The organism is Streptosporangium saharense (assembly GCF_014203715.1).
In the GTDB taxonomy this organism is placed as follows: domain Bacteria; phylum Actinomycetota; class Actinomycetes; order Streptosporangiales; family Streptosporangiaceae; genus Streptosporangium; species Streptosporangium saharense.
This window is the reverse complement of record NZ_JACHJP010000013.1, coordinates 54,774-108,535: the sequence shown is the minus strand read 5'-3', so window position 1 is coordinate 108,535 and position 53,762 is coordinate 54,774. Positions and strand designations below refer to the sequence as shown.

The 53,762-nt window shown below is 68.7% G+C and carries 65 protein-coding genes and 1 pseudogene (2 of these 66 cut by a window edge); 22 read left to right on the top strand and 44 right to left on the bottom strand.

The features are described from left to right. Positions 1–570: the end of an MFS transporter gene (locus FHS44_RS37080; protein WP_376771647.1), read on the top strand. The gene continues 678 nt to the left of window position 1, outside the view; 570 of the gene's 1,248 nt are visible here — the last part of the coding sequence; its start codon lies beyond the left edge, outside the window; the stop codon is at positions 568–570. Between the two features lie 155 nt (positions 571–725). Continuing rightward, positions 726–1,613, top strand: a complete 888-nt coding sequence (locus tag FHS44_RS37075; RefSeq protein ID WP_184724513.1) for a hypothetical protein — start codon at positions 726–728, stop codon at positions 1,611–1,613. Positions 1,614–1,844: 231 nt separating this feature from the next. Here FHS44_RS37075 and FHS44_RS37070 read toward each other — a convergent pair whose 3' ends face one another. The 20 genes from FHS44_RS37070 to FHS44_RS36975 form a co-directional block, all read right to left on the bottom strand. Continuing rightward, positions 1,845–2,294, bottom strand: coding sequence for a DUF3180 domain-containing protein (locus tag FHS44_RS37070; RefSeq protein ID WP_184724511.1), 450 nt, complete (start codon positions 2,292–2,294; stop codon positions 1,845–1,847). Then, complete coding sequence (gene folK, locus FHS44_RS37065; protein ID WP_184724509.1) at positions 2,291–2,788, bottom strand: 2-amino-4-hydroxy-6-hydroxymethyldihydropteridine diphosphokinase; 498 nt, start codon at positions 2,786–2,788, stop codon at positions 2,291–2,293. The genes FHS44_RS37070 and folK overlap by 4 nt, the downstream gene beginning before the upstream one ends. Beyond that, positions 2,785–3,147: a dihydroneopterin aldolase gene (gene folB / locus FHS44_RS37060; RefSeq protein WP_184724507.1), complete on the bottom strand. Its 363-nt coding sequence runs from the start codon at positions 3,145–3,147 to the stop codon at positions 2,785–2,787. Before folB ends, folK begins: the two co-directional genes overlap by 4 nt. Continuing rightward, positions 3,144–3,581 (bottom strand): nuclear transport factor 2 family protein, encoded by a 438-nt coding sequence (locus FHS44_RS37055; RefSeq protein ID WP_184724504.1) that lies wholly within the window; start codon positions 3,579–3,581, stop codon positions 3,144–3,146. Before FHS44_RS37055 ends, folB begins: the two co-directional genes overlap by 4 nt. Then, complete coding sequence (folP, locus tag FHS44_RS37050; RefSeq protein ID WP_246436637.1) at positions 3,578–4,429, bottom strand: dihydropteroate synthase; 852 nt, start codon at positions 4,427–4,429, stop codon at positions 3,578–3,580. The genes FHS44_RS37055 and folP overlap by 4 nt, the downstream gene beginning before the upstream one ends. 658 nt (positions 4,430–5,087) lie before the next feature. Next, complete coding sequence (locus tag FHS44_RS42110) at positions 5,088–5,399, bottom strand: gas vesicle protein K (RefSeq protein ID WP_312863973.1); 312 nt, start codon at positions 5,397–5,399, stop codon at positions 5,088–5,090. Positions 5,400–5,469: 70 nt separating this feature from the next. Continuing rightward, complete coding sequence (locus FHS44_RS37040) at positions 5,470–5,712, bottom strand: gas vesicle protein (protein WP_184724498.1); 243 nt, start codon at positions 5,710–5,712, stop codon at positions 5,470–5,472. Continuing rightward, on the bottom strand, positions 5,702–6,484 hold the full coding sequence (locus FHS44_RS37035) for a GvpL/GvpF family gas vesicle protein (RefSeq protein WP_184724495.1): 783 nt from the start codon (positions 6,482–6,484) through the stop codon (positions 5,702–5,704). The genes FHS44_RS37040 and FHS44_RS37035 overlap by 11 nt, the downstream gene beginning before the upstream one ends. Next, positions 6,477–6,860 carry a gas vesicle protein gene (locus tag FHS44_RS37030; protein WP_184724492.1) on the bottom strand — a complete coding sequence of 128 codons (384 nt, stop codon included), beginning with the start codon at positions 6,858–6,860 and terminating at the stop codon, positions 6,477–6,479. The genes FHS44_RS37035 and FHS44_RS37030 overlap by 8 nt, the downstream gene beginning before the upstream one ends. Position 6,861: 1 nt before the next feature. Beyond that, entirely contained in the window at positions 6,862–7,203 is a 342-nt protein-coding gene (gvpO, locus tag FHS44_RS37025; RefSeq protein ID WP_312863972.1) for a gas vesicle protein GvpO, read from the bottom strand. Positions 7,204–7,207: 4 nt separating this feature from the next. Further along, entirely contained in the window at positions 7,208–7,447 is a 240-nt protein-coding gene (locus FHS44_RS37020) for a gas vesicle protein GvpG (protein WP_184724489.1), read from the bottom strand. 3 nt (positions 7,448–7,450) lie between these two features. Beyond that, a complete protein-coding gene (locus FHS44_RS37015; protein ID WP_184724486.1) occupies positions 7,451–8,224 on the bottom strand; it encodes a GvpL/GvpF family gas vesicle protein in 774 nt (257 codons plus the stop codon). 1 nt (position 8,225) lies between these two features. Further along, positions 8,226–8,627 carry a gas vesicle protein GvpJ gene (gene gvpJ / locus FHS44_RS37010; RefSeq protein ID WP_184724483.1) on the bottom strand — a complete coding sequence of 134 codons (402 nt, stop codon included), beginning with the start codon at positions 8,625–8,627 and terminating at the stop codon, positions 8,226–8,228. A 42-nt stretch (positions 8,628–8,669) separates the two neighbouring features. Continuing rightward, complete coding sequence (locus FHS44_RS37005) at positions 8,670–9,761, bottom strand: SRPBCC family protein (RefSeq protein WP_184724480.1); 1,092 nt, start codon at positions 9,759–9,761, stop codon at positions 8,670–8,672. A 6-nt stretch (positions 9,762–9,767) separates the two neighbouring features. After that, entirely contained in the window at positions 9,768–10,352 is a 585-nt protein-coding gene (locus FHS44_RS37000; RefSeq protein ID WP_184724477.1) for a hypothetical protein, read from the bottom strand. 267 nt (positions 10,353–10,619) lie between these two features. Next, positions 10,620–10,838, bottom strand: a complete 219-nt coding sequence (locus FHS44_RS36995) for a BldC family transcriptional regulator (RefSeq protein ID WP_184724474.1) — start codon at positions 10,836–10,838, stop codon at positions 10,620–10,622. A gap of 10 nt (positions 10,839–10,848) precedes the next feature. Next, the gene (locus FHS44_RS36990) at positions 10,849–11,088 is read right to left on the bottom strand and encodes a hypothetical protein (RefSeq protein ID WP_184724471.1); all 240 of its coding nucleotides are present in this window, start codon (positions 11,086–11,088) and stop codon (positions 10,849–10,851) included. Between the two features lie 263 nt (positions 11,089–11,351). After that, entirely contained in the window at positions 11,352–11,627 is a 276-nt protein-coding gene (locus tag FHS44_RS36985) for a hypothetical protein (protein ID WP_184724468.1), read from the bottom strand. Positions 11,628–11,686: 59 nt separating this feature from the next. After that, complete coding sequence (locus tag FHS44_RS36980) at positions 11,687–12,037, bottom strand: hypothetical protein (RefSeq protein ID WP_184724465.1); 351 nt, start codon at positions 12,035–12,037, stop codon at positions 11,687–11,689. Beyond that, the gene (locus tag FHS44_RS36975) at positions 12,034–12,252 is read right to left on the bottom strand and encodes a hypothetical protein (RefSeq protein WP_184724462.1); all 219 of its coding nucleotides are present in this window, start codon (positions 12,250–12,252) and stop codon (positions 12,034–12,036) included. Before FHS44_RS36975 ends, FHS44_RS36980 begins: the two co-directional genes overlap by 4 nt. Positions 12,253–13,070: 818 nt before the next feature. Between FHS44_RS36975 and FHS44_RS36970 the strand changes: the two genes are divergently transcribed. The 4 genes from FHS44_RS36970 to FHS44_RS36955 all read left to right on the top strand — a co-directional run bounded on the left by FHS44_RS36970 (position 13,071) and on the right by FHS44_RS36955 (position 14,917). Beyond that, entirely contained in the window at positions 13,071–13,334 is a 264-nt protein-coding gene (locus tag FHS44_RS36970) for a GntR family transcriptional regulator (protein WP_184724459.1), read from the top strand. A 197-nt stretch (positions 13,335–13,531) separates the two neighbouring features. Further along, positions 13,532–14,389, top strand: a complete 858-nt coding sequence (locus tag FHS44_RS36965) for a helix-turn-helix domain-containing protein (protein ID WP_312863971.1) — start codon at positions 13,532–13,534, stop codon at positions 14,387–14,389. Positions 14,390–14,391: 2 nt separating this feature from the next. Next, entirely contained in the window at positions 14,392–14,601 is a 210-nt protein-coding gene (locus FHS44_RS36960) for a DUF397 domain-containing protein (RefSeq protein ID WP_184724456.1), read from the top strand. Positions 14,602–14,713: 112 nt separating this feature from the next. Further along, positions 14,714–14,917, top strand: a complete 204-nt coding sequence (locus FHS44_RS36955; protein ID WP_184724453.1) for a DUF397 domain-containing protein — start codon at positions 14,714–14,716, stop codon at positions 14,915–14,917. 76 nt (positions 14,918–14,993) lie between these two features. Here FHS44_RS36955 and FHS44_RS36950 read toward each other — a convergent pair whose 3' ends face one another. The 3 genes from FHS44_RS36950 to FHS44_RS36940 form a co-directional block, all read right to left on the bottom strand. Then, complete coding sequence (locus FHS44_RS36950; protein WP_246436636.1) at positions 14,994–16,070, bottom strand: methyltransferase domain-containing protein; 1,077 nt, start codon at positions 16,068–16,070, stop codon at positions 14,994–14,996. A gap of 85 nt (positions 16,071–16,155) precedes the next feature. Then, on the bottom strand, positions 16,156–17,052 hold the full coding sequence (locus FHS44_RS36945) for a radical SAM/SPASM domain-containing protein (RefSeq protein WP_184724447.1): 897 nt from the start codon (positions 17,050–17,052) through the stop codon (positions 16,156–16,158). Between the two features lie 479 nt (positions 17,053–17,531). Beyond that, positions 17,532–18,245: a hypothetical protein gene (locus tag FHS44_RS36940; protein WP_184724445.1), complete on the bottom strand. Its 714-nt coding sequence runs from the start codon at positions 18,243–18,245 to the stop codon at positions 17,532–17,534. A 70-nt stretch (positions 18,246–18,315) separates the two neighbouring features. On the opposite strand from FHS44_RS36940, the gene FHS44_RS36935 reads away from it, so the two are divergent. After that, positions 18,316–19,077, top strand: a complete 762-nt coding sequence (locus tag FHS44_RS36935) for a TetR/AcrR family transcriptional regulator (RefSeq protein ID WP_184724442.1) — start codon at positions 18,316–18,318, stop codon at positions 19,075–19,077. A 24-nt stretch (positions 19,078–19,101) separates the two neighbouring features. Here the strand turns inward: FHS44_RS36935 and dnaE are convergent, their stop codons facing one another. Both dnaE and FHS44_RS36925 read right to left on the bottom strand, forming a co-directional pair. After that, on the bottom strand, positions 19,102–22,695 hold the full coding sequence (gene dnaE, locus FHS44_RS36930; protein ID WP_184724438.1) for a DNA polymerase III subunit alpha: 3,594 nt from the start codon (positions 22,693–22,695) through the stop codon (positions 19,102–19,104). 226 nt (positions 22,696–22,921) lie between these two features. Further along, positions 22,922–24,127, bottom strand: coding sequence for an MFS transporter (locus FHS44_RS36925; protein ID WP_184724435.1), 1,206 nt, complete (start codon positions 24,125–24,127; stop codon positions 22,922–22,924). Positions 24,128–24,199: 72 nt separating this feature from the next. On the opposite strand from FHS44_RS36925, the gene FHS44_RS36920 reads away from it, so the two are divergent. From FHS44_RS36920 to FHS44_RS36910, 3 genes are read left to right on the top strand one after another with little or no spacing between them, the layout of a single operon-like run. Then, the gene (locus tag FHS44_RS36920; RefSeq protein ID WP_184724432.1) at positions 24,200–25,177 is read left to right on the top strand and encodes a GlxA family transcriptional regulator; all 978 of its coding nucleotides are present in this window, start codon (positions 24,200–24,202) and stop codon (positions 25,175–25,177) included. A 50-nt stretch (positions 25,178–25,227) separates the two neighbouring features. Next, entirely contained in the window at positions 25,228–25,620 is a 393-nt protein-coding gene (locus FHS44_RS36915; RefSeq protein WP_184724430.1) for a hypothetical protein, read from the top strand. Beyond that, complete coding sequence (locus FHS44_RS36910; RefSeq protein ID WP_184724426.1) at positions 25,617–25,988, top strand: hypothetical protein; 372 nt, start codon at positions 25,617–25,619, stop codon at positions 25,986–25,988. Before FHS44_RS36915 ends, FHS44_RS36910 begins: the two co-directional genes overlap by 4 nt. On the opposite strand, the gene FHS44_RS36905 is transcribed toward FHS44_RS36910, so the two are convergent. Both FHS44_RS36905 and FHS44_RS36900 read right to left on the bottom strand, forming a co-directional pair. Further along, positions 25,900–26,949, bottom strand: coding sequence for a scabin-related ADP-ribosyltransferase (locus tag FHS44_RS36905; protein ID WP_184724422.1), 1,050 nt, complete (start codon positions 26,947–26,949; stop codon positions 25,900–25,902). The two genes, FHS44_RS36910 and FHS44_RS36905, sit on opposite strands and share 89 nt — an antisense overlap. 67 nt (positions 26,950–27,016) lie before the next feature. Next, positions 27,017–27,583, bottom strand: a complete 567-nt coding sequence (locus FHS44_RS36900; protein ID WP_184724419.1) for a TetR/AcrR family transcriptional regulator — start codon at positions 27,581–27,583, stop codon at positions 27,017–27,019. Positions 27,584–27,651: 68 nt separating this feature from the next. Here FHS44_RS36900 and FHS44_RS36895 point away from each other — a divergent pair, with 68 nt between their 5' ends. After that, complete coding sequence (locus FHS44_RS36895; protein ID WP_312863970.1) at positions 27,652–28,821, top strand: FAD-dependent monooxygenase; 1,170 nt, start codon at positions 27,652–27,654, stop codon at positions 28,819–28,821. On the opposite strand, the gene FHS44_RS36890 is transcribed toward FHS44_RS36895, so the two are convergent. Further along, positions 28,793–29,938 (bottom strand): epoxide hydrolase family protein, encoded by a 1,146-nt coding sequence (locus tag FHS44_RS36890; RefSeq protein ID WP_184724413.1) that lies wholly within the window; start codon positions 29,936–29,938, stop codon positions 28,793–28,795. The two genes, FHS44_RS36895 and FHS44_RS36890, sit on opposite strands and share 29 nt — an antisense overlap. Positions 29,939–29,990: 52 nt before the next feature. Here FHS44_RS36890 and FHS44_RS36885 point away from each other — a divergent pair, with 52 nt between their 5' ends. Continuing rightward, positions 29,991–30,947: a helix-turn-helix transcriptional regulator gene (locus FHS44_RS36885; protein ID WP_184724410.1), complete on the top strand. Its 957-nt coding sequence runs from the start codon at positions 29,991–29,993 to the stop codon at positions 30,945–30,947. Here the strand turns inward: FHS44_RS36885 and FHS44_RS36880 are convergent. Then, the gene (locus tag FHS44_RS36880; RefSeq protein WP_184724407.1) at positions 30,922–31,386 is read right to left on the bottom strand and encodes a peroxiredoxin family protein; all 465 of its coding nucleotides are present in this window, start codon (positions 31,384–31,386) and stop codon (positions 30,922–30,924) included. The two genes, FHS44_RS36885 and FHS44_RS36880, sit on opposite strands and share 26 nt — an antisense overlap. Positions 31,387–31,419: 33 nt before the next feature. Then, positions 31,420–31,965, bottom strand: a complete 546-nt coding sequence (locus FHS44_RS36875) for an RNA polymerase sigma factor (RefSeq protein WP_184724404.1) — start codon at positions 31,963–31,965, stop codon at positions 31,420–31,422. An 89-nt stretch (positions 31,966–32,054) separates the two neighbouring features. On the opposite strand from FHS44_RS36875, the gene FHS44_RS42105 reads away from it, so the two are divergent. The 4 genes and pseudogenes from FHS44_RS42105 to FHS44_RS36860 all read left to right on the top strand — a co-directional run bounded on the left by FHS44_RS42105 (position 32,055) and on the right by FHS44_RS36860 (position 34,548). Then, on the top strand, positions 32,055–32,177 hold the full coding sequence (locus FHS44_RS42105) for a hypothetical protein (protein ID WP_281401698.1): 123 nt from the start codon (positions 32,055–32,057) through the stop codon (positions 32,175–32,177). A 97-nt stretch (positions 32,178–32,274) separates the two neighbouring features. After that, positions 32,275–33,302 (top strand): annotated as a pseudogene (locus FHS44_RS36870) (IS5 family transposase). Positions 33,303–33,336: 34 nt separating this feature from the next. Beyond that, positions 33,337–33,960: a class I SAM-dependent DNA methyltransferase gene (locus tag FHS44_RS36865; RefSeq protein ID WP_184724402.1), complete on the top strand. Its 624-nt coding sequence runs from the start codon at positions 33,337–33,339 to the stop codon at positions 33,958–33,960. A 102-nt stretch (positions 33,961–34,062) separates the two neighbouring features. Further along, positions 34,063–34,548: a hypothetical protein gene (locus FHS44_RS36860; RefSeq protein ID WP_184724400.1), complete on the top strand. Its 486-nt coding sequence runs from the start codon at positions 34,063–34,065 to the stop codon at positions 34,546–34,548. Here the strand turns inward: FHS44_RS36860 and FHS44_RS36855 are convergent. Beyond that, complete coding sequence (locus tag FHS44_RS36855; RefSeq protein ID WP_312863969.1) at positions 34,545–35,321, bottom strand: SDR family oxidoreductase; 777 nt, start codon at positions 35,319–35,321, stop codon at positions 34,545–34,547. The two genes, FHS44_RS36860 and FHS44_RS36855, sit on opposite strands and share 4 nt — an antisense overlap. Before the next feature lie 309 nt (positions 35,322–35,630). On the opposite strand from FHS44_RS36855, the gene FHS44_RS36850 reads away from it, so the two are divergent. Continuing rightward, on the top strand, positions 35,631–36,758 hold the full coding sequence (locus tag FHS44_RS36850; protein ID WP_184724396.1) for a methyltransferase domain-containing protein: 1,128 nt from the start codon (positions 35,631–35,633) through the stop codon (positions 36,756–36,758). Positions 36,759–36,814: 56 nt separating this feature from the next. Here the strand turns inward: FHS44_RS36850 and folE are convergent, their stop codons facing one another. The 6 genes from folE to dacB all read right to left on the bottom strand — a co-directional run bounded on the left by folE (position 36,815) and on the right by dacB (position 43,863). Beyond that, on the bottom strand, positions 36,815–37,396 hold the full coding sequence (gene folE / locus FHS44_RS36845; protein WP_184724394.1) for a GTP cyclohydrolase I FolE: 582 nt from the start codon (positions 37,394–37,396) through the stop codon (positions 36,815–36,817). A gap of 2 nt (positions 37,397–37,398) precedes the next feature. Continuing rightward, a complete protein-coding gene (gene ftsH, locus FHS44_RS36840) occupies positions 37,399–39,369 on the bottom strand; it encodes an ATP-dependent zinc metalloprotease FtsH (RefSeq protein WP_184724392.1) in 1,971 nt (656 codons plus the stop codon). A 284-nt stretch (positions 39,370–39,653) separates the two neighbouring features. Then, positions 39,654–40,211 carry a hypoxanthine phosphoribosyltransferase gene (gene hpt, locus FHS44_RS36835; RefSeq protein WP_312863968.1) on the bottom strand — a complete coding sequence of 186 codons (558 nt, stop codon included), beginning with the start codon at positions 40,209–40,211 and terminating at the stop codon, positions 39,654–39,656. A 13-nt stretch (positions 40,212–40,224) separates the two neighbouring features. After that, positions 40,225–41,250 carry a tRNA lysidine(34) synthetase TilS gene (gene tilS, locus FHS44_RS36830; protein ID WP_184724390.1) on the bottom strand — a complete coding sequence of 342 codons (1,026 nt, stop codon included), beginning with the start codon at positions 41,248–41,250 and terminating at the stop codon, positions 40,225–40,227. 60 nt (positions 41,251–41,310) lie between these two features. Next, entirely contained in the window at positions 41,311–42,447 is a 1,137-nt protein-coding gene (locus FHS44_RS36825; RefSeq protein WP_184724375.1) for an Rv3626c family coenzyme F420 biosynthesis-associated protein, read from the bottom strand. A 51-nt stretch (positions 42,448–42,498) separates the two neighbouring features. After that, positions 42,499–43,863, bottom strand: a complete 1,365-nt coding sequence (gene dacB / locus FHS44_RS36820; RefSeq protein ID WP_312863967.1) for a D-alanyl-D-alanine carboxypeptidase/D-alanyl-D-alanine endopeptidase — start codon at positions 43,861–43,863, stop codon at positions 42,499–42,501. A gap of 107 nt (positions 43,864–43,970) precedes the next feature. Between dacB and FHS44_RS36815 the strand changes: the two genes are divergently transcribed. Continuing rightward, entirely contained in the window at positions 43,971–44,465 is a 495-nt protein-coding gene (locus FHS44_RS36815) for an inorganic diphosphatase (RefSeq protein WP_184724369.1), read from the top strand. A gap of 23 nt (positions 44,466–44,488) precedes the next feature. Here FHS44_RS36815 and FHS44_RS40465 read toward each other — a convergent pair whose 3' ends face one another. From FHS44_RS40465 to FHS44_RS36800, 3 genes are all read right to left on the bottom strand, one after another. Further along, positions 44,489–45,637: a C40 family peptidase gene (locus tag FHS44_RS40465; RefSeq protein WP_246436632.1), complete on the bottom strand. Its 1,149-nt coding sequence runs from the start codon at positions 45,635–45,637 to the stop codon at positions 44,489–44,491. Between the two features lie 384 nt (positions 45,638–46,021). After that, positions 46,022–46,828, bottom strand: a complete 807-nt coding sequence (locus FHS44_RS36805) for a hypothetical protein (protein ID WP_184724366.1) — start codon at positions 46,826–46,828, stop codon at positions 46,022–46,024. A 117-nt stretch (positions 46,829–46,945) separates the two neighbouring features. Next, positions 46,946–48,559, bottom strand: coding sequence for an ABC-F family ATP-binding cassette domain-containing protein (locus tag FHS44_RS36800; RefSeq protein ID WP_184724363.1), 1,614 nt, complete (start codon positions 48,557–48,559; stop codon positions 46,946–46,948). Between the two features lie 179 nt (positions 48,560–48,738). On the opposite strand from FHS44_RS36800, the gene FHS44_RS36795 reads away from it, so the two are divergent. Then, on the top strand, positions 48,739–49,332 hold the full coding sequence (locus FHS44_RS36795) for a MarR family transcriptional regulator (protein WP_184724360.1): 594 nt from the start codon (positions 48,739–48,741) through the stop codon (positions 49,330–49,332). 517 nt (positions 49,333–49,849) lie between these two features. Here FHS44_RS36795 and FHS44_RS36790 read toward each other — a convergent pair. Together FHS44_RS36790 and FHS44_RS36785 are read right to left on the bottom strand one after the other, a co-directional pair. After that, positions 49,850–50,146, bottom strand: coding sequence for a hypothetical protein (locus tag FHS44_RS36790; protein WP_184724357.1), 297 nt, complete (start codon positions 50,144–50,146; stop codon positions 49,850–49,852). A 75-nt stretch (positions 50,147–50,221) separates the two neighbouring features. Continuing rightward, a complete protein-coding gene (locus FHS44_RS36785) occupies positions 50,222–50,695 on the bottom strand; it encodes a MarR family winged helix-turn-helix transcriptional regulator (RefSeq protein ID WP_184724354.1) in 474 nt (157 codons plus the stop codon). A gap of 59 nt (positions 50,696–50,754) precedes the next feature. On the opposite strand from FHS44_RS36785, the gene FHS44_RS36780 reads away from it, so the two are divergent. Then, on the top strand, positions 50,755–51,180 hold the full coding sequence (locus FHS44_RS36780; protein ID WP_184724350.1) for a MarR family winged helix-turn-helix transcriptional regulator: 426 nt from the start codon (positions 50,755–50,757) through the stop codon (positions 51,178–51,180). Here FHS44_RS36780 and FHS44_RS36775 read toward each other — a convergent pair. Together FHS44_RS36775 and FHS44_RS36770 are read right to left on the bottom strand one after the other, a co-directional pair. Beyond that, a complete protein-coding gene (locus FHS44_RS36775; RefSeq protein WP_184724347.1) occupies positions 51,177–51,779 on the bottom strand; it encodes an NAD(P)-dependent oxidoreductase in 603 nt (200 codons plus the stop codon). The two genes, FHS44_RS36780 and FHS44_RS36775, sit on opposite strands and share 4 nt — an antisense overlap. Beyond that, the gene (locus FHS44_RS36770) at positions 51,776–52,627 is read right to left on the bottom strand and encodes an alpha/beta fold hydrolase (RefSeq protein WP_184724344.1); all 852 of its coding nucleotides are present in this window, start codon (positions 52,625–52,627) and stop codon (positions 51,776–51,778) included. The genes FHS44_RS36775 and FHS44_RS36770 overlap by 4 nt, the downstream gene beginning before the upstream one ends. 83 nt (positions 52,628–52,710) lie before the next feature. Between FHS44_RS36770 and FHS44_RS36765 the strand changes: the two genes are divergently transcribed. Together FHS44_RS36765 and FHS44_RS36760 are read left to right on the top strand one after the other, a co-directional pair. Continuing rightward, positions 52,711–53,280, top strand: coding sequence for a CGNR zinc finger domain-containing protein (locus tag FHS44_RS36765; RefSeq protein WP_221461751.1), 570 nt, complete (start codon positions 52,711–52,713; stop codon positions 53,278–53,280). 10 nt (positions 53,281–53,290) lie between these two features. Then, a protein-coding gene (locus FHS44_RS36760; protein ID WP_184724341.1) for an NUDIX hydrolase crosses the window boundary here: on the top strand, positions 53,291–53,762 show its 5' portion. Its footprint extends 71 nt past the window's final position; only the first 472 of its 543 coding nucleotides appear in the window; the start codon lies at positions 53,291–53,293; the stop codon falls past the right edge of the window.

Sequence of the window (53,762 nt, the reverse complement as noted above, 5' to 3'; positions counted from 1 at the left end):
CTGTCCGGGAGCGTCAACGTCACGGTCGTCGCGTTCTGCTCGGAGCAGGGGGCGCCAGGGCTGAGCGGCCTGGTGCTCGGCGCCGTGGCGGCGGCCTCGGTCCTGGCCGCGCTGGTCGTCGGCGCCGTCGCCCTCCCTCCCCACCGTCTGGTACGGCTCGCCGCCCTGGCCACGGCGGCCCTCAGCGTCTGTCTTCCCCTGGCGGCCACCGTCCCCTCTGGGGCGGTCATCCTGGTCGGCGTGGCCGTGACCCTGCTCGCGTTCACCGCCGCCCCCGCCACGATCGCGGCCTTCACCCTGGTCGAACGGCTGACGCCCACCTCCCGCCTCTCCGAGGCCATCGCCTGGACCACCTCCTTCCTCCTCGGCGGCTACGCCCTGGGCGGCGCCCTCGCAGGCGCGGTGATCGACCACTTCCACACCCCCGCCGCCTTCCTCATCCCACCCACAGCGGCCCTGGCGACAGCCTTTTTCGCGTTCCTCATCCCCACCGCGAAATCGGCTCCCACAAAGGCGCCGGGTGAAAAAGCCTTGGATACCAAGGATGTCCGGAGTGCAGAGTTTGACTGAGCGTCCCGACGCCGCGCGTGAAGAGTTTCGGCTTGGGCGCGTCGGCGATTGGACTGAGGAGAGAGGGAGCGAAGCGGACGAACGACGAGGGAAAGAGCCGACCCGGGGCGCCCAAGCCCCGCGACGCCGCCAGGCGGAGCAAAGGGGCAGAGCGGATGAACGACGAGGGAAGAGACCGCCTCGCAGGCGCCCAAGCCCGCGACGCCGAAGGCGGCACAGAAGCGATACAGCCTCGGCCCGGGATCGCGCCCAAGGCTCCGAAGCTGCCGGGTGACGCGAAGGGGTACAGCGAGCCTTTCACCGTCGGTGAGCTGACCCTGTGCACCGATGTACGGCCCGCCGACTGGGCCGTTTCCGCCGCGCTCTCCTTCAACGAGAACACCGTGGGGTGCATGTTGCCGCCGGTCTTCGCGGCCTATGTTCGGCTGTTCCATCCGCCGCTCAAGACCGTGGACGGCGTCGAGCAGGAGATCTCCTGGCGGGAGGTGGCCCTTGCCAACGGGCGTGTTCCCCATCCCGGGATGCAGTGGCCGTACGTCACCGGTTCGTGGAGCTTCTTCAATGACGAGCAGCCGGGCATCTGGAACCGTCCGCCCGAGGAGGGGACGCTGCCGCTGCGGCAGGTCACCCGGCTGGCCCACCTGCTCGCCCCGCACACCACCACCCCTGAACAGTGCTGGTTCGCCGTCTGGGAGGGCTTCGGCGACCTCAATCTCCCTGTGGAGGATGAGGAGATCCCCAGGGTCGAGATGCCCGCGCGGTCGATGCTGCTCCTGGAGGGACCGCTGCGGGCCGCGACCACCTCGTTCTCCGACATCTCGTGGTGGGGCCGGTACGCCAGCCTGTGGTGGCCGCAGGACCGCGCCTGGTGCGTCGCCACCGACGTGGACCTGATGTCCACCTACATCGGCGGCAGCGCGGAGTGCGTCACGGCGCTCCTGGCCGACGAAGAACTTGAGATCATGGAAATCCCCCTAGACCACCGCCTGGGCTGGGACGGCGACACCATCAACCCACCCCCAACCGACAAACGCCCCTGGTGACACCGAAAACGCCCATCACCCCTGAAAGGCTTCAGACTCCCCCGGCGCCCAGAGTGAAGGGTTTGGGGTACCGGCGCCGTGCGTGAGGAGTGTCCGGCTTGGGCGCGTCGGCGATTGGACTGAGGAGTGAGGGAGCGAAGCGGACGAACGACGAGGGAAAGAGCCGACTTCAGGCGCCCAAGCCCGCGACGCCGCAGGCGTCGCAAAAAAGCACTGCAGGCGGCGCAAAAACTACCTCTCCTCTTCTGAGTCCTTCGGCACCTTGCAGCAGTGTTCGAGGTAGAGGGCGGCGAGGATCAGGAGGACGCAGGAGATGAATGAGCCGCCTGCGATCAGGAAGTCCTGGCGGGGGGTTTCCTGTTCCAGGAGTTCGGCGGTGTAGAGGGTGAATCCGGCGAACATGCCGCCGAAGACCGCTCCCGCGTACGCCGACGCCTTGGCCAGGGCCGCGAGGCGGGCGACCGCGAGTGGTTCGACGGGCTTGGTGCCGGGTCTGCGTTCGATCCTCGCCCGGGTCATCCACCCGCTGTAGGCCTCGCCGAGCGCCAGCAGCAGCACCGTGGGGATCGCCGTCCACGGCACCCTCGGCAGGGACGAGTAGAGCGGCTTCAGCAGCGCCCACGACAGGATCGCGCACACGATGAAGACACCGACGAGCACGCCCGGGCGGCTCGGCTTCACTCCGGCCTCTGGAGGGTCAGGTCGGGGCGAAGCCGTACATAAGACTGGTCGAGGTCGGCGAGCAGCTCCGTGATCGGACGCCCGCCAAGTGCGGCGTCCGGGTCGATCCGGGACCAGGGGACCAGCACGAAGGCGCGCTCGTGCGCCCTGGGGTGCGGCAGTGTCAGCTCGGGGTCGTCGGAGACGAGGTCTCCGACCGTGATCAGGTCGACGTCCAGGGTGCGCGGGCCCCAGCGCATCTCGCGGACCCTGCCGAAGGCGTTCTCCGCGCTCAGAGCACGTTCGAGGAGCGCCATGGGCTCCAGGCTGCTGGAGGCGATCACCACGGCGTTGAGGTACGGCCCCTGCTCGGGACCCCCGACCGGGTCGGTCTCGTAGACCGGGGAGACCTCGACGAACTCCAGTTCCGAGGAGTCGAACAGCGCGTCGAGCGCGCCCTGAAGCGTGTCGAAACGGTCGCCCAGATTGCTTCCGAGGGCCAGCACGACCTTCATGAGCGGCTCCTGTTGATCGTCACAACCACGTCGTCGAACGGCAACGGGATGGGGGCGGCGGGTTTGTGCACGCTCACCTCGGCGGAGAGCACCAGCTCACGGGCCAGGCAGACGTCCGCCAGGCGCTGGGCCAGCGTCTCGATCAGGTTCACCGGCTCGCCCTCGACGACCTTCACCAGGTCCTGGGCGAGCTCTCCGTAATCAACGGTCTTGGCGAGGTCGTCGCCGGCGGCGGCCGGGGCGGTGTCGAGGAGGAGTGTGACGTCCACCACGAATTCCTGGCCGAGCTCCCGCTCGGCGGCCAGCACACCGTGGCGCCCCCGCACCCTCAGGCCCCTGACGCTGATCCGGTCCGTCACGCGGCTTCCTCCTCCTCGTCGTCCTCGCCCTGCAAGACAGGAGATCCGTGGTGCAGCCAGAGCCGCCATCCGCCGGACGTCCTGACGAAGGTGTTGCTCGCCACGACCTTGCCCGCCGCGAAGCTGGAGTCGCCCTCGTCACCCGCGGTGAGGATGTTCTCCTCGCAGGTGAGGATCGCCACGTCACCGAGCACCATGACGTTGACGTCGGTCAGCACGAACTGGATGTAGGGGGTGTTGGCCATGATCAGTGCCCAGGAGCGCAGCACCTCCTGGCGGCCGTTGATGATCGGCCACCCCGGGTGCACGCAGCTCACCTGCTCACCTTCGAGGTCCTCGGCCCAGATCTCGGTCATACGGTCGAGGTCGGCGTTCTCGATCGCGGTGTAGAACGCCTGGTTGACCGTCTCGACGGCGGTGGTGTCGACGCTCATGATCTCGCTCTCTGAACTGCTGCGGCCACGCGGACGGCGTCCGCGTTCGGGCGTACGTCGTGCACTCGAACGCACCACGCCCCCGCCTGCGCGGCGAGGGCGGTCACGGCGATCGTGGCGTCGTCGCTCTGGCCGAAGGGTCGGGGGGTGCCGTCCGGGTCAGCCAGCAGACGGCCGAGAAAACGCTTGCGTGATGCTCCGATGAGCAGGGGATAGCCCAGCTCGGCGAGCTGTTCGATGCCCGCGAGCACGGCCCAGTTGTGGTCGGAGTTCTTCGAGAAGCCGATCCCGGGGTCGAGCACGATCTGACTCTCCGCGACCCCTTCGGCGAGCACGGAGGCGACCCGTTTCGACAGCTCCTCGCGCACCTCGGTCACAACGTCACCGTAGATCGCCCGGCTGTCCATCGAGTGGCTGTGGCCGCGCCAGTGCATCACGACGTACGGCACGCCCGAGGCGGCCACCACTCTCGGCATCTCCGGGTCGGCCAGGCCGCCGCTGACGTCGTTGACGAGCTTCGCGCCCGCCTCGACCGCCGCCTGCGCGACCTCGGCCCGCATGGTGTCGACACTGACCGTGACGCCTTCTCCGCTCAACGCCCTGATGACCGGTTCGACCCGGGCCAACTCCTCGTCGAGCGAGACCCGCGCCGCGCCGGGCCTGGTGGACTCGCCGCCGACATCGACGATGTCCGCGCCCTGTTCCACCAGCTCAAGCCCATGCCGTACGGCTGTCGCCGCGTCGAACCACTGGCCCCCGTCCGAGAAGGAGTCGGGGGTGACGTTGACCACGCCCATCACCAGGCAGCGGCCCTTGGCGGGCAACCCCGGCACACTCCACGTAGTCATGCGGACAAGCCTAGGCGTTGTCCGCCCTTCGCCCATATCGCGGGTCCGGCTTGCGCCATAACAAGTGATCCCGCCTGCTGTGCGACGGGTGGCACAAGGTGCGAAGTGTCCGGACTGGAGGGGCTGGAGCATGCTGGACCTTGGCAAGTGTGGCGATATCAGCCCGAGCACGATCAGAGACTAGCCCTCCCTCCCCGGCTCCGTAGCCCTTTCCTTACCCCTTCCCCCGGGCACGGGAACAGATGACATCGTTTCCTCCAAGCTGCTGGAAATCCTCATGAAGCCCCATATCCCCGCATGCGCGGGGAGCACCCTCAGGGCCTCGCCCAACGGATCGTCCCCCCGGGACCATCCCCGCGTGCGCGGGGAGCACGGAGATCGAGCAGGATTTCCCGGGCTGGACCGTGGGACCATCCCCGCGTGCGCGAGGAGCACGGCTGGCCGAGCCGTACGGGCCCGGCGTCCCCGGGACCATCCCCGCGTGCGCGGGGAGCACCCTCGGTGACCTGCGGGTTTGTCGGCGAAGAAGGCGGAAAATCATTACTTTCAGCGACTTGGACATTCCGGACAGATCATGAACTCCACCAAGATGACAGCACCCACAAGTTAGCGCGTAGGCACGGCGCCGTGTGCGGACCCAGGCCGCGACAAGCCCGGGTCAGTCCATGGGAAGGAGGGTTCCGAAGGGGCCGAGGTCGAGGTTGAGGTCGGAGGGGGACAGGTCGAAGTGGTCGCACAGTTCCTTCATCGCCCCCTCAAGACGCATCAGCGTCAGGCCCAGCGTCTCGATCTGTTCGTCGGACAGGTCGCCCTGCTCCATCCGGCGTACGCTCTGCCGTTCGACAAGTTGGCGGATCAGCTCGACGAGCGTGAGAACGAGGCACGTCAGGTCGCGCTCGACCCGCTCGGGGTCGGTGGCGACGCGCCAGCCGTCCCGCCGTACGGTCCCCGGCCGTCTTCCGGACGCCACCCGCGTCCCGCGCGGCCACGTAACCCTTGACCGCGCCACCCCCGGTGACGGCCTGACGAATGTGGATGGTTCACTTCCAGACCGGTTCATAGAAGCTCTCCGGTTCGATCTTGGTTGACTCCGTGACGGACGTGATCAGGACGCGGAGGGAGATCCGTACGAGATCGATGTCCGCGATGGACAGGACGAGGTCCCCCGTCACCACGACGCCGCCCGCCAGCAGCCGGTCCAGGAGATCGACGAGCGCCACCCGCTCCGGGGGCAGCCGCCCCCGCCTGGCCAGTTCGGCTCCCCGGGAAACCTCAGAGCTCATCCGAAGCCTCATTGAGGTCGATGTCGGTGAAGGAGTAGGGAGCCCAGGGGCCGGTGAGCTCCAGGTCGAGGCCCTGCCCTCGGAGGGCGTCGAGGGTGGTGGCGAACTCGTCGGCGCGGTCGTCGTCGACCAGGTAAGCGCCGTTGAGCACCATCCACTCCTCACGCCCAGAGAGTTCGGGATCCTGGGGGCGGTGGCGCCTGCTCGCCACGGCGACGGCGGCCAGGGCGGCGTTGACCCGCTCGGCCTCGCCGACCGCGTGGCGCCACGCGTCGTTCCGGTCACGCAGGTTCGCCTGCCGCCGTTTCAGGTAGGCCGTCCCCGGGTTCTCGGTCCCCTGGTCATCCCCACTGGAAGGTGGAGGAGAGAGGACCTGTTCCGCGTATGCCTTCACGCCCCACTCGCTGCGCCCGGCGACGCGGGAGAGCACCTCGGCGATGGCGTCGTGCCGCCGCTCCAGCAGGGCGCCCACCTGCTCCTCGCCCGTGTAGACGGTGACGAGCCGCACGGGGGCCGTCGCGACCGCCTCGGAGACGGTCTCGACGACGTGGTGGTGGGCGCGGGCGGTGTCCGCGACCCAGTCCAGGTTCTCCAGTGAGCGCCGCAGCGGCTCCTCGCCGAACTGGTCGAGCGGTACGGCGCTGACATAGGCGACAAGACCGGCCTGTTCGACGGTTCTCACCGGTGCCCCGGCCACCCCCTCCAGGCCGGACGGGTCCGGACTGTCTGCGTCACGGGCGATCGCGTACACGTATGTGCCGATCTCAGTCACGGTCCTCCCTCACCACACGTGACCGCGTCCCGGCCTCGATCCGTCCAGGTTCGCCCTCCTCAAGGGAGGTCAGCCGTCTGCGGAGTCTGCGGTTCTCCTCGATCAGGTCGTGATCCTTCGAGGACAGCCACGGATCGTGCTCCCACCAGTCGATGCCCAGTTCGCGGGCCGTGTCCACCGAGGCGATCAGCAGGCGCAGCTTGATCGTGAGCAGTTCGATGTCCAGCAGGTTCACGCGGATGTCCCCCACGATCACCACGCCTCTGTCGAGCACGCGTTCCAGGATGTCGCCCAGGTTGGTCGTCTCCCGTCCGGCGAGCGACCTGCTGCCGTAGCCCTGGGGCGCCGTGGAACCGGGTCGTACCGGATTGGTCATCTCACGGCCCCTCACTGTCTCCCCTGCCGCGCTTGTAGCGGCGTGTCCTGCGGTAGGACAGCAGATCTCCCTCCCCTGCCAACTCGACCTCGTAGAGCGCCAGGACGTCGCCGGAGGACGGGACCCGGCGGTCCTCGACGACCTCGACCCCGGCCAGCCAGCCGTCCTCCTTCGGCTGCACGAACGTGACGCCCTCGATCTCCTTCGCGGTCAGCTCGGCGATCTCCCGCACGGCGGCCTTGCCCACGCTCGCCACGGTGAGGCGGGCCTGCCCCGATTCGTCCTCGAATTCCTCGTCGTAGAGGTCCTCGGAAACGATCCGCTCTCTTCGCCTGGGAGGCACGAGATCATCCCCTCTCCCCGTCGGGCGCCGTCATCTGTCCGAGGATCCGCGTCACCGCCTCTTTCTCCTCCTCCTCGGTCATCAGGCCGGCGCGCCTGGCCTCCTCGATCTCCTCCAGCCTGCGCCGGACCCCGGCCGGGCTGCGCGTCTCCAGCTCGACCTGCTCCTCGATCAGCTCCGCGAGCCGGATCAGCCCACGGATCGGAGCGAACGGCAGGCCGAGGGTCAGGCCGAACAGGTCCATCCGTCATCCCTCCTCCGGATACGGGGTCGTGACGAAGTCGTACGGCGCCAGCGGTCCGAGCAGCCGTACGGTCACCCGTTCCGCCCAGCGTTCGCCGAACTCCTCGACGGCCCGTTCGAACTCCTCAAGCCGGTCGGTCTCGATGAGGAACGCCGCGTGCACCGCGTCCTGCTCATGGGTTGGTTCTCGTACGGCGACGGCGGCGCTCAGCGGGGCGAGGGCTCCGACGATCTCCTCGGTGTCGGCGTCCCGCCTGGCCGCGACGCCCTCGCCGAGGAGTTCGCCGAGCCGGATCCGCGCGTCCCAGGTCGCCTCCTCCGGTTTGCCGCGAATGTCGTCGCGCAGCCGGGCGGCCTCGGGGTTCTCCGCGAGGACCTCACCGATCACGACCGACTCGACGTAGCGGCCCTTGACGATGTACTCCGTCCGGCCTTCCAGGTCGTCCAGCGCGTCGCGGAACGCGTCGTGGTTGGGAGCGAGCAGTTCCTCGACGACCGCCTCGTCGTCGGTCACCACCGCCCCGAAGCGCAGCGGCAGCACCGGCACCTCCGCGGCTGCCTCGTCCAGCAGCCGTTGGTGGGCGAAGAGGTCCTCCGGTCTGCCGAGTGGCCGGTCCAGCGCGATCTCACTCGTCAGGGCGGCGATGTCGCCGTGCCGTACGAGCCGGATCTTGGCTGGTGGGTCACCGACTCCCGTGGCTTCGGGGTCCACCTCGACGTCGCCCGGCATGATGCCGTAGACGTAGGAGGCGCTCTCCTGAACTGTGGAGCGGGACATCTCAGCCCTCCCGCCTTCGCCGTCTGCGGGGTTCCTCCTCGGGCTCCTCGTCGCCCAGGAAGTCGTGCAGCTTGTCCCCTGCCGCGTCCAGTGCCCCCTGCGCGATGCCCTTGGTCTTCGCCTTGCCCACACCCTGTGTCATGTCCTGCACCACTTCCGGCAGACCCTTTCCCCCTGTCTGCGCGAGGTCGAGACGGTTCGCGGCCTCCGCGAAGCGCAGGTAGGTGTCGACGCTGGCCACGACGACCCGGACGTCGATCGTCAGGAGTTCGATGCCGACGAGCGAGACCCTGACGAAGGCGTCAATCACGAGGCCCTTGTCGAGAATCGTGTCGATGACGTCGGCCAGTCCCGAGGAGGATCCGCCTCCTCCTCCGCCCGCCGAAGGTTGCACGATGGTCATCAGCCACCTCCCCGGCTCCGCGTTCTCCTCCCGGACTCCACGTCACGTGCTCCGGGCGGCGGTCCGGCGTCGTGCCGGGCGCGGGGCCTCCTCCTTCTCGGTGTCCGAGGGACGACGTCGGGCCGGACGCCTCGGAGCCGCCTCCTCGGACTTCTCGGCCTCGGCGCGGCGGCGCCGTACCGGACGCTTCGCCTGCTTGGACTCCTCCTCTTCCTCCGGCGACTCCTCCTCGGAAGACTCCTCCTCAGACTCGGAAGGTTCCTCCTCCGAAGAGGGTTCCTGGGCCTCTTCCTCCTCCTGCAGGGCGGTCTCGTGGTCCTTGACGACCTTGCTGTCGCGGATCTCGCCGCGCCATCCCTCGATGTCGTCGGGGTGGAGCAGCGTCTGCGTCATGACGTGCCGCCTGAAGTGCTTGAACTCCAGGCGTGCCCGCCTGCCCTGTGCCCGCCACAGGTTGCCGGTGTGCTCGAACAGGCCCTGCGGGTGATACTCCAGGACGAGCAGGACGCGGGTCAGGTCGGGACCGAGGGAGTGGAAGGACACGGCGCCGTCGACGTAGCCCTTGGCTCCCTTGGAACGCCAGATGATGTGCCGGTCGGGGACCTGCTCGACGATGGTCGACTCCCAGGTCCGGTGGGACCAGAAGACCTGCGCCTTCCAGGAGATCTTCTCCTCGGCCTCCTGCTGGACCCCCTCGACCTTCTTCGTGAAGCTGGGGAAGTCCTCGAACTGGGTCCACTGGTCGTAGACGAGCCGCAACGGGGCGCCTATGTCGAGTGTCTCGACGATGCTGGTGAGCTTGAGCTTCTTGCCCTTGCCGCCCTTGCCCCCCTTGTCGCCTCCCGTGACCTTCTGGAACAGGCCGCCGACCGTCGACTTCGCCATTTCCTTGAGGCCGGTGGCCACGGGATGTTTGGAACCGACCACCGATCCGACGAGGCCCATGATGCCGCCGTCGCCGTTGTCGGCGAAGTCGGTCAGCCGACCGGTCAGCCCGCCGAGTTTCTCGGTCACGGATGCCAGGAGCCGTTCGCCGAGCGCCTCGGCGAGGTTGCGGAGCTCCTGGGTGAGTTGGTCAACGGGAAGGGTCTGCGTGACCTCTCCAGCCGGTGTCCCCTTCGTCTGTTCGGTCATCGCGTCTCATCCCCGGACTCGGCGGACGGGGCGGTCTCGCCGGGGCGCCCGCTCACGCTGCGGGCTCCGGCTCCTCGCCGTCCTGCTCCTGCTTCGCGGGCGCTCCTCTTCTTCCTCCTCCTCTTCCTCTTCTTCTTCCTCGAACTCGTCCTCCGGTTCCTCCTCGTCCTCCTCCTCGAACTCCTCCTCCTCGGCCTCCGGCTCCTCGCGGGATCTGCGAGCCGTACGGCCCCGGCCCGAGGTGGGGCGCTTCCGTGGGCGCTCCTCTTCCTCTTCTTCCTCCTCACCGGCGAGGCCGCCGGGGACGCGCAACGACTCGGCGCGTTCGTGAAGCCTGGAGGTCAGTGAGTCGATCTGCCTGCTCGCCGCCGCCCTGGCCGCGGCCTTGCCCACGTCGAGCAGTTCGCCTCGTACGCTCTGGGTGAGCTTCTCCAGCTCCGGGGAGGACCCGAGCTGCTTCAGGCCCTGCTGCAACAGGCCGCTCTTCCCCGCGCCCAGCCGGCCGGTCGCGCCCGCCACCGCCAGCACGAGGGCCGTCTTCAGCTTGTGGTGCCGACCAAGGAAGTAGCCTGCGCCTACCGCCAGGGCCATCTGCACTCCGCATTTCACGATCGCCACCCCTAAACGATCATTCCATCGTGGGATCCGTCCGCCTTGGGCCTCGATAGGCCACCGGCGAGAGGAAGACGTCATCGAGAACTAACGCCTGCCGCTTTAAACGTGTCGGAAGCATCTGGTTTCCGAATCGGCTGTCCCCCTACCCGAGAAGACGACAAAGAAACACATATAGGTAAAAACTAGACATATCTCGTTTTGGAGGTGAAAAGCTGATTTTTCCCTGCTTTTCGTGGCGGTGGGTCAGCCGGTGATGAGGGCGTTGATGTCGCTCTGCCGGTAGCGGCGCTGCCCGCTCGGCGTCCTGACGGAGGGGATCTTCCCGGTGAGCGACCACCGGTTGACCGTCTTGGGGTCCACACCGAAGATGTGCGCCACCTCGCCGGGGGTGAGGAGCCGGTCGGTGGTCTCCGGGCCGGTGGTGAAGGTGCCGTCCGGGGCGACGGCCTTGCTCGGGGGCATGGGGGCTCCTTCAGTAGCGCAGTCGGTGGAGGATCTCGTCGTGCCGCGCCAGCGCGCGTGCCAACCGGCGCAACGTGGTACGGCCCAGCACGTCCCGAGCCCCGGCCTTCCGCTGGTCGGGCCGGAGCGGGCAGTAGCGGGTGGCCCACCATTGGGGCAGGCCGGGCAGGTCGCGCTGTTCGTAGCGCCAGTCCGGGTGGGTGCTGGTAAGCACGTCGATCATGCGTTGCTCGTACTCGTCCTCGGTCATGGTCGTCCCTGTTCCGAGAGTGGAAGTGAGGGCGGGCGCCCGGCCCGAGCCGGGGAGCATGAGCCGGGCGCCCTGGAGGAGGACCGGCCTTCCACACGTTGTGGAAGACCGGTGCGCCAGGCAGCTCCCCCTTCCCCAACACGCCAAGTGCCTCGGCGTGTGTGGGAGCCGCCTTGCGAGGTGTGCGGCCCAGGTCCCTCCAACCTGAGCCGCACGTTCATGGGGTACGGCGGGCATGAGCTCCACCGTCTGCCGTACCGGCCTCAGGAGCGCAGCAACCTGCGCAGTCCGACAGGCCGCTGACCAGCCCGAACGGCCCGAGCCTGCAGAGCACGCGCGACGGCCACGGCCCGGATGCTCGGCGGCACCACCGGGGACACCTGCGCGGCCAGCTTCCGGTCCAATTCCTCCGCCGACTCGGCCCGCACCAGCAGAACAGCGCCGGGGGTCGGCCTGCCGGACAGCACGTGCCGGTAGGCACTCCACAACCCGGACTGCGCGTTGTGGAAGACCAGCCAGCCCGGGTGGGCCGTTTGCACGGTGTTACAGGTTCGATCTGAAAGCCCGGCCTCTGGACGGACCGTGTTGAGAAGTGGCATCATGCCGCCCTCCCACCCGGCCGCCGCCTCCTGGCCGTGCCCCGATCGCGCGGCTCAGCGGGCGGACGCTCCTCGCCACCGTGCGGGGGCGATGTGGTCTGGAGCATTCGGACCATCTCCGCATCCTGCATCCGCTCCTCCAACCCCTCCGAAGTGGCATCCTCGACCACCATGACCTGCGGGCCGTCCCAGGACGCCACAGCGTAGAAGCTGCGCTTGCCCAGGCTGTAGAGCACGGTCCAGTCCGCCCACACCTGGTCAAGCCGCTCGGCCTCCGCCCGTGCGGGCCCGTCCCAGACCCGCTGATACACCGAGGCGTACGGCTGGCCGTCCCGATGCCGTCCCGTCACGAAGCCACCCCCTCAACAGCGACGCGAGCCTTCTCCTCCTGCTCAGCCACGGCCGCCTGAACCTCCTCGAAGGTGTCGGCGTCCACCGCCGGTTCCACCCCCGCCCGCAGAGCGACGCGCGGGAAAGCCCGGTTGCGGATGGCCCAGTACCGGCCCGTGTCGCTGACGATCAGTCTCCAGCCCGGGATCGCCGGGCCGTTGGGGGTGTTGTGCATGATCTGGACCTCCGTGATCCGATCAGAGGCTCTGGCCGACGAGATGATCGCCAGACGGGCCTGCCCTGCGGGACAACAAAGAAGGTGCATGCCGTACGGCACAGCCCTGTGGAGACCGGGCCGACAGGTCGGACGAGCCCGGGGCACGCGACACCTACCGGTCGCGGGCCGTACCCCACCCCGGGAGAGACCCGGGCGGCGCAGCCTGGCCCAGGAGATCCCGGCTCGGGGAGCACCGGGAACAGAAGGCGAAGGCCGTACCGGCGCAAGATCCGGTTCAGCGGTCGCGGCCGGAACCACCGCGGGCGCCTCCGGCTCAGGATCCGGCTCAGGAGCGGGCCGCCGCTGAGCGGGCACCAGCGGAACTACCTCGGCGGGCGCGACCTCCACCGGAGGCCGAGGAGCCGGAAGAATCTGCGGGCCGTACTCACGACGAGCCTGAAGCCGGGCGTTCATCAGGAGCCCGGACGGCTGCACGTACTCGTGCCCGTCCTGCTGCGAACAGCCGTGGGCATAGGGGGCATGCCCACACCGGGCGCACCCCATCGGCAGCGGTACGGCACCGGCGAAGCAGCCACAGCCGTCCCGGCTCGATGTGTTCGGGACGGAGCCCGGAGCACTACTCTTACTCACGTCAGGAGTTACCTTCCTGATCAAGGACCTGTTCCGACGTCGTAACCGTTGGGCAGGTCCGTTTTTCTGGGCTAGGCAATACGAAAGAGCCAGCGTCTCTCTCATGGTGTCCCATGGGCTCCTACAGGACCCCATGGTCTCTCTCAGGAACTAAGGCAGTGCCACAGCGCCTTACGGTCACCCACATGATCGACTTCGAAGGACCGCGGACCGTGTGGGAACAGGTCTACGAGATCCTCCGCGATCGGATTGTGCGCGGCGAATACAAGGTCAACCACCCCATCGCCAGCCAAGTTCAGATCGTGGACGAGTTCGGCATTGCTCGGGGCACTGCGGAAAAGATCCGCAAGAAGCTGGTCCAGGACGGCTACGTGGTCACCGTCTCGGGTCGTGGTACGTATGTCCGTCCCCGTGAAGACTGGAATCCACAGCGTTCGGAAGAGCTGTAGTTCTAGCCTCATGGGTGAAGTGAAGCTGCCCGAAGGATGAGAGGCACGATTTGTAGACGCTGACCTCCTGGTCAACAGGGCCATCGCGCTACCTCCCCTGCCTCATCCCCTTGGAGTCCCTATCATTGTCTGGGAATCCCACTCTGGCAACGGGAATCTGAAAATAGTTGGAGTGCCTGCCCGCGAAAGGACGAACAATGCCGCGTACCGGACCTATGAAGACACACAGCACTGTCCGCCTGCGCCGACTGTCCAGGGAGCTACGCCAACTGCGTGCCGAGAGCGGGTGGACCACAGAGGAGGCGGCATCCCGGATCGGATGGTCCCGGTCGAAGCTGAACCGCATGGAAACTGGCGAGGGGAAACCGACTCCTGGCGATATGGCGATACTCTGCGACCTCTACTCGGTCTCTGAACCAACGCGTTCAGCACTCGTCACGTTGGCCAAGGAAGCCGGACGACGCGGATGGTGGACGTCCTACAAGGATGTCTTCGTGGGATCGTATGTTGGCCTGGAAGATGAGGCAGCGGTCATCAGTGAGTGGGGCGTCCAGCTCATCCCCGGCCTGCTCCAGACCGAGGACTACGCCCGCGCGGTCATCCGGTCAAGCCTGGCCAGCAAGGGTGTGGAAGAAGAAGTTGACCGACGAGTGATGGCACGAATGGCGCGCAAGACACTCGTGAGCAGGCCGTCCGCACCTCAAGTACGTGTTGTGCTGGACGAAGCCGTCTTGCATCGTCCGATCGGTGGCGCAGAGGTGATGAATGAGCAGCTACGCGCCTTGGTTACCGCTAGTCGGCGACCCAATGTCTCTGTCCGAGTGCTGCCTTACGCAGTCGGAGAGCACGTTGGCCTGGAAGGATCCTTCATTGTCCTAGAGTTCGATCAAGACGCTGAACTCGACATTGCCTACGTTGAGGGCACTGCCGGAGACGTCTACGTCGAAAGCTCTGATCACGTAGATCGCTATAAAGTGGCGTTTGAACGCATTTGCGAACTGGCGCTGCCGGTCGAGGAGAGTCGCGCCATGATCACCAAGTGCATAAAGGAGTAGTCATGTCCCCGTCTCCGGATCTGTCGAGTGCCGAGTTCCGCAAGTCGAGGCTGAGCGGTGGCGGCAACGCATGTGTTGAGGTCGCGACGAACCTTCCTGACGTCGTCGCCGTCCGCGACAGCAAGGACCTCTCCGGCCCCGTACTGACCTTCACCCCCGCCCAGTGGCGCTCGTTCATCGGCCGCGTGAACACCGGCGCCTTCGACGCCTAATCACTTCTTCCCGCAAGCCCCTGACGCCGACGCGGCGCCGGGGGCTTGCGCGTGTCGAGGGGCACTCTCACAGTGAGAATCAGGAACCCTCAGACGAAGGCGAGGAACAGCCGTGTCCCCCGACCTATCCGCCGCCAAGTTCCGCAAGAGCAGCCGAAGCGACCAAAGTGGTAACTGCGTTGAGGTCGCCACCAACCTCCCCGGCCTGGTCGCCGTCCGCGACAGCAAAGACCCCTCCGGCCCGACCCTGGCCTTCACCCCCACGCAGTGGCGCTCGTTCATCGGCCGCGTGAACACCGGCACCTTCGACGCCTAATCACTTCTTCCCGCAAGCCCCTGACGCCGACACGGCGCCGGGGGCTTGCGCGTGTTGCGTTTTCGCGGTGGTCGGCTCAGCCGATCCGTCCGACCCAGTCGCCTCGCTCCAGCCGTATGCGGCCCGTGGCGGAGATATAGGCGGTCGCTCCTCTCAGGGGGAGGTCTCCCTCGACGACCCACCTGTGCCGGATCTCGTCGAGGATGGACCACAGTCGGCGCGGGCCGCCCTGATGCACGACAGGTGGCGCGTCGCCCTGGCCGGTCGCCCTGGCCCACGAGCCGTCCTCGTGCACCATCCGAGCGGTGTGCCAGCCGTCCTCTCCCCGCTCGTAGCTGTGCTCGATCCCTGGAGCCACCACTTCGAGCATGGAGGGCAACTCCCAGTTCCAGGCCACCTGAAGAACCGGATATCTGCCCTGGGACACCTCCTCGCCGTCCTGGTCCCTTGTCGCGTCGAACAGGCCCCGAATGTCCGGCGGGTATCCCGGCCCCGACCGGGTGGCCATGAAGGTCGCCCGGTCCCATTCCACGCGGCCGATCGCGGCCCAGCGCCCACCGCTGGTCCTGTTCGCGGTGATGATCAGGCTGGTGTTGGCGATCGTGGTGACGAACCTGCCCTCCGGCCGTAGAGCCGCCAGCCAGCTCGGCGGAATCGTGGGGACCGAGACCATGGAGACGATTCGGTCGTAGGTGCCCGGCAGATCTCCCGTGGCGTCGACGGCGAGAACCCTTGGACGCATGCCCAGGTCGGCGAGGCGGCTTTCGGCGATCTCCACCAGGTACGGGTCGACATCGACACTCGTCACATGGTCGTCGCCGAGGGAACGCGCCAGCAGGGCCGCGCCGTACCCGGAACCGACTCCCACGTCGAGAACGTCGGCACCGTCGTAGATGTCCGCGTGCTGGAGCATGCGAACGACCAGGCTCGGCGCGGTGGATGAGGAGGTCGGCATGGTCTGCGCGGGACGGTCGGCCTTGGTCGCGTGGTCGGCGTGGAGCGTCCCCGCCTGCGTCACCAAGGTCTGGTCGCGGTAGGCCTCCGACAGCCACCGCTCAGGGGCATCAGGGCCGTCTCGCAACTCCCACCGCTGCTCGTCTCTCCCCCACCCCCACCAGCGCGGGACGAGCAGATGCCGTGGAGTCCGCTCCATCGCCGCCCTCCACCGCGAGCCACGCGGGCTGGCGGTCACGGCGAGGGCACGGGCACGAGATTCCCAGTCCATGCGTTGCCCGGCTTCACTCGGTGTCGGGGTCACAGAACTTAGGATCGCAGGCGGGCGTGGACGCGGGGTCGCAGTCGTTACCGTCACCTCTCACCGGATCGCAGAGTTCGGGATCGCATCTCTTACCCATAGGGATCGGGATGCCGTTCACCAGTTCCCGCCATCGAGCGCCTCGCAGGATTCTGCGCAGAGGCTGTTCAAGGACATTTCCCGCCGCCATCCATCGGGCCATGACACAGGGCCAAACGTCTCCTGTGGGGCTGATCGCCGCCTTCCCTTTTCCGCAGGCGCCACAGAGTTCGGATGCGTTCCTGGAGCTGGGAGCCGTACGGCCAATGGCTCGAAGTCTGTCACTGCGGACGTCGGTGACGCCGAGAAGAGCGAGCTTGTTTCTTCCTTCGGTGGGCTCTCCGGTCGGCAGCTCGACCATGCCCGCGCGCAGTCGGATGCCGCGTGCCCGCGCCTTTCGGATATTGGCCGTGGTTCGTGCGTGGCTACCGGTGCGGGTGGTCATTCCGTCGTGCTCTTCCGGCCTTTCGCTGTAGTAGCTCGTGGCCAGGGACACACCATCGAGGCCGAACAGTTCCCACCACCGCTCTTTGACGTGGAAGAGGTTGGTGTAGACCTCGACCTTCAGGCCCACACCGACCGCGTACCGGAGGACCGGCTCAAAGGCCGGGCTGAGAGTCGGTTCTCCCCCGATGAGTTGGACGGCCCTCACGCCGAGGGTTGTGGCTTCGTCGAGGACTCCGAACCAGGCCGTTTCGCTCATGGTGCCGTGACTGGCGGTCGGTCCTGACATGGCGTAACAGTGCAGACATGCGAGCTGGCATCGTCCGGTCAGTTCGAGCTGAAGCCGGGTTACCGCTGGTGCCGAGGCGGGGTGTTCAGCACGCCCTTGCAGCTCCATCAGGGTCGGCCCCCTCGTCTGGACCACCAGAATTGAGCACTCACAGTAAAAATAACCTCGCGCTGACCAACCTGAAGGGAACAATGCCATCCCCCATACCGAGCCGGAGATTTCCCGCCCGACACGGCCTGCGAAATGAGGGAAACCGCCTGTGGCTCCCGAAAAGCACGCCCCGCGAGATCGTCAAGGCGTACAGGCCCCGTCACGCAACGGAGGTAATGCCCGTGGGAAGAGACCGGCCAAGCGCTGCCGAACCACCGAACGGCAAGATCACCGTCCCCGCCTGTTTGGTAGCCAGTCGACGGAACCGCAGGCACCGCCCTGATCTTGCACACCATCGCGACCCAGACCGCAGAGGGGTTCGCGACTCCGGCCCGAATGAGTATGAACACATGCCACAGGCTGCGGGCCGTACCTCAGGGTGGTGAGGCTAGGCCATCGTCGCGCCCCCGCGTACCACGATGGCCAAGGCGTGTGCGTTAGGCGTGGGCGGCCGACCTCAACGAGGTTCTCCTTCGCAGGGTCGCGATGCCGACGGCTGCCAGCCAGGTGGCGGCTATGCCGTTGAACATCGCGACCGCGCCCCAGCCGTTGGAGGCGTAGAACTCCGAGGAGTTGAAGCCGAAGAACATCGACGGCACCCCGGCCAGGTGCAGGGCGGCGACGGCGAACGACGACCAGCCGACCCAGCCAGGGAGGGCGCGGGAGCGCAGCACCGCGTATCCGAAGGCGACGCCGAAGACGACCAGCATCAGGTGGGTGATGGCGCCGTAGAGCAGGTAGGTGGGGACGGTTCGGGTGGGGTCGATCTCCTCGACGGCCTTGATGGCGCTGCTGCCCTCGATCCCCTTGGCGACCATGTCGACGATCGTCCACGCCACCCCGGCGACACCGGCGACCGCGCCGAACCATTCGAACCGGGCGTCGGCCCGCGTGATCAGGAACCGGACGCCGGTCATGAACACCAGGAACATCGTGAGGGCGAGGAAGTTGAAGAGCGTCCGGGTGAGGATCAGCCAGTCCGGCATGAGGCTGCCGGTCTCGACGCCGCAGGCCGGGGGGTCGCAGGCGGGGACCACGAAGTAGAGGGGGAGTTCGGCCATCGCGAAGACGGCGCCGAGGACCGCGGCCAGGCCGATCCAGCGGCGTGCCGTGTCCGGGAGCTGAATCTGTGTATGCCATGAAGTGTTCATGCCGTGCACAGTAACAACAACTGTGCATGCCGTCTACTATTTCTTTTGGACCTTCGAGAGGACACCGGCCATGACCCCACGTAAGAGCCCCGACGACGCCGACCTTGAGGCGCTGCCGCCCGGCCTGGCCGCGGCCTGGGGCGTCGTCGACGCCGGGGGGCGGCGCGGCCCCAAACCGGCGCACAGCGTCGAGGAGATCATCGCGGTGGCAACGGAACTGGCCGATGCGGAGGGCATCGCCGCCGCCTCGCTGCCGAAGGTGGCCGGCCGGATCGGCGTGACCACCAACGCGCTGTACCGCTACGTCAGCTCCAAGGAAGAACTCGTCGTGCTCCTGGCCGACCGCGCCTGGGGTGACCCGCCCGCGCTGCCGGACGGCGACTGGCGAGAGGCCGCCGCGCTGTGGTCACGCCGACTGTTCGAACGCTTCCTCTCGCGCCCATGGCTGCTGGACGTGCCGACGACCGTCTCCCTGACCCCGCACAACGCGGCCTGGCTGGACGCGCTGATCACCGTGCTCCGGCCGACCGGTATGGAGGCGCAGCAGATGCTGAACTGCGCCTATCTCCTCGACAGCCACGCCCGGTACGGTGCCAACCTGCGGCGCAACACCCCGACACCGGCCGCGTTGCGCCGGGCGAACCCCGACCAGCAACGGGCGGTGCGCGCGGTCCGCGTCTTCCTGGACGGCCAGCTCCGCTCCCGCGACCTCAACGCCGTCGCGGACGCGCTGGAGAACCCGACGTTCCTCTCCGACGAACCCCCGCTCGACGGCTTCGAATTCGGTCTCGCGAGGATTCTCGACGGCATCGAGGTGTATGTCCGACGGTGAGAACACCACAGCGGCCGGAGTGGGTCAGTAGTCGGCCAGGGCGTTGGGACCGAGGAGGACCTTGAGGTCTCCGGCGAAGGCGCCGTTGGCGAGGTTGATCTTGTACTCCGGGGCGATCTCCACGAGGACCTTGCGCCGGTTGAGGCGTTCGACCATGAACTGGACCGGGGTGTCGCCCCGGTGGGTCCGGAACATCTGCTTCAGCTCGTCGACGAGCTTGCGGTCGATCCTGCTCTCCTGCAGGGAGATGATGATCGGGTCCTTGTCGCCGGGCTGGGGGACCCTGGAGATGTCGAGGAACTCGAAGGCGACGGCGTTGAAGCTGACGCTGGCGTCTTCGCCGTTCTCCCGGATGCGGATCTTGCCGGTGCACGCGACGACGAGGTCGGGGGCGAGGTTGTCGCCGTAGAGCTGGTAGGTCGTGGGGAAACAGGGGACTTCGAGGCTGCCGTCGTGGTCTTCGATCTTGAGGATCGCCCAGACGTTGCCCTGCTTGGTGACCTTCTTCTCGACGCCGGAGATGATGCCGGAGATCTTGATCTCACCGCGTTCCCGGTCGGCGTCGCCGTTGAGGACCTGCGCGATCGAGTGGGTGCGGTTCTTCTCCAGGACGCGTTCGGCCCCGTTGAGGGGATGGTCGGAGACATAGAGGCCGAGCATCTCGCGCTCGAAGGCGAGCTTGGTCTTCTTGTCCCACTCGTTCGTCGGGACGACGACGGCGAAGGCGGTGTCACCGTCACCCGAGTCCTCGAAGGCGCCGAACAGGGAGTCCTGTCCGATCGCCTCCTTCTTCTTGACGTCGATGACGGAGTCGATGGCCTGCTCGTGGACCATGACGAGCCCGAACCGCGGGTGTTCGAGGTCGTCGAAGGCCCCGGCCTTGATCAGTGATTCGATCGTGCGCTTGTTGCAGACCTGGACGGGGACCTTGGTGAGGAAGTCGTTGAAGTCGACGTACTTCCCGTACTCCTTGCGGGCCGAGATGATCCCCTGGATCGGGCCGTCACCGACGTTCTGGACCGCGCCGAGGCCGAACCGGACGTCCTCGCCGACGGCGGCGAAACGCAGGTTGGACTCGTTGACCGAGGGCGGCAGGACGCGGACCTTCATCCGGCGGCATTCGGCCAGGTAGATGGCCATGCGGTCCTTGTTCGTACCGACCGAGGTCAGCAGCGCCGCCATGTACTCGGCGGGGTAGTTGGCCTTCAGGTAGGCGGTCCAGTAGGAGACGAGTCCGTATCCAGCGGTGTGGGACTTGTTGAAGCCGTAGGAGCTGAAGGGCTCAAGGACGTCCCAGACGGCCTTGGCGTGCTCCTCGGTGAAGCCCTTGCTGACCATGCCGGAGGAGAACGTGGCCCACTGCTTGTCCATCTCCTCCTTCTTCTTCTTGCCCATCGCGCGCCGGAGGATGTCGGCGCCGCCGAGGGTGTAACCGGCGAGCTGCTGGGCGATGGCCATGACCTGCTCCTGGTAGACCACCAGGTGGTAGGTGTTGCCGAGGATCGGCTCAAGGGCGTCCTTGAGGTCGGGGTGGATCGGCTCGACCTTCTGCGTTCCGGCCTTGCGCAGCGCGTAGTTGACGTGCGCGTTCGCGCCCATCGGACCGGGACGGCCAAGCGCCAGGATCGACGAGACGTCCTCGAACTCCGTGGGGGCGATCAGCTTGGTGAGGTCGCGCATCATGGACGAGTCGAGCTGGAACACGCCCAGCGTCCACCCGGCGGCCAGCAGCTCGTAGGCCTTCTTGTCGTCCAGCGGCACCTTGAGCATGTCGAGCTCGATGCCGCGGTTGGCCTTGATGTTCTCGACCGCGTCACCGAGCACGGTGAGGTTGCGCAGACCCAGGAAGTCCATCTTGAGCGCGCCCATGTTCTCACTGGACGGCCCGTCGAAGCCGGTGATGCGGGCGCCGTCGTCCTGCCGCATGAAGATCGGCATGACGTCGACCAGCGGCTGGGACGACAGGATGACACCGGCGGCGTGGACACCGGTGCCACGGGTCAGCCCCTCAAGGCCGAGCGCGGTCTCGATGACCTTCTTGACGTCGACGTCCTCCTCGTACAGCTTGCGAAGCTCGCTGGCCTCCGCGTACCGAGGGTGGTCCTTGTCGAAGATGCCGGTGAGCGGGATCTCCTTGCCCATGACGGCGGGCGGGAACGCCTTGGTGATCTTCTCGCCGACGGCGAAGGGGTAACCGAGGACGCGGCCCGCGTCCTTCACGGCGGCCTTCGACTTGATCGTCATGTAGGTGATGATCAGCGAGACGTTGTCCTCGCCGTACCGCTCGGTGACGTAGCGGATCATGTCGCCGCGCCGACGCTCGTCGAAGTCCAGGTCGACGTCGGGCATCGAGATGCGTTCGGGGTTGAGGAACCGCTCGAACAGAAGCTGGTGCTCGATGGGGTCGAGTTCGGTGATGCCGGTGACGTAGGCGACCATCGACCCGGTGGCCGAGCCTCGGCCGGGGCCGACCCAGATGCCGTTGTCGCGGGCGTACTGGCAGATGTCGGCGACGACGAGGAAGTAGCCGGGGAACCCCATCGTCTCGATCACGCCGAGTTCGTACTCGATGCGCTCGACGACCTCGGCGGGGACGGGGTCGCCGAACCGGCGGACGGCGCCGCGGGCGCACTCCTTGCGCAGCCAGCTCATCTCCGTCTCCCCTTCGGGGACGGGGAACTTGGCGGCGAGGTCCCGGTGGGCGAACACCTCCTCGTAGGACTCGACCCGTTCGGCGATCAGGAGGGTGTTGTCGCAGCCCTGCTTCCACAGCTCGTCGTGGTCCAGGCCGCGCATCTCCTCGGCCGACCGGATGTAGTAACCGGCCCCGGAGAAGCGGAACCGGTCGGGCGCGTCGATCTGGGAGTTGGTGCCGACGCACAGCAACGCGTCGTGGGCGGTCGCCTGGTCCTCGGTGACGTAGTGGGAGTCGTTGGTGACCAGCGGCGGGATGTTGAGCCGCCTGCCGATCTCCAGGAGCTGGTCGCGGACACAGGTCTCGATGAGGATCTTCCCGTGGTCCATCAGCTCCAGGAAGTAGTTCTCCCTGCCGAAGATCTCCTGGTACTTCGCCGCGTGCTCCAGGGCCTTGTCGAACTGGCCGAGCCGCAGCCGCGTCTGGACGGCGCCGGACGGGCAGCCGGTCGTCGCGATGATCCCCTCGTGGTACTCGGAGAACAGCTCGTCGTCCATGCGGGGGTACTTCTTCATGTGGCCTTCGAGCGAGGCCAGCGAAGAGATCTTGAAGAGGTTCTTCAGGCCCTGGGCGTTGTAGGCCCACATCGTCTTGTGCAGGTAGGTGCCTGACGCCGAGACGTCACCGCCGATCCCGCGCTGCTCGTCGAACCTGCGCTGGTGCGGCTCCCCCCAGAAGACGGGCTTCTTGTGGAAGCGGGACTCGGGGCTCACGTAGCCCTCGATCCCGATGATCGGCTTGATCCCGGCGCCGGTGATCTTCTTGTTGAACTCGTAGCTGCCGAACAGGTTGCCGTGGTCGCTCATCGCGATGGCGGGCATGCCGAGCTGGCTGACCCGATCGGCCATCTTCCCGATCTTCGCTGCGCCGTCCAGCATGGAGTACTCGGTGTGAACATGCAGGTGCACAAACGAATCAGCCACAGTAGATCTTGGCCTTCCGGGTCGAGCGATCGGTGCCCCAACCTTATCGACGCAACCCGCCCGTGGCCGCCCCACGGACAACGACAGTCACATCACGGATGCCCGGCAACGTCAGCCACGGCCTCCTGGCGGCGCCCATCGCTCGGGTGTCGCGTGCCGGGCCGTACCCCAGCCTGGACATCGTCGTCGCCCCCGCCACCACGATGTCCAGGCCCGCGGTGACCCGCTACGTCAGCGTCTCGGCCGGGGTCACGATCGACGGGACCACGTTCTCCTGGGAGGCCCGGCCGAGCTGCCTGACCGGCTTGATCAGCAGCAACGCCACCACCACGCCGACCGTCACCAGCGCCGACCCCAGGATGAACGTGCGCGGCTCGACCAGCGTGGTGACCGGACCGGCGATGGCCTGCCCGACCGCCATGCCCGAGACAGAGCCGGCCACCTGGTAGGCGTTGACCCGGTTCACCACGTCCGGCGCGACCTGCGTCTGGACGCTGGTGGACCACATCACCGACCAGAACGCCAGCGCGTATCCCCCGAGCAGGTGCCCGACCATCAGCATCGGCAGCGGCAGCCCGAGCGCGACCGTCAACGGCGCCGCCACGTATCCGCTCAGCGCCATGGCCCCGGCCGCCAGCGGCTTGGCCGGTCTGAGCCTGATCGCCACCAGCCCGCCCATCACTGTGCCGAGGCCGAGCGCCGTCATCACCCAGCCGTAGTCGGCCCCGATGACCTGCGACGACAGCGGCACGTACGGCCCGACCACCAGGACCCCCCAGAACACCCAGACCAGGATGACCGACCACATCCAGTTCAGGGCCTTGAACTCGTCCCAGCCCCTGCGCAGGTCGCTGAGCACGTTGGAGGGCGCCGGTTTGGGTACGGTGACCCGGACCAGCAGCAGGAACACCCCGCTGACCAGGAACGTCGCGGCGTCCAGCGTGTAGACGAAGACCGGCCCGGTGAGGACGATGAGGATTCCGGCCAGCGCGGGACCCGCCAGTTGGGTGATCGCCTCGGCGACCTTCAGCGTCGCGTTGGCCCGCTGCGGGTCCTTGGCGACCAGGGGGACCATGCCGTTGACGCACGGTTCGAACGTCCCGGCGCCGATGCCCGACAGGAACGCCATCGCCAGCAGCAGGCCGAGGGGCGGGGCACCGTTCAGGAAGGCGATGGCCACGCACGCCTGGGTGATGACCCTGAGCACGTCCGCGGCGATCATCAGGCGCCGGGCGCCGATCCGGTCGGCGAAGACGCCGCCGAACAGCATGACCAGCACGGCCGACGTGGTCCAGATCGCGAGCGTGTAGCCGACGCCCGCGATCCCGTAAACTTTGCCGATCGCCAGTGCCGAGGCGACGGGCATCATCGCGTCACCGAGCAGTGAGACCGTACGGGCAACGAAGTAGAGGCTGAAGTTCCTCGTCCACATAAGCCCCAATTCTGGGTTTTTCCAGCTCAGGGCGCCGGTGTCCCAGATGACATCATTGGGTACATTTACGCCATGACCCTGCACTGCCCGGAAACGCCCCCCACGCCTTCCAGCTCGCATCGCGTGGTCGCCCTGGTCGCTCCGAAGCAGGAGCTCTATCCGGTGACGTCCGCCTCGGCCGTCTTCGGCTATCACGGCCCCGACATCCCCCAGCACTACGGCTTCAGCCTGTGCGCCGAGCATCCCGGTTCTCTCCCCACGACCCTCGGCGCCCCCATCCAGGTGGACAACGGCCTTGAGGCCATCGACGACGCCGAGACCGTGGTCATCGCGGGCTGGAGCTGGACCCTCGCTCCCTCGCCCGCCGTGCTCGACGCGGTGTCCCGAGCCCACGCGCGAGGCGCGCGCATCGTCGCCGTCGCCGCCGGGATCTTCGTCCCCGCCGCCCTGGGTCTCCTGGACGGCCGCCGCGCCTCCGTCCACTGGGAGCTCTCCAACGAGCTGGCCATCCGCCACCCCCGCGTCGTTCTCGACAACACCGTCATCTACGTCGATCACGGCGACGTCGCCACCGCCGGGGCCTCGGCCGCCACCCTCGACCTCTGCCTCCACCAGGTCCTCCAGGAGCACGGCGCGGCCCACGCCATGCGCATCGGCCGCCAGCTCGCGGCCGGTCCGCACCGCGAGGGCTGCCAGCGTCAGTACCCTCCGCTCCCCACCACCGGCCCCATGCCGGACTCCCTGGCCCCGCTGCTCGAATGGCTCCTGTCGCGCCTGCCCGACCAGGTCACCGTCGAGGACATGGCCGTCCGCTCCGGCGTCTCCCCGCGCACCCTCACCCGCCAGTTCACCGAACAGCTCGGCGTCCCGCCCGCCCGCTGGCTGCTGGAACGCCGCCTTGCCGCCACCCGCGCCATGCTGGAGGAGACCGACCTGCCCGTCGAGACCATCGCCACCCGCGTCGGCCTCTCCTCCGCGGTCAACCTCCGGCGCCGTTTCCACACCGCCCTGCACACCACCCCGGCCGCCTACCGCCGCTCCTTCCGCTAGAAGCCCCGCGTTCACCTGGTTGTAGGCCGCCGTCCCTACCGTGGCGGTTCATGACAGAGGACTTCGACCGGTTCCTGGAGGAGGCGCGCCGGGCGCTCGACACGGCCGACCGGCCGCCCGACGAGGAGCTCCCCGGGGGCGAGGGCACGGCGGCGGACGGGCGGATCGTCGCCAGGGTCTCGCCCGACGGCCTGCTCACCTCGTTGCAGGCCGACCCCCGGGTCATGCGGCTGGGCCTGCGGGAACTGTGCGACCAGGTCGTGCACGCCGTCAACGCCGCGCTCGGCGACCTGCGCTCGAACCTCGACGCCCGCCACGGGGCGGTTGACGTGACGGGTCTGGCGGAGACGCTGGGCACCGTCCAGGAGGAGTCGCTGCGGAAGATGAACGACTTCGTGCGGGAGATCGAGGAGCTCGCCCGCCGGATCGAGGGTCGTGGATGAACCCCCTGGAGGTCCGCTCGCCCAGTTTCCGTACGGCGTCCGCCGGGCTCAGCGGCGCAGGCGAGGACCTGGCCGCCCACGGGCACGCGCTCGGGACCTCGGGGGCCGTGTTCGGCCCGGGACCCGTCGGCGGGCTGCTGGGCGACCTCCTGGAACGGACGCTCGGCGCGCTCACCGCGTCGCTGGAGTCGGTCGTGACCGACCTGGACGACGCAGGGCGGGCACTGGGTCAGATGGACACCGGCTACCGACGGGCCGAGACCCTCAGCGTGGAGGCCGTCAGCCAGGCGACGCGTGCGGATTCTCCAACCACTCCCCGACCGTCACCTCACCCTTACGCCCCACCCGGTACGGCCTGGCCCGCATGACGTACTCCGGGGAGATCCCCCCGGGGAAGACGACCTCGTCGTAGCTGGAGTTCGGCAGCCGGAGGCCGGTGGCACCGGGGGTGCGGATGTCGTACACCCAGCCCTGGCGGCCGTACTCGTGCCACTGGAGATGAATCCTGTCGGAGTAGCTGGTGCTGACGAAGGCCGAGTTGCGCGCCTTCTCGTCCAGGTGGGCGACGTATCCGTTCAGGTCGGTGTTGTGCGGGTTCTTCGGCCGGAAGCCCTCGGAGAAGATCTCGTCGGGATGCCGGGTGTCCGACCGGTAGACGGGCTCGCCGTCCCGCCGCCACACCGGCCGGGTGCTGTTGCGGAAGGGTGAGCCGCGAAAACCCGGGCGCGGCCGGATCGCCGAGACGTTCACGTCGCGGTTGGCGGCGGCCCTGAGCGGGTCCCAGTCCGCGGGCCGACCCCGCAGACGGCCCGCGCCGGTCCGCAGGAGCGCCACCGCGCGCTTCATCGGCTCCACCACGCCGCGCGCGAGGAAGTGGACGACGTCGTCGAGCAGCGCGCGCAGGGCGCGGCGGGTCCTGGCCACGGCCGCCACCACAGCCCCCGGCGAGGCCACGGTCCGGGCGGCGGCGACCACCAGCGCGACGAGCTGGGCTATCACCCCCAGCTTCCACATCAACGCGGCCACGGCCGCCGTCAGAAGCGCGAGGCCCACCAGCTCCGCGGCGTCGGCCAGCCGGTTCGCCCGGTCGCCGGGCGCGTTCTCCGCCATCCACGAGCGGTAGGCGTCCACGCTGTCCCCGGTGTTGTGCCGCCACACCTGGCTCGCGTGCGCGTCGGTGTCCCGCACCGAACCCCGCAGCCGCGCGGCCACCACCGTGTACCGCGCGCCCTCAGCGCGCAGCAGATCCTCATCCATCTCGTACGGCCACGCCGCCACCCCGGTCCAGGAGAGCGGGGCCGCCAACGCCTGCGGTAGCTGGAGGGACATCGGCGCTCAGCACCCGTCCAGGTCCTGCGGTTCGGGCTTTTCGGACATCGCCCGGAAGCCTACTGGATCACCGGGGTCGCAGGCCGTCCAGCAGGACCGTGAGGTAGGCCTCGACCAGCTCCGGGCAGGAGGGCTGGGCGCGGGCGACCGCCAGGGCGGTCTCACCGAGCAGGGTCGTGGTGACGGCGGGGTCGATGTCGGTGCGGACCGTGCCCTCGTGGCGCGCCCCGTCGATCATCTCCTCGACGGCCCGGACAAGATCGGCGCGCAGGGCCGTGGTGGCGGGCAGATCCAGGCCCCCCAACTGGTCGTTGATGGCGTGGTGCGCGGCCTGGAAGGCGATCAGCTCGCGGAGGAAGACGTGCAGGGCCCGCGTGGGCGTGGTCTCGGCGATCAGCTCGCGGGCACGCCGTACGACCGGATCGAGCAGGCGCGAAACGGCGGCGTCCAGCAGCGCGTCCTTGCAGCCGAAGGCGCGCACCACGGTCGCCGCTCCCAGGCCCGCCTTCCTGGCGATGACCTCAACGGTGAGGGACGCGTCCGGCTCGGCCATCAGCGCGGTCGCGGCGTCCAGGGCGAGCTGACGGTTGCGGACGGCGTCGGCCCGGCGCCGGGTTCCAGCGGGCGTTGACAACTGGAATGCCCCTTCCACATAATAAATGGAACGTGTATTTCACTTATCCTAACGTGGAAGAGCTCCCCGTGAACAAGCGCATCCTGATCTCCGGCGCGAGCATCGCCGGGCTGACCCTGGCCCACTGGCTGGCCCGGCACGGCTTCGAACCCACCGTGGTCGAGCACGCCCCGGCTCCGCGCTCCGGCGGCAACGGGGTGGACGTGCGCGGCAACGCCATCGAGGTGACCGAGCGAATGGGCATCCTGCCGCGGATCCGCGCGTTGGCCACCGACGTCCACGGCATGAAGTTCGTGGACGCCACCGGCCGGGCCGTCGCCAGGATCGACACCCGGGACCCCGCCTCCGTCGAGATCATGCGCGGCGACCTGGTGGCCCTGCTCCACGAGGTGACCGACGCGGAGATCCTGTTCGGCGACTCCGTCCTCGGCCTGGAGCAGGACGACGACGGCGTGACGGTCACCTTCGAGCACGCGCCCGCCCGCCGCTTCGACCTCGTCGTCGGTGCCGACGGCATGCACTCCAACATCCGTCGGCTCGCCTTCGATCCCGAGGAGCGGTTCATCCGGTTCAAGGACCACTACTTCGCCTTCGCCGACACCGACGCCTCGCTCGGCGAGAACCGCTGGGTGACGATGTTCAACACGCCGGGCAAGATGACCGGGATCTACCGGTCCGGCAACCACGCCCAGGCCAAGGCGTACTTCATGTTCCGTTCCGCGCCCCTGCGCTACGACCACCGGGACGTCGCCGAGCACAGGCGCCTGATCAGCGAGGCGTTCGGGGGCGAGTCGTCCTGGCGGACCAGGGAACTGCTCGACGCGGCCCTCGCCGACCCTGACCTCTACTTCGACGCCCTGGGCCAGGTGCGGATGGACTCCTGGTCCAACGGCCGCGTCACGCTCGTCGGAGACGCCGCCTGGTGCGCCTCCCCCGCCTCGGGCGCGGGCGCGGAACTGGCCCTGGTCGGGGCCTACCTTCTCGCCGGGGAACTCGCCGCGGCGGACGGCGGCCACCGCGTCGCCTTCGCCCGCTACGACGCGGCCCGCCGCCCCCTGGTCGACGCGAAACAGCGGATCGGCCCCAACGTCCGCCTCATGGTCCCCAAGACCGAAGGCGGCCGGTGCGTCCGCGACGTCGTCGCCCGCCTGCCCCTGCTGAGAACCCTCGGCGCCATGGAACGCCGAACCCCTCTACCGGAGTACGGGCTCAGCGGAGGGGGCGGAAGAAGGTCCTGATGTCCTCCACCAGGAGGTCGGGGGCCTCCATGGCGGCGAAGTGGCCGCCGCGGTCGAACTCCGACCAGTGGGTGATGTTGTGCTCGCGTTCGGCGATCCGCCTGACCCCGGGGTCGCCGGGGAAGACCGCGACGCCGTGCGGCAGCGCCGAGTACTCGACGGCCGCGCCCCAGCTCTTCTGCTCCTCCCTGTAGAGGCGGGCGGACGAGGCCGCGGTCCCGGTGAACCAGTAGATGCTCACGTCCGTGAGCAACTGGTCGAGGTCAACCGCGTCCTCGGGCAGCTCGTGGGCCGGGTCGGTCCACTCCTTGAACTTCTCCACGATCCACGCGAGCTGCGCCGCGGGTGAGTCGTGCAGCCCGAACGCGAGGGTCTGCGGCCGGGTCGCCTGGATGATCGCGTAGCCGGACCGGTCGTGGTCCTGATACTGGCCGAGACGCGCGAGTTCCTCCGGGGTGAGACCCTCGAACTCGGCCGGGTCACCCGTCGGGAACCCGAGCCCGCCGTTGACGTGCACGCCGACGACGTTCTCCGGTGCGGTACGGCCCAGCGTCGGCGAGATGACCGCGCCGCTGTCACCGCCCTGCGCGCCGTACCGCCGATAGCCGAGGCGGTTCATCAGCTCCGCCCAGGCCCGTGCGACGTGTCCCAGGTCCCAGCCGGTCTCGACGGTGGGGCCGGAGAAGCCGAAGCCGGGGATGGACGGGGCGACGAGGTGGAACGCGTCCGAGGGGGCGCCGCCGTACGAGACGGGGTCGGTGAGCGGACCGATGATCTTCAGGAACTCGGCGACCGAGCCGGGCCAGCCGTGGGTGATGATCAACGGCAGCGCGTCGGGCTCGGGGGAGCGGACGTGCACGAAGTGGATGTTCTGCCCGTCGATGTCGGTCGTGAACTGCGGGAACGCGTTCAGCCGTGCCTCGGCGGCACGCCAGTCGAAGCCGGTGCGCCAGTACTCGGCCAGTTCGCGCGCGTAGCCGACGGGGACCCCGTAGGACCAGCCAACCCCGGGCAGCTCGTCCGGCCAGCGGGTCGCCGCGAGCCGCTCACGCAGGTCGTCCAGCCGGGTCTGCGGGACGTCGATCCGGAACGGGTGGATGCGCGGGTCGTCGTTCATGTCCCCAACGTTAGGCAGCGGTTAGGACAGGTCCGGTCCTAGGATGGACGCCATGTTGGAGACGTCCGCGCGGCTGCTGCGGCTGCTGTCGCTGCTGCAGACCCCGCGAGACTGGTCGGGCACCGAACTGGCCGTACGGCTCGGCGTCTCGTCACGCACGGTCCGCCGCGACGTCGAACGGCTCCGCGACCTCGGATACGTCGTGCACGCCACGGCGGGTGCCCCCGGCTACCGGCTCGGCGCCGGGACCGGGCTTCCGCCGCTGCTGCTCGACGACGAGGAGGCCGTCGCGGTCGCCATCGGGCTCGGCACCGCCGCCGTCTCCGGGGTGACGGGCATCGGGGAGACGTCCGTCCGGGCCCTGGCCAAGCTCGAACAGGTCCTCCCGGCCCGGCTCAGGAGCCGCGTCGGTGACCTGCGGTCGGTCACGGTCCCGCTGACGGACCACGCCTCGGCCGTCGATCCGGCCGTGCTCACCGCGATCGCCGCCGCCGTCCGGAACCGGGAGAGCCTGCGGTTCGACTACCGCTCCCACGACGGCACCGAGGATCGCCGGGCCGCCGAGCCGTACCGGCTGGTCAACTCGGGGCGGCGGTGGTATCTCGTGGCGTGGGACACCGGCCAGAGCGGCTGGCGCACGTTCCGCGTCGACCGGCTGCGCCTGCGCACCCCGAACGGCCCGCGCTTCACGCCCCGTGAACCGCCCGGCGCCGACCTCGTCCAATATGTCGCGGAGCGGATCTCGGTCAATCCGTACCGCTATCGCGGCCGGTTCACGGTGCACGCCCCGGCCGACGTCATCGCCGCCCGGATGCCCCCGACGATCGCGGTTGTCGAACCGACCGGCGACGACACGTGTCTCCTCAGCACCGGGTCCAACTCCCTCGACGAGCTGGCCATGTGGGTCGCGGGCCTCGGCGTCCCCTTCGAGGTGCACGACCCACCGGAGCTCGTCCGGCACATCCGCGCCCTCGGCGCCCGCCTCACCGAGGCGACAACGCCCCGATGACGGCTCTGATGGCCTTTCCGTCGTAGCCCCCGGTGGGGAGCGTGGCGCCCTGGGCGTGGCGGACGATGCCTTCGGCGTCGATGAGCACGCTGCCGGACCGCTGCATCATGCCGAAGACCTTCCTGCCGAGGCCGACCATCTCGTGCGGGGTGTCGTCGCGGGCGGTGAGCACGGGGAACGGGACGCGCTGCCTGGCCTTCCAGGCCGCCGCCCGCTCCCGGCTCCCGGGGACCGCGATCAGGACGCGGACGTTGTCGGCCGCCAGGTCGTCACCGATCCTGACGAGGTCCTGGACGTTCCGGTTGCAGACGGGACACGACGTGGCGCGCACGAAGTAGAGCAGCACCGCGTGCCTGCCCCGGTAGTCGGACAGGCGGACGGTGTTTCCCATGGTGTCTTCGAGCACCATCTCCGGCGCGGGCGATCCGATTTCGAGCATGGTGGGACTCCTCTTCGAAGGATCATCAGGACTTCAGGCCGAGCTGGAGGGAGGCGTGCGCTCGTTCAGGCTCTCCCGGAGGGCGGCGCGGGCCCGGTGCAGGTGGGACTTCATCGCCGGGACGCTCAGGCCGAGTGACCCGGCGACCGCGCGTCCCGGGTAGCCCAGCACGTCACGCATGATCAGGACACGCCGCTGGACCTCGGGCAACGCCCGGATCGCCTGCGCGAGCAGGTCGGCCTCAAGACGCCGGAGAACCTCCTCCTCCGCCGACGCGACCGGCTCCATCTCCTCACCACGCTGGTCGAGCAGTCGCCGGGTACGGCGGACGCACTCGTTCCTGACGATCCTGAACATCCAGGACGCCAGCGCCGCCGAGGCCCGCAGGGAACCGATCTTGCGGAACAGGACGATCAACGCCTCCTGGGCCGCGTCCTCGGCGTCCTGCGGGGACGCGCACAGGTGCTCGGCGAACCGCCGTACATGCGGATGGGCACCGTGGACCACCGCGGCGATCGACTCCGCGTCCCCACCCTGGGCGGCCTCAATAAGCCGCTCACTCGCCCACCCACGCCCCATGCCATCTCCCCCTCCAGAACAGACATCCTCCATAAGAGGCCCCAACGCCCAAAAAGGATTCTTTCGGCGGGGGCCGGGGTCGTCTCCTGGTGGAACATGGACTCCTGTCCGGCGACCGCTTCCTCGATCAGCGGCTTCCTGTACGGCGGGCGACCTTTGGCAGGGAACCCGGAGAAGCCGGGCCAGGCCGTACGCTCGCCGAGATCGGCTGACCGCCTCGTGCTCCCGGCGCGAGCGTTAGGGCCTGTTTGGGGTTCGGATCTAGGTGGGGCCCGATGGCAAGCCAGCCACTGCTGATAGAACTCGGGCATGGCGCGTTTTGATGTGACGGATGCCGAGTGGGTGTTGATCGAGCCGCATCTGCCGGTGGCGGCCACCGGGCCGCTGCCGCGGCGCGTGCGCGATCAGTTCAACGGGATCCTGTGGCGTTTCCGCACCGGATCGGGCTGGCGTGATGTGCCGGAACGGTACGGGCCCTGGGGCACGGTCTATTCCCGGTTCAACGGCTGGGCCAAGGCCGGGGTGTTCCAGGCGTTGATGGACGCGCTGATCGCCGAGGCCGCCTCACGCGGACAGGTCGGGCTGGAGATGGTCAGCGTGGACTCCACCATCGTGCGGGCGCATCAGGACTCGGCCGGGCTGGCGGTGGCCGGGGAGACACTGGACGCGCTGGAACAGGCGCTGACCGAGGAAAAGGGGGCTCCGCTGGCGGGGCAGCCGCCGGTGCTGCGGGTGATGCGCCGCAGGCCACATCCAACACGGACGGCACGGACGGCACGGACACGTCGGGTGAGGATCGCGCCACCACGCGGCGACGCCGCAGGGCCCGCGCGAAGGTTGCCGGGCTCGGCCGATCCCGAGGCGGACTGAGCAGCAAGATCCATGCCGCCGTCGATGCCGCCGGGCTGCCGTTGGCCTTCGTGCTCACCCCCGGCCAGGCCGCCGACTGTCCCCGGTTCATCACTGTCCTGGACAAGATCCGCATCCCCGGCCGGGTCGGGCGGCCCCGCACCCGCCCTGCCGCAGTGGCCGCGGACAAGGCGTACTCCTCTCGCGCCAACCGCTTCTCTCTGAGGAGACGCCACGTCAAGGCGGTCATCCCCGAGAAGAGGGACCAGGCTGTCAATCGCAGCAGGAAAGGCAGCCGGGGCGGCCGGCCCGTCAGTCACGACACCGGCCTCTACAAGGAGCGCAACACCGTTGAACGCTGCTTCCAGAAGATCAAGGCCTGGCGCGGTCTGGCGACCCGCTACGACAAGGCCCCGGAAAGCTATGAGGCCGGGCTCCATCTCCGAGGCTCGATCATGTGGCTGAAGCTCCTCACCTCACCCACATGATCCGAACCCCAAACAGCTCCTAGGGTCCCCGCCTGTGACCGACTCCTCGTACCTCGACGTGACGGCGGACGCCTACGACGCCGTCGCGACTCTCTATGCCGAGTTCGTGCGGAACGCGCTCGACGACGTTCCGCTGGACCGGGCGGTGCTCGCCGCGTTCGCCGAGCTCGTCCGGGGCACCGGCCCTGTCGCCGAGCTTGGCTGCGGTCCCGGACTGGTGACCGCGCACCTGCGGGACCTGGGGGTTGACGTCTCCGGCGTCGACCTGTCGCCGGTGATGATCGACATCGCCCGTGCGACCTACCCGGACCTGCGGTTCGAGGTCGGCTCCATGGACGCCCTGGACCTGGCCGACGACCACCTCCGAGGCGTCGTGTCGTGGTACTCGATCATCCACGTCCCACCCGGGGAGGTGCCCGCGTACTTCGCCGAGTTCCGGCGGGTGCTCGCGCCCGGCGGCCACCTCCTGCTCGCCTTCTTCGAGGCGGAGGGCGACCCGGTCACGCCGTTCGACCACAGGGTGACGACCGCCTACCGATGGCCGATCGACGACCTCGCGAAACTGGCCACCGACGCCGGTTTCCGGGAAATCGGCCGCATGCTCCGCGAACCCCTGGAAGAAGAACGATTCCGCCGAGGCCATCTTCTGATGCACTAACCATTGGGCGCTTCCAACTCGTTTCCAAGCCGTTTCCCACCGCCGCGAACGATATTTCCTTTCACCGAATACCTCTCCCGGAAGGTGGACATGAGCGGGAACATGCGTTTACTGGCGGTCGGGGCACTGGCCGGGTTGCTTCTCGGCGGGTCGGGTGTGGCCGTGGCGGCAGCGGAGCCGTCCGAGCCGGGCGGAGCGGTGCGGATGGTGTACGGCGGCAACGTGAAACTCAGCCGCACGGAGTCCCGGCCGGTGTTCGAGATCCCCCTGCAGCCCGGCGCGTACCGGGCCGACGCGCAGATCGCGATCACCCCCTGGACCAGCGGGGGCACGAACGGCAAGGAGTACATCGGCAGCTGCACCATCTCGGCCGCCGGCAGGGGCTATGTGGCGAACACGGCGACCACCAGCCACCGGCTCTATCTGCCGCTTCACACAGTCTTCACACTGACGTCCAGCGACACGCTCCGCGTCAGCTGCGTCGGCGGGCCACAGGACGGATCCTACGAGGTGCGGGTCGCCGGGCTCAGCTCGGTGACGATCCAGCAGGTGTCGTCGGCCACCGTCGAGATGTATCCCGGTTCCTAGGGGCGTAGCAGGGCCTCGGCGCCGCCGTCGGCGTAGAGGATCTGTCCCGTCATGAACGCGTTTCCGGGGCTCACCGTCCAGGCGAGCAGCGAGGCGACGGCCTCCACGGGGCCGGGGAAGCCCAGCGGTTGCGGCATCAGGGTCTCGACCACCTCCCGGGCGGCCGGGTCGTCGATGACGAACCTCCTGGCGGTCGCGGTGTCCACGACGCCGGGGGCGACGGCGTTGAGCGGGATCCCGGCACCCGCCCAGTCGGGGCCGACCGCGGCGCGGCGCAGCCACCGGTTGAGCGCCAGTTTGCTCGACGTGTAGACGGTCTGGCCGCGCCCCGCCGCGACGATCTCGGCCGCGGCCTCGACCGCGGCCTCCTCGTCCAGCGACAGACAGGCCTCGGTCAGGTTCTCGTCCGCCGCGACGACGGCCCCCAGCGAGGACACGACGACGGCGCGGGGCCGCTCCGAGCGGGCCAGGAGCGGCCGTACCGCGTCGAGCGTGGCCAGGGTGCCGAAGAAGTTCACCCGCACGGGGGCCGGGCTCAGGCCACCGACCCCGGCCACGGCCACCAGCCCGTGCACGACGCCACCGGAGGCCGTGGCGACGCCTTCCGCCAGCCGTTCCCGGCCCTCCCGCGTGCCCAGGTCGGCGAGCACGTCGGCGTCGCGCAGGTCACAGCGGATCACCCGGTCGCCCCCGGCGGCGAGGAGATCGGCCGTGGCGGCGCCGATGCCGGAGGCGGCGCCCGTGACGACGTAGGTACGCGGTTCGTTCTTCACGCGATCACTGTAAATACGTGTTTGCATTGTCGTAAAACCATTTATCAGCCCGCCCGGCGCGGTTCTGGTCAGCGCGAAGCCGGACGAACAACAATCAGCCCAGCCATCGCGAAAAGGACCCACCGGATTGTCGCCGTCACGCCACGTATTCGAAAGCTACGCTCGAAAGAACAGACGCCTCGGTTGAAGGAGTGACATGGGCGACCACGAGGGAGAGTCGGAACCGCGCACCAGGCCCTTCGAGATCCCCACCGATCCGCATCCCGACAGCGACGCCCCACAGGAGCCGGGAAAGCACGAGAAGCCGAAATGACCGACCCGACTTTCCCGGAGGGCTGGGCAGCGGCCTTCGAGGCGGCTCCCCGGGAGCTGTTCCTGCCCGAGGTGATGTGGCCCTTCGACGACGGCCGTGACCTCACCGTCTCCCGGGCCGAGGACCCCGCCGAGTGGCTGCGGTGGGCCACCACGAACGTGCCGATCACCACCCAGTGGGACGACGGCCACCACACCGGGACCGCGCCGGGCAGGCAGCGGACCAGTTCCAGTTCGGCGCCGAGCGTGGTGTCCACGATGTTCCGGGAGCTGTCGGTGTTCGACGGCGCGAAGGTGCTGGAGATCGGCACCGGCACCGGCTGGTGCGCCGCCCTGCTGTCGGCCCGGCTCGGCGAGGCGAACGTCGTCTCCGTCGAGCTCGACAGGGCCGTGGCCGACAGGGCGCGCAAGTCCCTGGCCGCCGCGGGATGGAACCCCGAGGTCGTCACCGGGGACGGCCTGCTCGGCCACCCGGGGCGGGCGCCGTACGACCGGATCCTCGTGACGGCGGGCGTGCGGGACGTCCCACGGGCGTGGATCGAGCAGACCAGGCCCGGTGGGGTGATCGTGATGCCGTGGGGCACCCGCTACACCCACCAGGAGGCCGTCGTCCGGCTGACGGTCACCGAGGACGGCGGCGCGAGCGGGCCGTTCGTGGGCGGCGCCGGGTTCATGCCGCTGCGTTCCCAGCGGACGGCACTCAGGGTCTCCGAGTACGTCCCGGGAGACAGCTGGCCCGCCGACACCCGCAGGTCGGAGACGAGGGTCAGGGCGTCCTCGGCCTTCCCCGAGGAGCCCTTCGCCACGGCCCCGTTCGTGACCGGCCTGCTGGTCCCCGACTGCGTCCACAGCTACGGCCACGACGCGCAGGGCACCCCCGCCGTGTGGCTGTACGGCCTGGCCGACCGCTCCTGGGCGGCGGTGTTCTTCTACGGCGACACCACCCACGGCGCCTCCCAGGTCTACCAGGGTGGCCCACGCGACCTGTGGAACGAGGTCGAGACCGCCCATGGGTGGTGGATCGAGCGGGGCCACCCCAGACGAGAGCGCTTCGGCCTGACCATCACCCCCGAGGGCCACCACCGCCCCTGGCTGGACGCCCCCACCAACCTCCTGCCGCGCTGACGGAAACGCCGGAGCCCCCGCCGGTGAACGCAGGCGGGGGCTCCGGTGAAGCAGGGTCAGCGCAGGATGAGGGACATCGCTTCGGCGCGGGTCTTGTCGCTGTTGCGGAAGTCGCCGCGGACCGCCGAGGTGATCGTCTTCGCACCCGGCTTGCGGACGCCCCGCATGGTCATGCACAGGTGTTCGCACTCGATGACGACGATGACGCCCCTGGGCTCCAGCACGCTCATGAGCGCGTCGGCGATCTGGGAGGTCATCCGCTCCTGCACCTGGGGGCGCCTGGCGTAGACGTCAACGAGCCGGGCGAGCTTGGACAGGCCGGTGACCTGCCCCTTCTCGTTGGGGATGTAGCCGACGTGGGCGACGCCGTGGAACGGGACCAGGTGGTGCTCGCAGGTCGAGTAGACCTCGATGTCCCTGACGAGCACCATCTCGTCGTGGTCGACGTCGAAGACCGTGGTCAGGACGTCCTCGGGGCGCTGCCCGAGCCCGGCGAACTGCTCGGCGTAGGCTCGGGCGACGCGTGCCGGGGTGTCCTGGAGGCCGTCACGGTCGGGGTCCTCGCCGATAGCGAAGAGGATCTCGCGGACGGCCTTCTCCAGCCTTTCGGAGTCGACCTTGAGGGGATTGACGCTCACACTCAGTTCCCGTCCCTGGGCACGGAGTCGGTGTGCCCGGCACCCGCGGGGAGCGCGCCGTTGCCGGACTGCTCCTTCGGGGTCAGGATGGGCGGCCGGTTGGACGGAAGGCGCTTGCCGTACCCGGAGTAGGAGGGGCGCTTCTCCCTCACCACGACGGGCGAGAAGATCTGCAGCACCTGCTCGCGGGAGAGGGTCTCCTTCTCCATGAGTTCGAGCACAAGGTTGTCGAGCACGTCGCGGTACTCGACGAGGATCTCCCACGCCTGGTCGTGCGCGCTCTCGATGAGGCGGCGGACCTCCTCGTCGATCGCGGAGGCGATCTTCTCGGAGTAGTCGCGCTCGTGGCCCATCTCACGGCCGAGGAAGACCTCGGCGTTGCCGGTGCCGAACTTGCGGGCGCCGAGCTGCTCGCTCATGCCGTACTCGGTGACCATGCGGCGGGCGATGGAGGTGGCCTTCTCGATGTCGTTGGAGGCACCGGTGGTGGGCTCGTGGAAGACGAGCTCCTCCGCCGTGCGGCCGCCGAGCAGCATCGCGAGCTGGTCCATCATCTCCGAGCGGGTCGCCAGGAACTTGTCCTCCATGGGCAGCGTCATCGTATAACCGAGGGCGCGTCCACGGGACAGGATCGTGATCTTGTGGACCGGGTCGGAGTTGGGCAGCGCGTGCGCGACGAGGGCGTGTCCACCCTCGTGGTACGCGATGATCTTCTTCTCCTGGTCCGACATGACGCGGGACTTGCGCTCGGGACCGGCCATCACGCGGTCGATGGACTCCTCAAGGGTGTCCATCGTGATCAGCTTCTGGTCGGCGCGGGCGGTGAGCAGCGCGGCCTCGTTGATCACGTTGGCCAGGTCGGCACCGGTGAAGCCGGGCGTCCTGCGGGCGATGACGTCGAGGTCGACGCCCTCGGCGAACGGCTTGCCCCTGCCGTGGACCTTGAGGATGCCCTTGCGGCCCTCAAGGTCGGGACGGTCGACGGTGACCTGACGGTCGAAACGACCGGGGCGCAGCAGCGCGGGGTCGAGGATGTCGGGCCGGTTGGTCGCGGCGATCAGGATGACGCCGCCCTTGACGTCGAAGCCGTCCATCTCGACGAGGAGCTGGTTCAGCGTCTGCTCGCGCTCGTCGTGACCGCCGCCGAGACCGGCGCCACGGTGACGGCCGACCGCGTCGATCTCGTCGATGAAGATGATCGCGGGGGCGTTCGCCTTGGCCTGCTCGAACAGGTCGCGCACCCGGGAGGCGCCGACACCGACGAACATCTCGACGAAGTCGGAACCGGAGATCGAGTAGAACGGGACCCCCGCCTCACCGGCGACCGCCCTGGCGAGCAAGGTCTTACCGGTTCCGGGCGGGCCGTAAAGCAGAACGCCCTTGGGGATCTTGGCACCGATGGCCTGGAACTTGGCCGGGGCCTGGAGGAACTCCTTGATCTCCTGGAGCTCCTCGATGGCCTCGTCGGCGCCCGCGACGTCGGCGAAGGTGGTCTTGGGGGTGTCCTTGGTGATGAGCTTGGCCTTCGACTTGCCGAAGTTCATCACCCGGGAGCCGCCGCCCTGCATCTGGTTCATGATGAACAGGAAGAACAGCACGACGAAGACGATCGGCAGGAAGCTCATCAGAAGGCCGAGAAGGAAGTTGTCCCTCGGCACGTCGACGGTGTAACCACCGGGCAGCTTCTTGGCGTTCTGGGCGGTTTCGAGCTGGTCCACGAGCTGGACGCCCTGGCCGGTCACCCACGAGGAGTAGTAGCGCTTCTTGTCGGTCAGGGTGACCTCGATGCGCTGCTCTTTGTCGATGACCTTCGCGTTGGAGACCTTGCCCTCGTTGATCCAGCTGATGACCTGCGAGGTGTCGGCCTTCTCGATGCTGCCGTCACTGCTCCACATAGTGGTGACGAGCAGGAGCAGCACGACGATGCCCAGGATCCACAGCAGTGGCCCACGTGTAAATCGCTTGAGATCCATCCGATGCGGAACCCCGGCGGGCCCGTCCCTTCCTGACCATGGCCTGGCAACCCCGGGCAGGCCCGGGGCTCGCGGTCTCCCTAACCGCTCCAACTGACGATCAAGAGATGGCGGGCGAAGCCGCCTCCTCGATCGTCCGAAGGTACACCGGTGTGCCGCACAGAGTAACCGTCCGGACAGCACCGGCTTTGCCCTACCAACGTACGTCAGGTAGGCGTGTGTTCCCCTCCCCTATGGCGAATGTCGCACGCGTGGGGGGCAGACTTCGCCCAGGGCGTACTTTTTCAGCTGGCCCCATACACATGGGGGGCGAGGGTCCCAATGAAGGGAAGATTGCGGTATCGCTCTGCGTAGTCGAGGCCGTAACCGATCACGAACTCGTTCGGAATGTCGAATCCGATGTATTTCACGTCGAGCGCCACCTTGACCGCGTCCGGCTTGCGCAGAGCCGCGCAGATCTCCACCGAGGCGGGGTTGCGGGACTTCAGGTTGTGCACGAGCCACGAAAGGGTCAGGCCGGAGTCGATGATGTCCTCGACGACGAGCACGTGCCGTCCGGCGATGTCGGTGTCCAGGTCCTTGAGCACCCGCACGACGCCCGAGGTCTTGGTGCCCGCGCCGTAGGAGGAAACGGCCATCCAGTCCATCTGGACCGGCAGGTGCAGCGCTCTCGCCAGGTCGGCCATGACCATGACCGCGCCCTTGAGCACGCCCACGATCAGCAGTTCCCCTCCCGCGTAGTCCTCGTCGATGCGGCCCGCCAGCTCCTTGATCTTGGCTTGGAGCTCTTCTTCGGTGATGAGGACCCTTTCGAGGTCCTTGCCCATGTCGGCTGCGTCCACCTGGGATTTTTCCTTACGAGATGGGGCTTGCTGGGTGTCTGGCGAACACCAGGGTGCCATACCGGCGCACCACCCCAATCCCCCCGGGGACCTCCACGCGGCGCTGCCCCCGCCACGCGGTGATCAGCCGGTCGACCTGGAGGACGTGGGAGGCGGCGAGCGTCCCCGGTGGCGCCCCGGCCTCGATCGCCGCCCTGCGCAGCACCCTGCGCCGCACCGCCGAAGGCAACCCCTCCAGTTCCCGTACGGCCAGCACCACGGCTCCCGGTTCGCCGCCAATATCGCTAAGGGCTGAATCAAACCCGGCCGCAGCGGAGTAGGCCCGGCCCGCCCACGCGTCGAGGGCGTCGGCGTCGTCCCGACACAGGTCGGCCGTCCTGGCGAGCGCCTCGGCGACGCCGGGCCCCAGCTCGTCCTCAAGGGCGGGCAGCAGCCGGGTCCTGACCCTGACCCGGGTGTAGCGGGGATCGAGGTTGTGCGGGTCGTCCCAGGGCTTCAGCCCCATCCCCTCGCAGGCCCGCGCGGTCGTCCGCCGACCCAGCCCGAGCAGCGGCCTCAGGTACAGCCCGGCCCGCGCGGGCATCCCGGCCAGCGAGCGGGTGCCGCTCCCCCTCGCCAAGCCGAGCAGAACGGTCTCCGCCTGGTCGTCCCTGGTGTGCCCAAGCAGTACGGCCGCTGCCCCGAGGCGTTCCGCGGCCTCGGACAGCGCGGCGTATCTCGCCTGCCTGGCCGCCGCCTCGGGTCCCCCCTCCGTCCCGACGTGGACGCGCACCGCCTCCGCGGGGTCCAGGCCAAGGGAGGGCGCGAGCCGTACGAGGTCGGCGGCGCGGTCACCGGAGCCGGGCTGCAGGTCGTGATCGACGGTGAGCAGTCCGGCGCGCAGCCCCGCGCGGGACGCGACGAAGCCGGTCGCCGCGGCCAGCGCCAGCGAGTCGGCGCCGCCGCTGCAGGCGACCAGCACGAGGGAGCCGGGTGCCATGCCGTCCAGCGCGAGCCGTACGGCACGGCGGACGTCGGCGACGGCGGGAGGCGGACCCATGACCGCCATTGTCCGCCATCGCGGGCCTCGGGGGCCCTAAGCGACCCCTCAACAACCACGTCAGGCCGCGGGGCCCTCCTCGGGCTCCTCGGGCTTCTCGGGGGCGGGAGCGGTGCTGTTGGCGCCGGGCAGGGCCTTGGAGCCGACAACCCTGGCGATCCAGCGCGCGGGGTCGCTGATCTCGTCCTGGGTCGGGAGCGTCTCCGGGGAGGTCCAGACCTTGTTGAAGTCGTCCATGCCGACCTGCTCGACGACCGTGCGGACGAAGGTCGAGCCCTCGGCGTACTGCTTCATCTTGAGGTCGACGCCGAGCAGCTTGCGGACGGTGCGGTCGAGTCGGGAGCCGCCCTCGCGGCGGTGCTGGAACTTGGCGCGGATGTCGGCGACGGTCGGGACGACCGAGGGGCCGACCGCGTCCATCACGTAGTCGCCGTGCCCCTCGACCAGGGTCATCACCGCGGTGAGCCGGTCGAGGATCTCCTTCTGCTCGGGCGTCTGGATCGCGTCGATCAGGTTGCCCTCGCCGCCCCTGACGGCGTCGGCGACCGCGTCGGCCGCGGAGCGGAGCCGGTCGAGGAGCGTGCTCAGGTCCATGTCGGAGGCGAGCAGGAACTCCGTCATCTGGGAGCGGACGTACTCCCTGAGCCAGGGCACGCCGGTGAACTGCACCCGGTGGGTCTCCTCGTGCAGGCAGACCCACAGGCGGAAGTCACGCGGGTTGACGTCGAGCTCCTGCTCGGCGTGGACGATGTTGGGCGCGACCAGCGTCAGCCTGCCCGCCGGCTGCCTGCCCGAGGGGTCGGGGGGCAGGAACAGCTCGTACTGCCCCAGGACACGCGAGGCGAGGAAGGCCAGCACGGCGCCCACCTCGACCCCGGTGATGCGGGAGCCGACCGCGGTCACGATCGCGGGCGTCTGTTCCTTACGGGCGGCCATCCGCTGGGTCAGCGGTTCGAGCACCACCCGGAAGCCCTCGACGTTGGCCTTGATCCAGCCGGGCCGGTCGACGACGGTCGCGGCCACGGGCGCGGTCTCGGTGTCGATCCGGGTGAACTCGCGAACGTGTCCCTCGGCCACTCGGGAGAGTTGCCGCAGGTCGGCGACCGCCCTGCGAGCCTCCTCTCGGCTCACTTGCGGCCCGGGGCGCACCAGGCGCGTTCCGGTCGCGACGGCAAGGTCCCAGTCGATCACCTGCATACCGTCCACCGTACGTGGTATCCGTACCGGCCGCGCGGTCAGTGTCGTCAATCAGCTCGCGGCGACGATGGCGGCGAGCCTGTCGAGGGCCGCCTCGGCCTTGCCCCAGCCCGGTGGGACCTTGTCGGCCATGAAGGCGAAGGTCACCAGGCGCCCGCCGCGTGTCACGGTCGTCCCGGCCAGCGCGTTGACCCCGTCGAGGGTGCCGGTCTTGGCACGGACGAGGCCGTAGACGGTGTGGTTCTTGACGAAGCGGTGGCCCAGCGTGCCGGTGAACCCGGCGACGGGCATGCCGCTGACGACCGAGTGCAGATGGGGGTTGGCCGGGGCGGAGGCCGCGGCGACGAGCCTGGCCAGGGCGGCCGGGGCGATGCGGTTCTTCGGAGACAGACCGCAGCCGTCGAAGACCCGCACCCCCTGGGCGAGCTTCATCCGGCCGAGCACCCCGAGCACGGCCTGCGCGGCGCCCTCGAAGGAGGCCGGTTTGCCCTCCTTGAGGGCCACCTGCCTGGCCAGAGCCTCGGTGAGGTCGTTGTCGCTGAGGGTCAGGGCCCGTTCGACCAGGGCGTAGACCGGCGCGGAGTCGACCCTGGCGATCTCCTGGGCCTCCTTGGGCGCGTTGACCCTGGCCGAGGCGGACTTGACGGCCTTCACGCCGTACTTCCCCAGGAACGCGACGAACGTGGCGTAAGCCGTACGGGACGGGTCGGGGACCCGCTGGTGACTGCCCGGTGAGACCTTGCCCTCGTCGAGCATCAGCGCCGTCACCGGCGCCACGCTGCCCTCGGGCACGTAGCCGGGCTTCCAGGTCGAGGCCGTCCTCGGACCCGTGTAGAGGCCGTCGTCGTAGGTGACGGTCACCGCGGTGATCCCGGCCGCCTTGAGGGCCCTGGCCGTACGGAGAGCCAGGGAGGCCAGCAAGGCGGGCTGGGGATAGACGCCGGAGATCTTCCTTGAGCTCAGCGTGGGGTCGCCCCCGCCGACCAGCACGATCGTCTTGGGCGTCGGGCCACGCACCACGCGGGTGCCGATCGTGGCGTCGGGGCCCAGGGAGGCCAGCGCGGCGACGGAGGTGGCGACCTTGGTCGTCGAGGCGGGCGTGACGCCCGTCTCGGCGCCGCTGCCGAACAGCAGGGCGCCGGTTTCCACGTCCACGACCGCGGCGCCGACGCTGTCGCCGAGCGCGGGGTCACCCAGCGCCTCGGTGAGCCTTCCCGCCAAAGTACCCTTGGCAGGGAGAGGTCCGTTCCCCCGCGCGGCCAGCACCGGACCCGCGGTGATGACCGGGACGGGTGGGGGCGGCTCGACCGAAGCGACCGATACGGGCGCCTTCTTCCTCAGCGAGTCGCTGGTGAGCAGGTGAGCGCCGGCCGCGACGACGAACAGTTGCAGCAAGACGAGAGTGACCAAGGCCACCCCCCGCTCGCGCCGCATTATGTCGCCGACCTCTCATCATTCGATACGCCTACGAGACATTAACGCCCATCCGGGGGTGCCCGGGGGCTTGAGCGGAGGAACACGCGGTGGAGTTCGACGTTCTCGTTGAGATTCCCAAGGGGCAACGGAACAAGTACGAGGTGGACCACGAGAGCGGCCGGATCAGGCTTGACCGGATGCTCTTCACCTCCACGCAGTACCCCGCCGACTACGGCTTCATCGAGGACACCCTCGGCGAGGACGGAGACCCCCTCGACGCTCTGGTGCTGCTTCAGGAGCCGACCTTCCCGGGGTGCCTGATCAAGTGCCGCGCGGTCGGGATGTTCCGCATGACGGACGAGAAGGGTGGTGACGACAAGGTGCTGTGCGTCCCCGCGACGGACCCGAGGATGGAGCACATCCGCGACATCCACCACGTTCCCGAGTTCGACCGTCTGGAGATCCAGCACTTCTTCGAGGTCTACAAGGACCTTGAGCCCGGCAAGTCCGTCGAGGGCGCCAACTGGGTCGGCCGCGTCGAGGCCGAGGAGGAGATCGCCCGGTCGATCAAGCGCGCCGAGGAGGCTCCCCCCCAGCACTGATCCGCCACCGCGGGCTCACGCCCTCAGGCGGGGCGGGTCGCGCCGATGAGGTCCTTGCGCCACATCGGCGCGACCCGGACCACGTCCCCGGTCTGCGGGGCGTGCACCATCATGCCGTTGCCCACGTAGATGCCCACGTGCCGGATGTCGTCGGGCTTGCGGGTGCGACGGCCGAAGAAGAGCAGGTCACCGCGCTGCAGCCGGTCGTACGGCACGTGCCTGCCCGCGGTCCACTGGGTGCCCGTCCAGTGGTCCATCTTGACCCCGACCCGCGACCAGGCCTGCATGGTCAGTCCCGAGCAGTCGTAGCCGGTCGGCCCCGCGCTCGCCCACACGTACGGCTTGTCGATCTGGGTCAGCGCCCAGTCCGCGACGATGTTCCCGCGCGTCTGCTCCGTGGCCCCCGCGCTCTGCACCGCCTGGGCGGTCTGGGTGGTCTGTGCGGCCGGTACGGCGCGCACCCGGGCCACCCTGGCGGACTGGGCCGTGACACGCGCCCTGGACCGCCCCTTCCTGGCCGTCTCGCGCTTCCGCCTGGCCTGCTTCTCCTGTTTGGCCGTCTCCCGCTCGGCGACCAGGCGCTGGGCGGTGGTCAGGGCCTCCTGGGTCTCCGTCCTGAGCCGGGCGCGTTCCCGGCCGATCTGCCGGACCTCGTCCGCCTGTCCGGTCACCTCGGGGCCGAAGCCGGAGATGGTCGTCCTGCTCTGCCCGTCGGGGCCGACGTTCCACACCTGGACCAGGATCTCGTCCTCGTCCGCCTCAAGGTCCGGCCTCGCCCACTCGTGCCCCGACTTCGGCTCCCGCACGGGCTTCGGCCCCGGCTTCAGCACGTCCGGCTTCTGGGGGTCCGGCTTCTCCGCGGTCCCTGCCTCGACGTGTTTCGCGGGGGTGTCCGGCCGTTCGTCCGCCTCCCCGGGAGGAGTGCTCGCGCGCTTGAGGGCGACCAGTTCCCCCAGGCGCTCCCTGGCCTCGTCCAGCCGGGTCGTGGCGGCGTCCAGCTGTTTACTTCGCTCGACGGCCTTGGACCGCGCCTCGGCGACCTCGTGGGCCGTGGGGCCGGTGTGGGCCTGGGCCATGGCTCCAGAACCGGCGTCCACGCCCACGACCAGGCAGCATGCCAGTCCGGAGACCACCGCGACGACGTGACCACGCCTTCCGCGTACGGAGTGCATATTTCACCTCTCCCATAACGCCGAAGAATCGGCGTATATCGCTATGTGTCACTGCATGACAGCTCGCTTGACTCCAGATTCCCCATAGTCACTCTTCGCACACATGTAACACACATAACGTGATCGGTGCCGTTCGGCGGGATTTCTTCTCAGGCGCACGCCGTACGAAAACCATCGGGAACAGACCGCGGCCCCTCAGATCAGGGCCACTCTTCATTACCCTCAAATTCCGCTGAATTTCCCTCGCCTTTTCCCAACCCCGGAAAAGCACAGGAAAGCATGCCGTACGGCATGCACAAAAACGCCGTGGAAAGCAGCGGCTCCGGGTCTGCGAAAGACCCGGAGCCCTCACTGAAATGACGAAAAATGCCTGAAAGTCCGGCGTCAGGGCCTGGCGTCCCCCGCGGCCATTCCCTGCCTTCCCCGGTCCCTGGCGAACGCGGCGGTCGTCGGCTTGACCGTGTGCATCGGCACGCTGCCGCCCAGCGCGAGCTGCTCGTAGGGACGGCTGCTCGACCCCCAGGTGTGCGCCTGGACCTCGGCCTTCGCGATCTTGCTGGTGTCCTGCACGCTCTCGATGTGCATGACGAAGCGCCGCGTGCTTTCCGAGCGGACGTCGTCCACGAACGCGCTCCCGCCACCGAGCAGCTTGCCGTCCCTGTCCCGCAGCAGCGCGGTGACCTCAAGACTGCTCGCGGGCAGCCGGTACGGCGTGCCGACGTAGCCGACGACCACGTAGCCGTTCTCCCTGCGCACGGTCATCACGTCGGAGACCGGGAACGACTGGAAGGCCGAGACGATCCGCCCGGCCAGGCGCCACTCGGCGGGCCGGTAGTCGATGTTGACCTGGGTCGGCCGCTCGGTGGCGACCACCTCACCGCTGAACGGCAGCAGCCCCGCGGGCGGCACGGCGTTCAGCGGCTGCTCCAGCCGGACGATCTCCTTGCCCGCGGCGTCCTTGGCGATCACCGTGGCCACCACGTTCTCCCCGAAGTGCCAGGGATTGCTGTTGGCGAGCACGCCGGCCCAGTTCACCACGTACCCGCCGTCCTTCTTGACGACGGACGAGACCTGCTCCTTGACCGTGAGCGGCTTGAGCGGATTCGCCCCCTGCTGTTCGGGGTCGCTGGAGCAACCGGCCGCCACGAGCAGCAGGGCGATGGCGCCGACGATTCGGGTACTGTGCGTCACATAACCGTGATAACCCGTGGTTATTCGGGCTCACACCGGACACGCACGCCTCGGGGGAATTCTTTAACTGAAATTCCCTATGCCGGATTGTCCGTACGGAATCCCCAAAGGGATGGTTCAGCGCTTCCTGACCACCCGGGTCTCGTCCCACACGGGCTCCGACGACTCGTAGACCCTGCCGTCGGAGCCGAAGACCAGGTAGCGGTCGAAGTCCTCGGCGAACCAGCGGTCGTGGGTGACCGAGACCACGGTCCCGTCGAAGGCGTTGAGCCCGTCCTGCAGCGCCTCCGCGCTGGCCAGGTCGAGGTTGTCCGTCGGCTCGTCGAGCAGCAGCAGCGTGGTCCCCGACAGTTCGAGCAGCAGGATCTGCAGGCGCGCCTGCTGGCCTCCGGACAGCGTCTCGAACCGCTGGTCGCCCACGTCGCCCGCCAGCTCGTAGCGCGAGAGCGCCTTCATGGCCTCGTTGCGCAACCTGGCGTGCTCGGTCATGACGATCTCGCAGGGCGTCCTGCCGAGCAGCTCGGGCCGGGCGTGGGTCTGCGCGAAGTGGCCGGGCACGACCCGGGCGCCGAGCCTGGCGACCCCGGTGTGCCTGACCTTCTCGTCCCCGGAGATCAGGCGCAGGAAGTGGGACTTACCCGAACCGTTCGAGCCCAGCACCGCGACCCGCTCGCCGTACCAGATCTCCAGGTCGAACGGTTTCATCAGGCCGGTCAGTTCGAGGCTCTCGCAGATCACTGCACGTTTCGCGGTACGGCCGCCGCGCAGGCGCATGTTGATGTTCTGGTCCCTGGGGGGCGCCTCTGGCGGCCCGGCCTCCTCGAACCTGCGCAGCCGCGTCTGGGCGGAGTGGTAGGCGGCGGCCATGGTGTCCATGTACTTCGCCTTCTGGCCGAGCATGACGACCAGGCGCTTGAGCTTGGCGTGCTCCTCGTCCCAGCGCCGCCGCAGCTCGTCGAGGCGCTCGTTGCGGTCCTTGCGGGCCTGGGCGTAGGTGGCGAAGCCGCCGCCGTGGATCCAGACGTTGCCCGACTCGACGGTGACGACCCGGTCGGCGGCGTTGGCCAGGAGCTGCCGGTCGTGGCTGACCAGCAGGACGGTCTTGGGCGTCTCGCGCAGCGCCTGTTCGAGCCAGATCTTGCCCGGCACGTCCAGGTAGTTGTCCGGCTCGTCGAGCAGCAGCGTCTGGTCGGGCCCGCGCAGCAGCGCCTCAAGCACGAGCCGCTTCTGCTCACCGCCCGACAGCGTGTTGACCTCGCGATACTTGCACCGGTCGTACGGCACGCCGAGCGCCGCCATGGTGCAGGTGTCCCACAGCACCTCGATCTCGTAGCCGCCCGCGTCGCCGTAGTCGGAGATGGCCTGCGCGTAGCGCATCTGGGCCTTCTCGTCCTCGCGCTCCATCATCACCAGCTCGGCGGCCTCAAGTTTCTCGGCCGCCTGCCGTACAGGACGGGGGGCCACACTGAGGAGCAGGTCGTGCAGGGTGCGCCCGTCCCGGATGCTGCCGATGAACTGGCGCATCACCCCCAGGCCACCCGAACTGGCGACGCTGCCCTCGACGGGCTGCAGGTCGCCGGAGATCAGGCGCATCAACGTCGTCTTCCCCGCCCCGTTGGGGCCGACGAGCGCGGCCTTGACCCCCTCCCCGACACGGAACGACACGTCGTCGAGCAACGGCCGCCCATCCGGGAGAACATAGGTCAGATGGCCAACCTCAACGTGCCCCACGCAAACCCCTCCTCAGATCCCCGCGCAGGGTATCCGCCGATGTGAGAGGTTCGCACGTCATTAACCCGCCGGGTACGGCGAGGCGCACCCGGCGCTCGCTTCCAAAAGCAGGAGCGATTCGAAACCAATCAATCACACAGAGCAACGAGCATGCTATAGATGCATAGTACTATTCATCTATGAGGGAGACTCCACCCCTGTTGCTTCCCCTGCTCCGGTCCAACGCCGTCGGCGAACTGCTCGCCTGGCTGTACCTCCACCCGGAGAAGGAGTACTCGACGACCGACCTCGCCAAGCGGACAGGCGTGTCCCAGCCGACTGTGAGCCGTGAGGCGGACCGGTTCGCCGCCGCCGGACTGACCAAGGAGAGACGGCACGGCAACCTCCGCCTCATCCGCGCCGACACCGACACGGTCATCGCCAAACCGCTCACCGATCTGCTGGCGGCGACCTTCGGCCCGGCGGCCATCCTGCCGCCCCTCCTGCAGCCGATACCGGGCGTCGACGAAGCGTACATCTACGGCTCCTGGGCCGCCCGGCACGCGAACCAGGCCGGGCCGCCCCCGCGTGACATCGACGTCCTCGTGGTGGGCTCCCCGGACGAAGACGAACTCTACGACGTGGCACGAGCGGCGGAACGCGTCCTCGGCCGCGAGGTGAACATCAGTCGAATCTCGTCGGCGTCGTGGAACGCCGACCGGGGCGACCCGTTCGTGACGTCCCTGCGGAGCAAGCCCCTCCACCCCCTGATCCAGAACCGGAGAACATCGTGAGATGGATGCAAGGTCGCGACCGGATCGACGCGATGCTGGCCGCCGGCCAGGTGGAGCGGGTACCACCGAGCCGAGAACACGCCGACACCATGCTCACCCAGGCCAGGCGCCACATCGCCCTCGCCCGTAGCGGTGTCGGGACAGACCCCACAGGGGCCTACCAGCTCGTCTACGACGCCTCACGGAAAGCTCTCGCGTCGATTCTGGAGAATCAGGGACTGCGGGCCACGAGCCGGGGCGGGCACCTCGCGGTGCTGGACGTGGTGACAGCTCAACTGGACCCCCGCTTGGGCAGGCGCTCCGCTCCTTCGACCGGATGCGCCGCCGTCGCAACAGCGCTGAATATCCGCGTCCGGACACCCCGGAGATCACTCCCGATGACGTCATACGGGACATCGAGCGAGCCGAGCAGTTCATAGCGCTCGCCGCCAAGGTGCTGGACGAGATGAGTCCGTACTGAGGTGTCTCTGATTGACCCGCCGGGTACGGCGAGGCGCACCCGGCGGTGTTCGAACGGTCAGAGGTCCTCGTCTCTGATGACGTCGAGATCGACGAACCGGGGCGGGCCGTCGCACAGGTCACGCATGCGCGTGGCCAGGGCACTCGTCTCCGGCATGCCGCTGTTGCGCATCGCCTCCTCGTAGGAGGGAAACTCGACGATCGCGACGTAGTGGTTGGGCCGTGAGTGGTCGCGGGTGAGGGTGGTGTGCGTGACCGTCCGCTCGTTCTCGGTCGCGTCACGCCAGTCGTCCATCGCCCGCTGGACGTCCTGCTCGTGGGTGGTCTCGAACTCGATGACCTGTACGAAGCTCATGGGATCCTCCCTCCTCGTACGGGCTACCAGACCGACTCCATCGCCGCTCTCACGGCCGGGACAAGCCCCCTTGGGTCAAAACCCGTCCGACTTTCCGTGACCCTGGCCCAGGGCCTCGACGAAGTCCGTCAGCAGGCGGGCGAACTCCTGCCTGTCGTGCTCAGGCCAGGCGCGCATCGCCGTACCGAACACCTCGCATCTGAAGGCGTGGACCCGCTCGGCGTGCTCGGTGCCCAGGTCGGTGAGCGCGAGGGTGCTCCTGCGGCCGTCTGAGGGGTCGGCGACCCTCCTGACCAGGCCCTCTTCGACGGCCCTCGCCACCAGGCGGCTCGCCCTCGGCTGGTCGACGCCAAGGCGGTCGGCGACGGAGGTGACCGTGGCGGCCCCACCGCCCTCCTCGACCACGTCCACCACCTCGAACAGCGTGGGATCGACAGTGGCCCCGCCCATCTTCAGGAGGGCACGGCGGCTCTGGCTGCGCCGGATGGCGACCATGGCCCGCTCGACGGCGGCGGTCGCGTGCACGTCCTCCACACTTCCCCAATGCATGTAAAAGTACATATAATTGTCCTGTTACATGTATCTTACCGACCATCGGGGAGGAAACCGTGGACGTCTCACGGATCGTCGGCCAGAAGCGGCCGATCGGCTACTGGATCAGGCACCTGCACGGGCTGACCGAAGGGGCCCTGGACAGGTCTCTGGCGGAGTACGGCCTGAGCCGCCGTCACTGGCAGGTGCTGAACGTCGTCTCCCGGCGCCCCAGCACGCCGGGAGACATCGACGCCGAGCTCAGCCCGTTCCTCGACCGGGACCGGCCGACGCTGGCCCCCCTCGCCGAGGAACTGCGCGAGCGCGGCTGGCTGCACGGCGATCCCGCGCTCTCGCTCACCGAGGAGGGGGTCCGGGTGCACGAGGAACTGACCGGGAAGGTGACCGAGACCCGCGCCAGGATCACCGAGGGGATCACCCCCGAGGAGTACACGGCGACGATCGACGTGCTGGGCCGGATGGCCGCCAACCTCGGTGGCTAGTAACCGACGCTGAAGCGCTCCCTGACGAAGGAGCCGTTCTCCAGGACGTCGATCAGGGCCGAGGCGTAGTCGGGGACGGTGATGCGGGTGGCGATGCCGTCGATCGGGGTGTCGCCGCCCTTCACCTGGTAGACGCCGGTGCGCTCGCCGTCCACCAGGTAGGCCGGGGGCGGGCTGCCGTACGACCAGTCGAGCGCCGCGCCGTCGGCCCGCAGCAGGTCGAGCGCCTTGGCCTGGGCCGTGGCCTCCCCGAGATACTCCTTGGGGAAGTCGGGGCCGTCGAGGAAACGCTGTCCCGGGGCGGCCTCAAGGCTGCCGCCGCCGCCCACGACCGCGACCCGCGTCACCCCGGCGCCGGGCAGCACGTCGATCAGGTTCCGTACGGCTCCCGCCACGTCCCCCTTCACGGAGAGGACCACAGCGTCGTACCCGGACAGCTTCTCGGCGACCGAGGCGGGGTCGAGCACGTCGATCTCGACGCCGTTCTCCAGCGAGGAGACGTTCCTGGCCAGGCCGGTCGCCTCGTGGCCACGGTCACGGGCCTCTTTCAGTACGGCAGAGCCGATGTGGCCGGTCGCTCCGATGACTGCGATCTTCATCCGTTGTCCTTTCCGACACGCTCAAGGAAGTCGGCGATGAGAGGGGTTATTTCCGGATATTTCTCTTCAAGAGCGAAATGGCCGGTATCGAAAAGGTGCAGCTCAGCGTCGGGCACGTCCCGCAGGAACGCCCTGGCCCCCGCCTCGACGAAGAAGGGGTCGTTGCGTCCCCAGACGACCAGCGTCGGCGGCCGGCTGGCGCGCAACCACTCCTGCCACTCGGGGTAGCGCGCCACATTGCCGTGATAGTCGAAGGCCAGCGCGACCTGCGCCTCCTTACGACCGGGCAGGTCGAGGAAGTGCTGGTCGAGGGTCCACCCGTCGGGGGAGATCGCCTCCGGGTCCGACGCGCCGCCCACGTACTGCCCCCTGGTCGCCTCCAGGGTCAGCAGCTCACGCACCTGGTCCTCCTGACCCGGACCGAGCGCGATGAACCCGCGCGCCTGCTCGCTCAGCCCCTCCTCGTAGGCGTTGCCGTTCTGCACGACCAGACCCGCCACGAGCTCGGGTCGCCGTACGGCCAGCCGGAAGCCGACCGGCGCCCCGAAGTCGAACATGTAGACCGAGAACCGCCCGAGCCCGAGCCTGTCCACGAACCCCTCGACCACGTCGGCGAGCCGGTCGAAGGAGTAGACGAACCCGTCGGGGACCCGGGTGTGCCCGAAGCCCGGATAGTCCGGCGCCACGAGGTGGAACCGGTCTCCCAGGGCGTCGAGCAGCCTTGCGAACTGGTGTGACGCCGAGGGGAAACCGTGCAGCAGGAGCAGTGTCGGCGCGTCGGCGGGACCGGTCTCGCGGTAGAAGACCCGCACTCCGTCCACGTCGACGAACCGGTGGGCGACGTTCATCACATGCTTCTTTCGCTTGAAGACGCATTAGTTATAGCGCGCGATCATCTAATGCGTCAACGCGACGAAGTACCATTAGAAGCATGGACCTCCCGCTGACCGGCGAACCCCTCGCCCTCGACCTGATCAACACCAAGGGCGGCTCCCCCGACGGCCCCGTCGACCACCTCGCGACCGTCGAGGGTCTGCGCCGGTGGCTCACCGCGCAGGCGCACCGCCTCCCGCAGCCCGCCGCCGACCTGACCGAGGCCGACCGCGCGGCCGTCGTCGAGCTGCGCGAGGCCATGACCACCGTGGTCGATCTGGCCCGCCGGGGCCTCGAACCGCCCGGGTGGGCGCTGCGCGCGCTGAGCGACGCCGACCGGCTGGCCTCGCCGTACCGGACGCTGGACTGGAGTGAGGGCCGGGTGGTGGTCGGCGCGGAGCGGGAGGGCGACTACCGCTCGACGCTGCTGTCCCTGCTCGCGGGGGCGACGATCGACCTGCTGGCCGGGCCGATCGGGACCGTGCGCGACTGCGAGGGACCCGGCTGCTGCATGCTGTTCCTGCCCGCGCACCCCCGGCGCCGCTGGTGCTCGCCCGAGCTGTGCGGCAACCGGGTGCGGGTCGCGCGCTACTACCGCCGCCACGCGGGCCGGGAGCCCCAGGCATAGGATCACCGGCATGTCCGAGGTGATCGTCCGGCCGTCCGCGCGGATCTTCCTGGTCGACGACCACGACCGCGTCCTGCTCTTCCATGGGCTCGGGCTGGTGAAGGACTCCGGCTACGCCTGGTTCACCCCCGGCGGAGGCGTCGAGGAGGGCGAGTCGGCCCAGCAGGCCGCGGCCCGCGAACTGTTCGAGGAGACCGGATACCGGGCCTCGCCCGAGGACTTCGGCCCCGCCGTGGCCACCAGCTCGGGGCACTGGCGTCACGACGACGGCAGGGTGTTCCTCTCCCAGGACTCCTTCTTCTTCCTGCGGGCGGACGAGAGCTTCCTGCGCGCGGGTGGGGGCGAGATCGACGAATCCGGCATGGAGGACCTCGAACGCTCGTTGATCGACCGGTCCCGCTGGTGGTCGCTGCCCGAGCTGCGCACGACCCAGGAGGCGGTCATCCCCCTCGGCCTGGCCGACCTGCTTGAGGGACTGCTCT

Coding starts and splice junctions, on each gene's coding strand:
- FHS44_RS37075 (WP_184724513.1), top strand. CDS start 726: ATGAACGACGAGGGAAGAGACCGCCTCGCAGGCGCCCAAGCCCGCGAC.
- folK (WP_184724509.1), bottom strand. CDS start 2,788: ATGAAGGTCGTGCTGGCCCTCGGAAGCAATCTGGGCGACCGTTTCGAC.
- FHS44_RS37055 (WP_184724504.1), bottom strand. CDS start 3,581: ATGAGCGTCGACACCACCGCCGTCGAGACGGTCAACCAGGCGTTCTAC.
- folP (WP_246436637.1), bottom strand. CDS start 4,429: ATGACTACGTGGAGTGTGCCGGGGTTGCCCGCCAAGGGCCGCTGCCTG.
- FHS44_RS37040 (WP_184724498.1), bottom strand. CDS start 5,712: ATGAGCTCTGAGGTTTCCCGGGGAGCCGAACTGGCCAGGCGGGGGCGG.
- FHS44_RS37030 (WP_184724492.1), bottom strand. CDS start 6,860: ATGACCAATCCGGTACGACCCGGTTCCACGGCGCCCCAGGGCTACGGC.
- FHS44_RS37020 (WP_184724489.1), bottom strand. CDS start 7,447: ATGGACCTGTTCGGCCTGACCCTCGGCCTGCCGTTCGCTCCGATCCGT.
- FHS44_RS37015 (WP_184724486.1), bottom strand. CDS start 8,224: ATGTCCCGCTCCACAGTTCAGGAGAGCGCCTCCTACGTCTACGGCATC.
- gvpJ (WP_184724483.1), bottom strand. CDS start 8,627: ATGACCATCGTGCAACCTTCGGCGGGCGGAGGAGGAGGCGGATCCTCC.
- FHS44_RS37005 (WP_184724480.1), bottom strand. CDS start 9,761: ATGACCGAACAGACGAAGGGGACACCGGCTGGAGAGGTCACGCAGACC.
- FHS44_RS37000 (WP_184724477.1), bottom strand. CDS start 10,352: ATGGCCCTGGCGGTAGGCGCAGGCTACTTCCTTGGTCGGCACCACAAG.
- FHS44_RS36995 (WP_184724474.1), bottom strand. CDS start 10,838: ATGCCCCCGAGCAAGGCCGTCGCCCCGGACGGCACCTTCACCACCGGC.
- FHS44_RS36990 (WP_184724471.1), bottom strand. CDS start 11,088: ATGACCGAGGACGAGTACGAGCAACGCATGATCGACGTGCTTACCAGC.
- FHS44_RS36975 (WP_184724462.1), bottom strand. CDS start 12,252: ATGCACAACACCCCCAACGGCCCGGCGATCCCGGGCTGGAGACTGATC.
- FHS44_RS36970 (WP_184724459.1), top strand. CDS start 13,071: ATGATCGACTTCGAAGGACCGCGGACCGTGTGGGAACAGGTCTACGAG.
- FHS44_RS36965 (WP_312863971.1), top strand. CDS start 13,532: ATGCCGCGTACCGGACCTATGAAGACACACAGCACTGTCCGCCTGCGC.
- FHS44_RS36960 (WP_184724456.1), top strand. CDS start 14,392: ATGTCCCCGTCTCCGGATCTGTCGAGTGCCGAGTTCCGCAAGTCGAGG.
- FHS44_RS36950 (WP_246436636.1), bottom strand. CDS start 16,070: ATGGAGCGGACTCCACGGCATCTGCTCGTCCCGCGCTGGTGGGGGTGG.
- FHS44_RS36945 (WP_184724447.1), bottom strand. CDS start 17,052: ATGGAGCTGCAAGGGCGTGCTGAACACCCCGCCTCGGCACCAGCGGTA.
- FHS44_RS36940 (WP_184724445.1), bottom strand. CDS start 18,245: ATGAACACTTCATGGCATACACAGATTCAGCTCCCGGACACGGCACGC.
- FHS44_RS36935 (WP_184724442.1), top strand. CDS start 18,316: ATGACCCCACGTAAGAGCCCCGACGACGCCGACCTTGAGGCGCTGCCG.
- FHS44_RS36925 (WP_184724435.1), bottom strand. CDS start 24,127: ATGTGGACGAGGAACTTCAGCCTCTACTTCGTTGCCCGTACGGTCTCA.
- FHS44_RS36920 (WP_184724432.1), top strand. CDS start 24,200: ATGACCCTGCACTGCCCGGAAACGCCCCCCACGCCTTCCAGCTCGCAT.
- FHS44_RS36915 (WP_184724430.1), top strand. CDS start 25,228: ATGACAGAGGACTTCGACCGGTTCCTGGAGGAGGCGCGCCGGGCGCTC.
- FHS44_RS36910 (WP_184724426.1), top strand. CDS start 25,617: ATGAACCCCCTGGAGGTCCGCTCGCCCAGTTTCCGTACGGCGTCCGCC.
- FHS44_RS36905 (WP_184724422.1), bottom strand. CDS start 26,949: ATGTCCCTCCAGCTACCGCAGGCGTTGGCGGCCCCGCTCTCCTGGACC.
- FHS44_RS36890 (WP_184724413.1), bottom strand. CDS start 29,938: ATGAACGACGACCCGCGCATCCACCCGTTCCGGATCGACGTCCCGCAG.
- FHS44_RS36885 (WP_184724410.1), top strand. CDS start 29,991: ATGTTGGAGACGTCCGCGCGGCTGCTGCGGCTGCTGTCGCTGCTGCAG.
- FHS44_RS36880 (WP_184724407.1), bottom strand. CDS start 31,386: ATGCTCGAAATCGGATCGCCCGCGCCGGAGATGGTGCTCGAAGACACC.
- FHS44_RS36875 (WP_184724404.1), bottom strand. CDS start 31,965: ATGGGGCGTGGGTGGGCGAGTGAGCGGCTTATTGAGGCCGCCCAGGGT.
- FHS44_RS36860 (WP_184724400.1), top strand. CDS start 34,063: ATGCGTTTACTGGCGGTCGGGGCACTGGCCGGGTTGCTTCTCGGCGGG.
- FHS44_RS36850 (WP_184724396.1), top strand. CDS start 35,631: ATGACCGACCCGACTTTCCCGGAGGGCTGGGCAGCGGCCTTCGAGGCG.
- ftsH (WP_184724392.1), bottom strand. CDS start 39,369: ATGGATCTCAAGCGATTTACACGTGGGCCACTGCTGTGGATCCTGGGC.
- tilS (WP_184724390.1), bottom strand. CDS start 41,250: ATGGGTCCGCCTCCCGCCGTCGCCGACGTCCGCCGTGCCGTACGGCTC.
- FHS44_RS36825 (WP_184724375.1), bottom strand. CDS start 42,447: ATGCAGGTGATCGACTGGGACCTTGCCGTCGCGACCGGAACGCGCCTG.
- FHS44_RS40465 (WP_246436632.1), bottom strand. CDS start 45,637: ATGCACTCCGTACGCGGAAGGCGTGGTCACGTCGTCGCGGTGGTCTCC.
- FHS44_RS36795 (WP_184724360.1), top strand. CDS start 48,739: ATGAGGGAGACTCCACCCCTGTTGCTTCCCCTGCTCCGGTCCAACGCC.
- FHS44_RS36790 (WP_184724357.1), bottom strand. CDS start 50,146: ATGAGCTTCGTACAGGTCATCGAGTTCGAGACCACCCACGAGCAGGAC.
- FHS44_RS36785 (WP_184724354.1), bottom strand. CDS start 50,695: ATGCATTGGGGAAGTGTGGAGGACGTGCACGCGACCGCCGCCGTCGAG.
- FHS44_RS36775 (WP_184724347.1), bottom strand. CDS start 51,779: ATGAAGATCGCAGTCATCGGAGCGACCGGCCACATCGGCTCTGCCGTA.
- FHS44_RS36770 (WP_184724344.1), bottom strand. CDS start 52,627: ATGAACGTCGCCCACCGGTTCGTCGACGTGGACGGAGTGCGGGTCTTC.
- FHS44_RS36765 (WP_221461751.1), top strand. CDS start 52,711: ATGGACCTCCCGCTGACCGGCGAACCCCTCGCCCTCGACCTGATCAAC.